60 protein-coding genes and 2 pseudogenes (2 of these 62 cut by a window edge) are annotated in these 57,671 nt (G+C 34.2%); 49 read left to right on the forward strand and 13 right to left on the reverse strand.

The annotated features are described in order from the left end of the window. The 14 genes from rpsH to rplQ form a co-directional block, all read left to right on the forward strand. Positions 1-158: the end of a 30S ribosomal protein S8 gene (gene rpsH, locus CEY12_RS16730; RefSeq protein ID WP_089028771.1), read on the forward strand. Its footprint begins 241 nt before the window's first position; the window shows 158 of its 399 coding nt (coding positions 242-399); its start codon lies off the left edge, out of view; it ends in the stop codon at positions 156-158. Between the two features lie 17 nt (positions 159-175). Next, positions 176-721, forward strand: a complete 546-nt coding sequence (gene rplF, locus CEY12_RS16735; protein ID WP_089028772.1) for a 50S ribosomal protein L6 — start codon at positions 176-178, stop codon at positions 719-721. Positions 722-735: 14 nt separating this feature from the next. Beyond that, complete coding sequence (rplR, locus tag CEY12_RS16740) at positions 736-1,089, forward strand: 50S ribosomal protein L18 (RefSeq protein WP_089028773.1); 354 nt, start codon at positions 736-738, stop codon at positions 1,087-1,089. 19 nt (positions 1,090-1,108) lie between these two features. Beyond that, complete coding sequence (gene rpsE, locus CEY12_RS16745; protein ID WP_062162717.1) at positions 1,109-1,630, forward strand: 30S ribosomal protein S5; 522 nt, start codon at positions 1,109-1,111, stop codon at positions 1,628-1,630. Positions 1,631-1,640: 10 nt separating this feature from the next. Beyond that, on the forward strand, positions 1,641-1,817 hold the full coding sequence (gene rpmD / locus CEY12_RS16750; protein WP_089028774.1) for a 50S ribosomal protein L30: 177 nt from the start codon (positions 1,641-1,643) through the stop codon (positions 1,815-1,817). An 18-nt stretch (positions 1,818-1,835) separates the two neighbouring features. Further along, entirely contained in the window at positions 1,836-2,285 is a 450-nt protein-coding gene (gene rplO, locus CEY12_RS16755) for a 50S ribosomal protein L15 (protein ID WP_089028775.1), read from the forward strand. A gap of 9 nt (positions 2,286-2,294) precedes the next feature. Then, positions 2,295-3,674: a preprotein translocase subunit SecY gene (gene secY / locus CEY12_RS16760; protein ID WP_089028776.1), complete on the forward strand. Its 1,380-nt coding sequence runs from the start codon at positions 2,295-2,297 to the stop codon at positions 3,672-3,674. Positions 3,675-3,677: 3 nt separating this feature from the next. Then, a complete protein-coding gene (gene infA, locus CEY12_RS16765; RefSeq protein WP_047401287.1) occupies positions 3,678-3,893 on the forward strand; it encodes a translation initiation factor IF-1 in 216 nt (71 codons plus the stop codon). 63 nt (positions 3,894-3,956) lie between these two features. Continuing rightward, positions 3,957-4,073: a 50S ribosomal protein L36 gene (gene rpmJ / locus CEY12_RS16770; protein WP_007839480.1), complete on the forward strand. Its 117-nt coding sequence runs from the start codon at positions 3,957-3,959 to the stop codon at positions 4,071-4,073. 9 nt (positions 4,074-4,082) lie between these two features. Next, positions 4,083-4,460, forward strand: a complete 378-nt coding sequence (gene rpsM, locus CEY12_RS16775; protein WP_002983260.1) for a 30S ribosomal protein S13 — start codon at positions 4,083-4,085, stop codon at positions 4,458-4,460. A 12-nt stretch (positions 4,461-4,472) separates the two neighbouring features. Next, positions 4,473-4,862 carry a 30S ribosomal protein S11 gene (gene rpsK / locus CEY12_RS16780; protein WP_089028777.1) on the forward strand — a complete coding sequence of 130 codons (390 nt, stop codon included), beginning with the start codon at positions 4,473-4,475 and terminating at the stop codon, positions 4,860-4,862. Positions 4,863-4,881: 19 nt separating this feature from the next. Next, positions 4,882-5,490, forward strand: coding sequence for a 30S ribosomal protein S4 (gene rpsD, locus CEY12_RS16785; RefSeq protein ID WP_089028778.1), 609 nt, complete (start codon positions 4,882-4,884; stop codon positions 5,488-5,490). 33 nt (positions 5,491-5,523) lie between these two features. Then, on the forward strand, positions 5,524-6,519 hold the full coding sequence (locus CEY12_RS16790; protein ID WP_089028779.1) for a DNA-directed RNA polymerase subunit alpha: 996 nt from the start codon (positions 5,524-5,526) through the stop codon (positions 6,517-6,519). A 6-nt stretch (positions 6,520-6,525) separates the two neighbouring features. Then, positions 6,526-7,053, forward strand: coding sequence for a 50S ribosomal protein L17 (gene rplQ / locus CEY12_RS16795; protein WP_089028780.1), 528 nt, complete (start codon positions 6,526-6,528; stop codon positions 7,051-7,053). 126 nt (positions 7,054-7,179) lie between these two features. Here the strand turns inward: rplQ and CEY12_RS16800 are convergent, their stop codons facing one another. Further along, positions 7,180-7,614 carry a hypothetical protein gene (locus tag CEY12_RS16800; RefSeq protein ID WP_089028781.1) on the reverse strand — a complete coding sequence of 145 codons (435 nt, stop codon included), beginning with the start codon at positions 7,612-7,614 and terminating at the stop codon, positions 7,180-7,182. Positions 7,615-7,797: 183 nt separating this feature from the next. Between CEY12_RS16800 and CEY12_RS16805 the strand changes: the two genes are divergently transcribed. The 12 genes from CEY12_RS16805 to CEY12_RS16860 all read left to right on the forward strand — a co-directional run bounded on the left by CEY12_RS16805 (position 7,798) and on the right by CEY12_RS16860 (position 20,340). Continuing rightward, on the forward strand, positions 7,798-9,660 hold the full coding sequence (locus CEY12_RS16805; protein ID WP_089029906.1) for a glycoside hydrolase family 35 protein: 1,863 nt from the start codon (positions 7,798-7,800) through the stop codon (positions 9,658-9,660). A gap of 132 nt (positions 9,661-9,792) precedes the next feature. Further along, positions 9,793-10,425, forward strand: coding sequence for a response regulator transcription factor (locus CEY12_RS16810; RefSeq protein WP_089028782.1), 633 nt, complete (start codon positions 9,793-9,795; stop codon positions 10,423-10,425). Between the two features lie 6 nt (positions 10,426-10,431). Further along, the gene (locus CEY12_RS16815; RefSeq protein WP_089028783.1) at positions 10,432-11,187 is read left to right on the forward strand and encodes a hypothetical protein; all 756 of its coding nucleotides are present in this window, start codon (positions 10,432-10,434) and stop codon (positions 11,185-11,187) included. Between the two features lie 3 nt (positions 11,188-11,190). Continuing rightward, the gene (locus CEY12_RS16820) at positions 11,191-11,781 is read left to right on the forward strand and encodes a hypothetical protein (protein ID WP_089028784.1); all 591 of its coding nucleotides are present in this window, start codon (positions 11,191-11,193) and stop codon (positions 11,779-11,781) included. Positions 11,782-11,783: 2 nt separating this feature from the next. After that, positions 11,784-12,566, forward strand: coding sequence for a sensor histidine kinase (locus tag CEY12_RS16825; protein ID WP_228409718.1), 783 nt, complete (start codon positions 11,784-11,786; stop codon positions 12,564-12,566). A gap of 87 nt (positions 12,567-12,653) precedes the next feature. Then, complete coding sequence (locus CEY12_RS16830) at positions 12,654-12,980, forward strand: hypothetical protein (RefSeq protein WP_089028786.1); 327 nt, start codon at positions 12,654-12,656, stop codon at positions 12,978-12,980. Between the two features lie 17 nt (positions 12,981-12,997). Next, a complete protein-coding gene (locus CEY12_RS16835; protein ID WP_089028787.1) occupies positions 12,998-13,204 on the forward strand; it encodes a hypothetical protein in 207 nt (68 codons plus the stop codon). Continuing rightward, the gene (locus tag CEY12_RS16840) at positions 13,201-13,782 is read left to right on the forward strand and encodes a hypothetical protein (protein ID WP_089028788.1); all 582 of its coding nucleotides are present in this window, start codon (positions 13,201-13,203) and stop codon (positions 13,780-13,782) included. The genes CEY12_RS16835 and CEY12_RS16840 overlap by 4 nt, the downstream gene beginning before the upstream one ends. A gap of 209 nt (positions 13,783-13,991) precedes the next feature. Continuing rightward, positions 13,992-15,284, forward strand: coding sequence for a phosphopyruvate hydratase (gene eno, locus CEY12_RS16845; RefSeq protein WP_089028789.1), 1,293 nt, complete (start codon positions 13,992-13,994; stop codon positions 15,282-15,284). Between the two features lie 84 nt (positions 15,285-15,368). Then, on the forward strand, positions 15,369-16,655 hold the full coding sequence (locus CEY12_RS16850) for a citrate synthase (protein ID WP_089028790.1): 1,287 nt from the start codon (positions 15,369-15,371) through the stop codon (positions 16,653-16,655). A gap of 180 nt (positions 16,656-16,835) precedes the next feature. Continuing rightward, complete coding sequence (locus CEY12_RS16855) at positions 16,836-17,897, forward strand: helix-turn-helix domain-containing protein (protein WP_089028791.1); 1,062 nt, start codon at positions 16,836-16,838, stop codon at positions 17,895-17,897. 79 nt (positions 17,898-17,976) lie between these two features. Beyond that, the gene (locus CEY12_RS16860; protein WP_228409719.1) at positions 17,977-20,340 is read left to right on the forward strand and encodes a TonB-dependent receptor domain-containing protein; all 2,364 of its coding nucleotides are present in this window, start codon (positions 17,977-17,979) and stop codon (positions 20,338-20,340) included. 37 nt (positions 20,341-20,377) lie between these two features. Here CEY12_RS16860 and CEY12_RS22480 read toward each other — a convergent pair whose 3' ends face one another. Then, positions 20,378-20,542: a hypothetical protein gene (locus CEY12_RS22480; RefSeq protein ID WP_172821043.1), complete on the reverse strand. Its 165-nt coding sequence runs from the start codon at positions 20,540-20,542 to the stop codon at positions 20,378-20,380. Positions 20,543-20,811: 269 nt separating this feature from the next. Here CEY12_RS22480 and CEY12_RS16865 point away from each other — a divergent pair, with 269 nt between their 5' ends. The 5 genes and pseudogenes from CEY12_RS16865 (at position 20,812) to CEY12_RS16885 (ending at position 26,321) form a co-directional block, all read left to right on the forward strand. After that, complete coding sequence (locus CEY12_RS16865) at positions 20,812-21,726, forward strand: dimethylarginine dimethylaminohydrolase family protein (protein ID WP_089028792.1); 915 nt, start codon at positions 20,812-20,814, stop codon at positions 21,724-21,726. 133 nt (positions 21,727-21,859) lie between these two features. Continuing rightward, positions 21,860-22,207 (forward strand): annotated as a pseudogene (locus CEY12_RS16870) (four helix bundle protein). 58 nt (positions 22,208-22,265) lie between these two features. Beyond that, positions 22,266-23,189: a citrulline utilization hydrolase CtlX gene (ctlX, locus tag CEY12_RS16875; RefSeq protein WP_089028793.1), complete on the forward strand. Its 924-nt coding sequence runs from the start codon at positions 22,266-22,268 to the stop codon at positions 23,187-23,189. Positions 23,190-23,330: 141 nt separating this feature from the next. Further along, positions 23,331-25,085, forward strand: coding sequence for a discoidin domain-containing protein (locus tag CEY12_RS16880; RefSeq protein ID WP_089029908.1), 1,755 nt, complete (start codon positions 23,331-23,333; stop codon positions 25,083-25,085). A gap of 24 nt (positions 25,086-25,109) precedes the next feature. After that, positions 25,110-26,321 (forward strand): serine hydrolase domain-containing protein, encoded by a 1,212-nt coding sequence (locus CEY12_RS16885; protein ID WP_089028794.1) that lies wholly within the window; start codon positions 25,110-25,112, stop codon positions 26,319-26,321. 44 nt (positions 26,322-26,365) lie between these two features. On the opposite strand, the gene CEY12_RS16890 is transcribed toward CEY12_RS16885, so the two are convergent. From CEY12_RS16890 to recJ, 8 genes are all read right to left on the reverse strand, one after another. After that, complete coding sequence (locus CEY12_RS16890) at positions 26,366-27,229, reverse strand: alpha/beta hydrolase (protein WP_089028795.1); 864 nt, start codon at positions 27,227-27,229, stop codon at positions 26,366-26,368. A gap of 77 nt (positions 27,230-27,306) precedes the next feature. Further along, entirely contained in the window at positions 27,307-29,607 is a 2,301-nt protein-coding gene (locus CEY12_RS16895; protein ID WP_089028796.1) for a TonB-dependent receptor domain-containing protein, read from the reverse strand. A gap of 68 nt (positions 29,608-29,675) precedes the next feature. Further along, entirely contained in the window at positions 29,676-31,937 is a 2,262-nt protein-coding gene (locus tag CEY12_RS16900) for an outer membrane beta-barrel family protein (protein WP_089028797.1), read from the reverse strand. A 456-nt stretch (positions 31,938-32,393) separates the two neighbouring features. After that, positions 32,394-32,735 (reverse strand): DUF3817 domain-containing protein, encoded by a 342-nt coding sequence (locus CEY12_RS16905; RefSeq protein ID WP_089028798.1) that lies wholly within the window; start codon positions 32,733-32,735, stop codon positions 32,394-32,396. A gap of 5 nt (positions 32,736-32,740) precedes the next feature. Next, positions 32,741-33,547 carry a hypothetical protein gene (locus CEY12_RS16910; RefSeq protein WP_089028799.1) on the reverse strand — a complete coding sequence of 269 codons (807 nt, stop codon included), beginning with the start codon at positions 33,545-33,547 and terminating at the stop codon, positions 32,741-32,743. A 5-nt stretch (positions 33,548-33,552) separates the two neighbouring features. After that, entirely contained in the window at positions 33,553-34,137 is a 585-nt protein-coding gene (nadD, locus tag CEY12_RS16915) for a nicotinate (nicotinamide) nucleotide adenylyltransferase (protein ID WP_089028800.1), read from the reverse strand. 24 nt (positions 34,138-34,161) lie between these two features. Then, on the reverse strand, positions 34,162-34,527 hold the full coding sequence (locus tag CEY12_RS16920; RefSeq protein ID WP_089028801.1) for a four helix bundle protein: 366 nt from the start codon (positions 34,525-34,527) through the stop codon (positions 34,162-34,164). Positions 34,528-34,567: 40 nt separating this feature from the next. Beyond that, positions 34,568-36,280 carry a single-stranded-DNA-specific exonuclease RecJ gene (gene recJ, locus CEY12_RS16925; protein WP_089028802.1) on the reverse strand — a complete coding sequence of 571 codons (1,713 nt, stop codon included), beginning with the start codon at positions 36,278-36,280 and terminating at the stop codon, positions 34,568-34,570. Between the two features lie 261 nt (positions 36,281-36,541). Here recJ and CEY12_RS16930 point away from each other — a divergent pair, with 261 nt between their 5' ends. The 6 genes from CEY12_RS16930 (at position 36,542) to CEY12_RS16955 (ending at position 44,606) form a co-directional block, all read left to right on the forward strand. Then, entirely contained in the window at positions 36,542-37,252 is a 711-nt protein-coding gene (locus tag CEY12_RS16930; RefSeq protein ID WP_089028803.1) for a ferritin-like domain-containing protein, read from the forward strand. 27 nt (positions 37,253-37,279) lie between these two features. Further along, positions 37,280-38,095 (forward strand): ferritin-like domain-containing protein, encoded by an 816-nt coding sequence (locus CEY12_RS16935; protein ID WP_089028804.1) that lies wholly within the window; start codon positions 37,280-37,282, stop codon positions 38,093-38,095. Between the two features lie 107 nt (positions 38,096-38,202). After that, entirely contained in the window at positions 38,203-39,015 is an 813-nt protein-coding gene (locus CEY12_RS16940) for a M48 family metallopeptidase (RefSeq protein WP_089028805.1), read from the forward strand. 166 nt (positions 39,016-39,181) lie between these two features. Then, the gene (locus tag CEY12_RS16945; protein ID WP_089028806.1) at positions 39,182-41,101 is read left to right on the forward strand and encodes a tetratricopeptide repeat protein; all 1,920 of its coding nucleotides are present in this window, start codon (positions 39,182-39,184) and stop codon (positions 41,099-41,101) included. Positions 41,102-41,106: 5 nt separating this feature from the next. Further along, positions 41,107-41,865: a LytR/AlgR family response regulator transcription factor gene (locus CEY12_RS16950; RefSeq protein WP_089028807.1), complete on the forward strand. Its 759-nt coding sequence runs from the start codon at positions 41,107-41,109 to the stop codon at positions 41,863-41,865. Positions 41,866-41,960: 95 nt separating this feature from the next. After that, positions 41,961-44,606, forward strand: coding sequence for a T9SS type A sorting domain-containing protein (locus CEY12_RS16955; protein ID WP_089028808.1), 2,646 nt, complete (start codon positions 41,961-41,963; stop codon positions 44,604-44,606). A 75-nt stretch (positions 44,607-44,681) separates the two neighbouring features. On the opposite strand, the gene CEY12_RS16960 is transcribed toward CEY12_RS16955, so the two are convergent. Then, the gene (locus tag CEY12_RS16960) at positions 44,682-46,301 is read right to left on the reverse strand and encodes an ABC-F family ATP-binding cassette domain-containing protein (protein WP_089028809.1); all 1,620 of its coding nucleotides are present in this window, start codon (positions 46,299-46,301) and stop codon (positions 44,682-44,684) included. Positions 46,302-46,421: 120 nt separating this feature from the next. Here CEY12_RS16960 and smpB point away from each other — a divergent pair, with 120 nt between their 5' ends. From smpB to CEY12_RS16985, 5 genes are all read left to right on the forward strand, one after another. Next, positions 46,422-46,880 (forward strand): SsrA-binding protein SmpB, encoded by a 459-nt coding sequence (gene smpB, locus CEY12_RS16965; RefSeq protein ID WP_089028810.1) that lies wholly within the window; start codon positions 46,422-46,424, stop codon positions 46,878-46,880. Positions 46,881-46,957: 77 nt separating this feature from the next. After that, positions 46,958-48,466: an OmpA family protein gene (locus CEY12_RS16970; protein ID WP_089028811.1), complete on the forward strand. Its 1,509-nt coding sequence runs from the start codon at positions 46,958-46,960 to the stop codon at positions 48,464-48,466. Positions 48,467-48,561: 95 nt separating this feature from the next. Further along, positions 48,562-49,302, forward strand: coding sequence for a YebC/PmpR family DNA-binding transcriptional regulator (locus CEY12_RS16975; RefSeq protein ID WP_089028812.1), 741 nt, complete (start codon positions 48,562-48,564; stop codon positions 49,300-49,302). A gap of 58 nt (positions 49,303-49,360) precedes the next feature. After that, a complete protein-coding gene (locus tag CEY12_RS16980) occupies positions 49,361-50,188 on the forward strand; it encodes a UDP-2,3-diacylglucosamine diphosphatase (protein WP_089028813.1) in 828 nt (275 codons plus the stop codon). Continuing rightward, the gene (locus CEY12_RS16985; RefSeq protein WP_089028814.1) at positions 50,185-51,156 is read left to right on the forward strand and encodes a glycosyltransferase family protein; all 972 of its coding nucleotides are present in this window, start codon (positions 50,185-50,187) and stop codon (positions 51,154-51,156) included. The genes CEY12_RS16980 and CEY12_RS16985 overlap by 4 nt, the downstream gene beginning before the upstream one ends. On the opposite strand, the gene CEY12_RS16990 is transcribed toward CEY12_RS16985, so the two are convergent. Beyond that, positions 51,145-51,435, reverse strand: a complete 291-nt coding sequence (locus CEY12_RS16990) for a GNAT family N-acetyltransferase (protein ID WP_089028815.1) — start codon at positions 51,433-51,435, stop codon at positions 51,145-51,147. The genes CEY12_RS16985 and CEY12_RS16990 overlap by 12 nt on opposite strands. A gap of 92 nt (positions 51,436-51,527) precedes the next feature. Continuing rightward, the gene (locus tag CEY12_RS16995; RefSeq protein WP_089028816.1) at positions 51,528-52,277 is read right to left on the reverse strand and encodes an RDD family protein; all 750 of its coding nucleotides are present in this window, start codon (positions 52,275-52,277) and stop codon (positions 51,528-51,530) included. A gap of 26 nt (positions 52,278-52,303) precedes the next feature. Here CEY12_RS16995 and CEY12_RS17000 point away from each other — a divergent pair, with 26 nt between their 5' ends. The 7 genes and pseudogenes from CEY12_RS17000 to CEY12_RS17030 form a co-directional block, all read left to right on the forward strand. After that, entirely contained in the window at positions 52,304-53,287 is a 984-nt protein-coding gene (locus CEY12_RS17000; RefSeq protein WP_089028817.1) for a stage II sporulation protein M, read from the forward strand. Continuing rightward, positions 53,274-54,233 carry a DUF4013 domain-containing protein gene (locus tag CEY12_RS17005; RefSeq protein WP_228409720.1) on the forward strand — a complete coding sequence of 320 codons (960 nt, stop codon included), beginning with the start codon at positions 53,274-53,276 and terminating at the stop codon, positions 54,231-54,233. The genes CEY12_RS17000 and CEY12_RS17005 overlap by 14 nt, the downstream gene beginning before the upstream one ends. After that, positions 54,226-55,023 (forward strand): DUF4129 domain-containing protein, encoded by a 798-nt coding sequence (locus CEY12_RS17010; RefSeq protein WP_089028819.1) that lies wholly within the window; start codon positions 54,226-54,228, stop codon positions 55,021-55,023. Before CEY12_RS17005 ends, CEY12_RS17010 begins: the two co-directional genes overlap by 8 nt. A 14-nt stretch (positions 55,024-55,037) precedes the next feature. Continuing rightward, complete coding sequence (locus CEY12_RS17015; RefSeq protein WP_089028820.1) at positions 55,038-56,201, forward strand: hypothetical protein; 1,164 nt, start codon at positions 55,038-55,040, stop codon at positions 56,199-56,201. Between the two features lie 70 nt (positions 56,202-56,271). Further along, positions 56,272-57,303 carry an AAA family ATPase gene (locus CEY12_RS17020; protein WP_089028821.1) on the forward strand — a complete coding sequence of 344 codons (1,032 nt, stop codon included), beginning with the start codon at positions 56,272-56,274 and terminating at the stop codon, positions 57,301-57,303. 15 nt (positions 57,304-57,318) lie between these two features. Next, positions 57,319-57,450 (forward strand): annotated as a pseudogene (locus tag CEY12_RS22885) (four helix bundle protein); the annotation flags it as partial. A 45-nt stretch (positions 57,451-57,495) separates the two neighbouring features. After that, positions 57,496-57,671, forward strand: partial view of a DUF58 domain-containing protein gene (locus CEY12_RS17030; RefSeq protein WP_089028822.1) — the 5' portion only. 1,147 nt of this gene lie beyond the right edge of the window; the window shows 176 of its 1,323 coding nt (coding positions 1-176); it begins with the start codon at positions 57,496-57,498; its stop codon lies off the right edge, out of view.

The raw sequence follows: 57,671 nt of genomic DNA on the forward strand, positions 1-57,671 counted from the left end.
CAAGACCAGGTTTGAGACAGTACAAAGGTTCTGCTGAACTTCCAAGAGTATTGAACGGTTTGGGTGTAGCTATTATCTCTACTTCAAGAGGAGTAATGACAGATAAAAAAGCTAGAGAAGAAAAAGTAGGCGGTGAAGTAATCTGCTATGTTTATTAATTTTTAATCAAAGGAAAATGTCAAGAATTGGTAAAGCAATTATAACAATTCCTTCAGGTGTTACAGTTACTGAAAATAACGGTGTTGTAACAGTTAAAGGTCCAAAAGGAGAACTTTCTCAGGATCTTACAGAAGGTATTACTTTAGAACAAAAAGATGGAGAACTGAACGTAAACAGACCATCTGATTCTAAACAACACAGAGCGCTTCACGGTTTATACAGAGCGTTAATCAACAACATGATTGTTGGTGTATCTGCAGGTTTCGAAAAGAAACTAGAACTAGTAGGGGTAGGATATAGAGCTTCTCACTCAGGTCAAAAACTTGAGTTAGCTTTAGGATTCTCTCACGGTATTACATTAGAGCTTCCTAGCGAAGTTAAAATTGATACATTGACTGAAAAAGGTAAAAACCCAATTATTACTTTAACGTCTTTCGACAAGCAACTTCTTGGAATGGTAGCTGCAAAGATCCGTTCATTCAGAAAGCCTGAGCCGTACAAAGGAAAAGGTGTGAGATTCGTTGGTGAAAATGTTAGACGTAAAGCTGGTAAATCTGCTTAATAAATTATAAGAAAATGGCATTAAGTAAATTAGAAAAAAGAATAAGAATAAAAAGAAGAGTAAGAGGAAAAATCTCTGGATCTTCTGAATTGCCAAGATTATCGGTATATAAGAGTAATAAGGAAATTTACGCTCAGTTAATCGACGATAAAAATGGTAAAACATTAGTAGCTGCTTCTTCTAGAGAGAAAGGAGTTGACGCTAATGGAACTAAGATTGAAGTTTCTGCTGCTGTAGGTAAAGCTATCGCTGCTAAGGCTCTTGCTGCAGGAATTGAAAGCATTGTGTTTGATAGAAACGGTTTCGTATACCATGGAAGAGTGAAAGCTCTAGCTGATGGTGCGAGAGAAGGAGGACTTAAATTCTAATCATTAAATTTCGGAAAATATGTTAGGACTAGATAATATAGAAAGAGTAAAACCGGGAGGATTAGAATTAAAAGATCGTCTCGTAGCTGTAAACAGAGTAACAAAAGTAACTAAGGGTGGTAGAGCTTTCGGGTTCTCTGCAATTGTAGTTGTTGGAAATGAAGATGGAGTTATTGGTTACGGTTTAGGAAAATCTAAAGAAGTTGCTTCAGCAATTGCTAAAGCAGTTGAAGATGCTAAGAAAAATCTTGTGAAAGTTCCAGTAATGAACCATACAATTCCTCACCAAACTACTGCTAGATACGGTGGTGCAGATATCTTTTTAAGACCTGCTTCTCACGGTACAGGATTGATCGCAGGAGGTGCGGTAAGAGCGGTATTGGAGTCTGCTGGTATTCACGATATCCTTTCAAAATCTAAAGGATCTTCTAACCCTCACAACGTGGTGAAAGCTACTTTCAAAGCATTGTTGGATATCAGAAGACCTGAAGAAATTGCAAGAATGAGAGGAGTTTCTTTAACTAAAGTGTTTAACGGTTAATAATAAAACAATGGCAACAATTAAAGTAAAGCAAGTAAGAAGCGCTATTGGAAGAACAAAAACCCAAAAGAGAACGCTTGAAGCATTAGGATTTAAGAGACTTCACCAAGTTGTAGAACACGAAGCTACCCCTTCTATCTTAGGGATGATAGCTGCAGTTAGTCATTTACTTGAAGTTCAAAAATAATTTTAAAAAGAAATTAAAATGAATTTAAACAACATAAAACCTGCTGCAGGTTCTACATTTAGTTCAAAAAGAATTGGTAGAGGACAAGGTAGTGGAAAAGGAGGTACTTCGACAAAAGGACATAAAGGTCAGAAAGCTAGAGCTGGTTATTCTCAGAAGATCGGTTTTGAAGGTGGACAGATGCCTTTACAAAGAAGATTACCTAAATTCGGTTTCAAAAATGTAAACAGAAAAGAATTTAGAGCTATTAACTTAGATTCTATCCAGACTTTAATAGAAAATAAATCTATCACAGGAGATATTACTAAAGAAGTTTTGGTAGCAAATGGGTTAGCAACTAAAAACGAAATAGTGAAAATTATGGGTAGAGGTGAATTGAAATCTGCGGTTTCAATCTCTGCTGACAAATTCACTAAATCTGCTGAAGAGCTTATCGCTAAAGCAGGTGGAAAAGCAATTACATTATAATAGTAACTAATGAAAGAATTTATACAAACCCTCAAAAATATTTGGAGCCTAAAGGAATTAAGAGATAAAATTATCTTCACTTTAGGTATTATCCTTGTGTATAGATTCGCATCTTATATCTCTCTACCTGCAATTAACCTTGCACAAGTAGGAGATCTCTTAGAGCATTATAAAAGTCAAGGCGGTAACAAGCAAGGAGCAGGTCTCCTTGGCTTGCTTTCGTCGTTTACAGGGGGGGCTTTCAGCCACGCTTCTGTTATGGCACTAGGTATAATGCCTTATATTTCAGCTTCTATTATTGTTCAGTTGATGGGGATGGCTATTCCTTATCTTCAGAAACTTCAGAAAGATGGAGAGTCAGGTAGAAATACATTGAACCAAATTACTAGATGGTTAACGATCGGAGTTTGTTTAGTACAGGCGCCTTCTTATTTAACTTCTATTACTCAATTGTTTTTACCGTATGCTCAGTTCCAGTCTGCATACTATGTAGAGCCAAATTCTATCATGTTCTGGTTACCAAGTATTGTTATTTTGGTTGCCGGTTCGGTATTTGCAATGTGGCTAGGTGAGAAAATTACTGATAAAGGAATTGGAAATGGTATTTCTATCCTTATTATGGTTGGTATCTTATCTAGATTACCTGAAGCATTTGTACAGGAAATGGCCGTGCAGAACGGAAAAGGAGGGATGGGATCTATTATGATCCTTATTGAGGTGATATTCTGGATGTTGGTGGTTCTTTTAGCAGTGGTATTATCTGTTGCTGTAAGAAAGATTCCAATTCAATATGTAAGCAGAGCACAAGCAAGAGGAGGTGTAAATAAAAATCTTATGCAAGGAGCAAGACAGTGGATCCCATTGAAAGTTAATGCTGCTGGAGTTATGCCAATTATCTTTGCTCAGGCATTGATGTTCGTACCAGGTTTATTAACGAAATTTGACGAATCCAATACTTTTCTTGCAGGTTTCAAGAATGTTTTTAGCTGGCAGTACAATGTATTGTTCGCATTGCTGATTATAATCTTTTCATTTTTCTATACTGCGATTACAATTCCGGTTAACCAAATGGCTGATGATTTAAAGAGAAACGGAGGTTTGGTACCAAAAGTAAGACCAGGAAAAGAGACGGCTGATTATTTAGATGATATTTTATCAAAAATTACCTTGCCAGGTGCAATATTTTTGTCTATCTTTGCAATCCTTCCGGCAATTGTACACGGAAGCTTAGTTCAGACAGATGCGTTCGCCCTATTTTTCGGGGGAACGTCACTATTGATTATGGTTGGAGTTATTTTAGATACTGTTCAACAGATTAATACATATCTGCTGAACCATCACTATGATGGCTTAATGCAGTCTAAATTATCAAGAACGACTGGATATTAATTTATGGCGAAACAAAAACATATTGAACAAGACGGCGTAATAACGGAAGCACTTTCGAACGCTCAGTTCCGTGTAGAACTAGAAAATGGGCATATGCTTATAGCTCATATTTCTGGAAAAATGAGAATGCATTATATTAAACTTTTACCTGGTGATAAGGTAAAACTAGAAATGTCTCCCTATGATTTGACAAAAGGGAGAATTACTTTTAGATATTAAACAAACGCCAAATGGAGTCTCCGGGTTTCCATTTGGCTATTGTTAAAAAATAAATACTATCAAATGAAAGTTAGAGCATCAATTAAGAAAAGAAGCGCTGATTGCAAAATTGTACGCAGAAAAGGTGTACTTTTTGTGATCAACAAGAAGAACCCAAAATTTAAACAAAGACAAGGCTAATATTAAATTATGGCGAGAATTGCAGGTATTGATTTACCAAAAAACAAAAGAGGCGTTATCGGTTTAACTTATATTTATGGGGTGGGAAGAAGTACTTCTTCTGAAATCCTTAAAGCTGCCGGTATCAGCGAAGACAAGAAAGTCAACGAATGGAATGACGATGAATTGGCTGCAATTAGAACTTATATTTCTGAAAACGTAAAAGTAGAAGGAGAATTAAGATCTGAAGTGCAATTGAACATCAAGAGATTGATGGACATAGGATGCCAACGAGGAATACGTCACAGACTAGGACTACCTTTAAGAGGCCAGAGAACGAAAAACAACTCTAGAACCCGTAAAGGAAAGAGAAAAACTGTTGCTAACAAGAAAAAGGCAAGTAAATAATCGTTAGGAATTATGGCAAAACAAACTAAAGTAGTTAAAAAAAGAAAAGTAAAAGTTGAAGCTATTGGAGAAGCGCATATTCAAGCTTCTTTCAATAACATCATCATTTCTTTAACAAATAAAAGCGGAGAAGTTATCTCTTGGGCATCTGCCGGTAAAATGGGATTCAGAGGTTCTAAAAAGAATACTCCATTTGCTGCTCAAATGGCAGCAGAAAATTGCTCTAACGTTGCTCATGAAGCTGGGTTAAGAAGAGTAAAGGTGTTTGTGAAAGGTCCAGGTGCAGGTAGAGAATCTGCTATCAGAACTATTCACAATTCAGGAATTGAAGTTAGCGAAATCATTGACGTGACTCCTATGCCACACAATGGATGTAGACCACCAAAAAGAAGAAGAGTTTAATTTTTAGAATTTACCCATTATGGCAAGATATATTGGACCTAAAACTAAGATTGCTAGAAAGTTTGGTGCTGCAATCTACGGAGATGATAAGAACTTCGAAAAGAGAAAAAACCAACCGCCAGGACAACATGGTCCTAACAAAAGAAGAGGTGCTAAAAAATCAGAATATGCAGTTCAGTTAGCTGAAAAACAAAAAGCTAAATATACTTACGGTATTTTAGAAAGACAGTTTGCAAACTTATTCGATAAAGCACACAGAAGTAAAGGTGTAACAGGGGAAGTTCTATTACAACTTTGCGAATCTAGATTGGATAACGTAGTATACAGAATCGGTTTTGCTAAAACTAGATCTGGAGCTAGACAATTAGTTTCTCACAGACACATCACTGTGAACGGAGAGCTAGTAAATATTCCATCTTACTTGCTTAAAGCTGGTGATGTAATCGCTGTAAGAGAGAAATCTAAATCTCTTGAAGTTGTTACTACTGCATTAGCTTATAAAGCAAACTATGAGTGGTTACAATTCAACGATGAGAAAAAAGAAGGTACTTTCGTATCTGCACCTGAAAGAATCCAAATTCCGGAGGACATCAAGGAACAGCTTATCGTCGAACTTTACTCTAAATAATTTTTTAATCAAATTTTTGCTCAACCCAATAATATGGCAATTTTACAATTCATAAAACCCGATAAAGTAATTTTACTTAACTCTGATGAATTTAAAGGTCAATTTGAATTCAGACCTTTAGAACCAGGTTTCGGGCTTACAATAGGTAATGCTTTAAGAAGAGTATTGCTTTCTTCTCTGGAAGGATATGCTATTTCATCTATCAAAATAGAAGGTGTAGAGCACGAATTTTCAACTATTCCAGGAGTAATCGAAGACGTAACTGAAATTATTCTTAACCTTAAGCAGGTGAGATTAAAATCTACAGCAGAAAACCAGTCTAATGAGCAGGTTGTTGCTAAGGTTTCAGGTCAAACGATTATTACTGCTGGAGATTTAGGAAAATCAATCAACGGATTTGAGATCTTGAATCCTGAGTTGGTGATTTGTAACCTAAACAGTGATGTAACTTTCGAAATTACTTTCAATGTAGAAAAGGGTAGAGGGTATGTTCCTTCTGAACAAAATAAGTCAAACAATGCACCTGTAGGTACAATTGCTATTGACTCTATTTTTACTCCAATTAAGAAAGTACAGTATAGTATTGAAAATTATCGTGTAGAGCAAAAAACAGACTACGAAAAACTTGTATTAGATATAGAAACTGATGGTTCCATCAGTCCTCAAAATGCTTTAACTGAAGCTTCTAAGATATTAATTTATCACTTCATGTTGTTCTCTGATGAGAGAATCACTCTTGAAACTGAAGCCGTAAAAGCATCTATCCAATATGATGAAGAAACTCTTCATACAAGACAACTTCTTAAATCTAAACTAGCAGATATGGATCTTTCAGTGAGAGCTCTAAACTGTTTGAAGGCTGCAGAAGTTGAAACGTTAGGAGAACTTGTTTCTTACAGTAAGTCTGATTTGATGAAATTCAGAAATTTTGGTAAAAAATCTTTGACAGAACTAGAAGAATTAGTGCATTCAAAAGGTCTTAACTTCGGTTTCGACGTTGCAAAATATAAGTTAGACGCTGATAAATAATTAATAATGAGACACGGTAAAAAATTCAATCACTTAGGAAGAACGGCTTCTCATAGAAGTGCTTTACTTTCTAATATGGCTTGTTCTCTAATTGAGCATAAAAGAATCAACACTACTGTAGCTAAAGCGAAAGCTTTAAGAGTATATGTTGAGCCCCTATTAACAAAAGCAAAAGAAGATACTACACATAACAGAAGAATTGTTTTTTCATATCTTCAAAATAAAGAAGCTGTAACTGAATTATTCAGAACAGTAGCTCCTAAGATCGCTGAAAGAAATGGCGGTTATACTAGAATCATCAAGACTGGTTTCAGACAAGGTGATGCTGCTGACATGGCTCTTATCGAGCTAGTAGACTTCAATGAGCTTTACAATCCTAATGCTGAAGAGAAAAAAGCTACAAGAAGAAGTAGAAGAGCTACTCCTGCTAAAAAAGTAGAAGCTGTAGTTGCTGATGCTCCTGTAGTAGAAGAAAAAGTTGAAGCTCCAACGGCTGAAGCTGCAGACTCTACTGAAGAGAAAACTGAGGAATAATATTCATTCAGATATATAAAAAAAACCGTTCAGATCTCTGAACGGTTTTTTTTATATTCTTTTTTATTCACAAATAGTAGGTTTTTAAATGATTTTAATCTCGTAACTCGGATGCCGAAATCCGGATTAAATTTTTGTTTTCTTCAATTCAATTACATTATTTCCTTGTTCAAGATGTAAACTATCTCCTTTTACTCTTGCGGTCATGTCATCTTTTTTATAGATCGTTTCCCCATCTTTGTCTTCAGTTTTTGGAAGTGTAAAAGTCTTCTTATTGCTGGTGATCGCTACAGTATTTTCTTTTGGATCATTTTTAAAAACTACTTTTACTAAGGTTCCGTCAGTTGCTTTATAAACAAAATCAGTCTTTTCAAATCTTTTTCCATTCACATCCACTATGGTTGAGTTGGCTGAAGCCGAATCAATTTTTCCATTATGATCTGTAACTGCCGTAACTGAACTATCAGATTTAATAATACTTTTATTCCCACTTTCAGCTTTTTTGCAACCTATCAATGATAATGCAGTCAACGCAACTGCTGTTAGAATTCCTTTTTTCATGTTGATTATTTTTTAATACGTTCAATTTAATTATTTCTTTACGGTAAGAGAAATTTAATTAAATTTAGTAAAAACAAAAAACAAACCAATAGTTTGGAATTCAAATATTCATAAAAGAGGGAAAATACAAGTTTTTAAGAATACATGAGTCAAACCAAACTGGGGATCTCCAAAAAATACCTGATGAAAAGTCTGATTAAACTCCTTTGTTTCATTTTTATACTGTGTGTTACTTCGACATTTGCCCAACAACCAAATAAGTCTTTTGAGATTAGAGATGGTCATTTTTGGCTTAATGGAAATCAGTTTTCTATCTATTCCGGGGAAATGCATTATCCCAGAGTGCCTATGCAATATTGGAGGCATAGACTTGAAATGATGAAAGCCATGGGGCTTAATACCGTTACGACTTATGTTTTCTGGAACTACCATGAAGAATCACCTGGGAAATGGAACTTTTCAGGTGAGAAAGATTTAAAAAAGTTTATAAGAACAGCACAGGAAGTGGGTTTATATGTGATTATCCGTCCCGGGCCCTATGTGTGTGCAGAATGGGAATTTGGAGGATATCCGTGGTGGCTTCAAAAAGACAAAGATTTAGAAATAAGATCTGATAATAAGGCCTTCCTTGAGCAATGTGAAAGGTATATCAATCAACTCGCCAAACAGATTATTCCATTACAAATTAATCATGGAGGACCTGTCATAATGGTTCAAGCTGAAAATGAATTTGGATCCTATGTTTCCCAGCGAAAGGATATTGCATTGGAGAAGCACAGGATATACAGTCATAAAATAAAAGACTTAATTATAAAGTCTGGAATTACTGTTCCTCTTTTTACTTCTGATGGGAGTTCTCTTTTCAGGGGCGGGAGTATTGAAAGAGCTTTACCTACCGCAAATGGCGAAGACAATATAGAGGTCTTAAAAAAAACAGTGAATGAATACAATGGAGGTAAAGGTCCTTATATGGTTGCTGAATATTATCCGGGCTGGCTTGATCATTGGGCAGAACCTTTTGTTAAAGTTTCTACTGAGGATGTCGTTAAACAGACAAAAGTTTATCTTGAAAATGGAGTTTCATTTAATTACTATATGATTCATGGGGGAACTAACTTTGGATTTACCAGTGGGGCCAATTATGATAAGAACCATGACATTCAACCTGATATTACGAGTTACGATTATGATGCCCCAATTAGTGAAGCCGGATGGGCTACTGAAAAATACAATGCTTTAAGAGATGTTTTTCAAAAAATAAATGGCGAGAAACTTCCGGATATCCCAAAACCAAATAAAGTAATTCGTTTTTCGAATGTGAGATTTTCTAAAACAACTTCTTTGTTTGATTTAATTAATGAGAAGAAGCCGGTAAACTCGCAGAAACCTTTAACTTTTGAAGATCTGAATATTGGAAACGGGTATATTTTGTACAGACGGAAATTTGATAAGGGCCAAAAAGGAAAACTGGAGATAAAGGGACTGAGAGATTATGCAAATGTGTATATTAATGAACATTGGAAAGGAGAGCTTAACAGGGTGAATAATAAATATGATCTCGATATTGAAATCAAGGCAGGAGACCGTATTGAAATATTGGTTGAAAATATGGGAAGGATCAATTACGGATCTGAGATTGTTCATAATTTAAAAGGAATTATTACTCCTGTAAAAATTAATGGAATAGAAATTTCCGGAAACTGGGAGATGTTTCCTCTTCCTTTTAATCAGTTCCCAAAATACCATCATAAACAAAAAGATATCACCCAACGTTCGCCGATACTCTATGAATCTGAATTTAATCTGGATGAGACCGGAGATACGTTTCTTGATATGCGGAAATTCGGAAAAGGAATTGTTTTTGTAAACGGGAGAAATATCGGAAGATATTGGAGTAAGGTTGGTCCTCAGCTTACCCTATATGTCCCGGGAGTTTGGTTAAAGAAAGGGAAAAATGTTATTCAGGTTTTCGAACAGATTAATGACAGTACTGTAACCGAAATAAGCAGTATGGATACTCCTATTCTTGATCAGTTGGTTAAATAGCAAAAATTGATTAATTTTAGTAAAAACAAAAAACAAAACAATAACCCTGATCTCAAATTGTAAAATTACACAAAGGTGTAATTGTTTCTGCTTTGTTTTCTGTTGAAATTTGTCATTAACAAAATAACGGACATGAGCATTTCCATAGCCATAGTAGAAGATGAGAAAAACTACAACAATGCGTTGAAGAAAGTCATCAATTATCAAGCTGACATGAAAGTGATTGCTCAGTTTTTTGATGGCAACGAAGCATTAAACAACCTTCCAAAGATTTCTCCGGACGTAGTAATGATGGATATCCAGCTTCAGGACATGCTTGGAATTGAAATCATAGAAAAAGTACGGAAAGATATGCCAGATACCCAGTTTATCATGTGTACGAGTTTTGAAGATGATGAAAAAATTTTCAGCTCGCTGAAAGCTGGTGCAATGGGTTATCTTATTAAGGGAGAAAGTATGGACAAGATTCTCGCCTCTATTCGTGATGTGTATAATGGAGGAGCACCCATGAGTTTTTCTATTGCAAGAAGAGTTTTGAACCATTTTGAAAAAAAAACTACCGAAGTACTGGGATTTGATGAACTGACCAATCGTGAAAAAGAGATCTTGGAACTTCTTTCTCAGGGTTTGCTATACAAAGAAATTGCGGATCAAAAATGCATTAGCATGGATACGGTAAAAAAGCATGTCGGAAATATCTATCGAAAACTACACGTGAGCAATAAAGTTGAAGCAATCAATAAATTTAACCATTTTAAAAACTAATAAACCATGGAGACATTAAGAACAAGAAGACAGGTTATTGATTTGATATCTGATAACCTAAGAAAGCTAAGTAAAGAAGACTTACTGGCGATTTCATATCTATGTTCATCCCTTTCCACCATCAATTTTGAAGATAAAGAAAGGGATTTAGATATTGCACGATTACTAAATTTTTATAGAGATCCCGATCCTGTACCAGCGCCTACCGGCGAAGGCTCAGTTAGAATGTTTAACAGTCAGAGTTTTTCCTATTTACAAAAAGTATTTGTAATCAAGCCTAATGTTGTAGACTTTTTGTTGAAAGAAGGAAGTAATAAAATTGATATTTTTTTATTGGAAAGAGAAGTAGGTGGGCGCCCATGCCTTGATATTGCCTATAAGAATTCGGGCGACACGAAATATTATTATACGGATGAAGTAAACGGAGGTAAAGTAATGAATGATTTCAGTACGCAAAGAAAACAGTTTGAAGGAAATTTGAAAAATATATTGGATATCAATAAAAATCCTAACGGACATAAATGTCCAACTAAAATTATAGTAGACAAGGCTGATCTTGAAAAGTTTAATCAATTTAAAACAGGAAAAAACAATCCTCAAGTACATTTAATGACGGGAATTAACCAGGTCAGAACCAGCGGTGACTACTATCAAAGAGTAACATTAGTAATGAATTTTGCCAGTGAAGAAGATGGAGTATTTACTCCGGATATGAGTTATTATTTCGATACCTACCACCTTTGTCCTCCGGGAAGCTGCTAACCAATGATACAAGACTTTATATACTATGCTTTACTGGTAATTTGTCTTGCCGTTTCGTTCTACAATGAAAAGGCAAGACATAATTACTTTTGGTTATACTTTCTGGTCGTATTACTCTATGAAGTATTAATTTATTTTAAATGGATCGGCGTTGAAATTTACGCGACCTCCCCGATCGTATATTCTTTATTCTTCATTAATGTTTATCTGAAAGAATTGTATCCGAAAAAACATTTTATAAGATATCTGTCAAGTGCGATCCTATTAATTGTGGGGATCCTATTATATCCTACTAATAAGGGATACTCTATTCATTTGGGTATTATGATGTCTTTTGTTTATATACTTTGTGGTCTGATTTGGTTATTTTATCAGTTTAAAAATAATAGTCAGATCCCAATAATATCTAAACAATTCTTTTGGGTGAGTGTATCTCTATTACTCTGGGCTGTTTTTTTTCTATTTAGGGTCACTCCAATGTATTTGTTTGAAAAGACAGATGATGAATTCCTGGGTGTTCTGAATAAAATATTTCAACTGATTACGATTGCTTCTTATGTGATTTTCTTTAAAGGACTATTGTGTAAATCATGAAAATGTTACCAGAAGAAATAAAGCAGACCTACATTATAGCAATTATTGTTATGATGTTGTTCGTTGGATTTATCATTTTTGTTGTCCTGTTATACAACAGAAAACAACTCTTATACCTCAGGGAAAAACAACTCAGAGAAGCTGAATACCAAAATAAGTTGCTTCAAAAAGAACTTGAAAAACAAAAATCAATAGAACAGGAAAGGGAAAGAATCTCACATGATATGCATGATGACTTAGGGGCGGGAATTTCAGCACTGAAACTACAGGCAGAATTTCTAAAACAAAAAGCAGAGGATGGGGATTTAAAAAATGATATCGACGAGCTCCTGAAAACCTCAGAAGAAATGAATGTTTCAATGCGCGAAATGCTTTGGAATCTGAATTCTGGAAATGATACTGTAGGAAATTTTGTAAGTTATTCAAAGATATATGCTGAAAATTTTCTAAAAAAGGCATCCGTAAAACTTAGTATAAGAGATCAGGATGTCATTAGCCATACGCCGGTATCTGCTGAACTAAGGAGAAATATGTTTTTGTGTTTAAAAGAATCTCTGAACAATACTTACAAACACAGTCAGGCCAATCTGATTGAGATTTCATTCTTACAAAATAATGGTGAATTCACCATGGAAATTTCAGACAATGGAATTGGAATTAGTAAAGAAATGCCCGAAGGCAACGGACTCCGGAATATGAGAAGAAGGATGAAAGAACTTAATGGTGAATTTCAAATTATTTCCCTGGAAAAAGGAACTCTTTTAGTTTTTAAAGTATGGATCTAGGTCTTCTGTCAATAAGATAATCACCCTTTTGTGTAATTGACTGCTGCGTTTTTTAGTGAGACCTTTGATACAATAAAACTCACGATCATGAAAACTACAATTAATAACAGTTTTGAAGATTTCAAACAAACATTAAGCAATAACAATAAATTACAGCAGGAATTTAAAGATAATCCCATACAGGCTGTAAACAGTATTGAAGTCAAGAACCCCAAAGAAACGGATACCTGGATATACAGGATCATAGTCTTAATGTTTGGGCTTGCTATTATTGGAATTATAACCGGTTTGATTATACTTTCCTTACATGAGAATGTGAAACTTAACGAACAGTTAATTACCATTTTCACAGCAATTTCATCGGGAGCTATTGGTGCCTTAGCAGGACTTCTTGCTCCCTCACCCAACAAATAACCTTAAAAACAATAATCATGACTAGAATTATCACAGACTATTTACTAGAGTGGAACATCAGCTCTAAAAGTGGAAAGATCATCTTGAAATTTACAAGTGCAGGATCTGAAGAAATCATGGAGGATCTCGATTATGAGACATTCACAGCCTTAGCTAATGTACTTGGAAAAGGTAAAGCCAAATATGACTCAAATGATAACTCAATTTATAATGTAGCGCCATGAAAAATATATTTTTATTTGTAGGAATTACCTTATTGTTTACTTCTTGTAGTAATCTGCATAAGGCAACATTGGAAGAACTGAAGAATACGACTTCAAATTATCAGATGTCGTATGATGCTATGCGAAGAGGAGCAATCGTAAGTATCAAACCGGATGGGAAGATCAACAAAATATTATCTGAAGTACAACCCGATGCTGCTATTGCCAGAACTACGGACATAACAAGTAAGCTGATGGGTAAATTGAGTTCAGGAGATAGTGTTTCCGCAGAACAAATGACCAAAATAACAGAAAGCCTATCTAAACTTGGGGAAAGGACTGCTCCGGTAAATATGCTTAGAGATGCATTGTACAGATTGGAAGAGCATTGCATTAATTTTGAAGAGCAATGCCATGGAGACTTATATTGGAATAGCTTTAATAATATTGTTAATAATATCACGACACTTCAAGGCAAAATTTCGGAAACTGCAAAAGAAGAAGCAAATAAGGCTAGTGCGGAAGCCAAATCAGAAAGGGAAAAGACACTTAGAACGCTGACCCCTGAAGAACGTAAAAAATATGATTTAACTCCCTGAACTCAATGATGAAAATCAGTTGTTATGCAACACATTTTTAAATTCTCCAAAATGGCTTCAAAATTTTGGAGAATTTTATGTTTTATTACCAAATATTAAACTTTAGTTTTTTCATAACACTGTTTTTTTCATTAAATTTGTGACTCAAGTATATTAATTAATAATAAACAACTAGACGCACTTTTGCAGACAGTTTAAACAGAAAAATTATGAGTTACATTTCTTACATTGAAGCGAGGCAAATTTTAGATTCGAGAGGGAATCCTACAGTTGAAGTAGATGTATTCACGGAGAGTGGTGCAATGGGGCGTGCCGCGGTACCTTCCGGAGCTTCTACAGGTGAACATGAAGCAGTAGAATTGCGTGATGGTGGTTCTGAATATTTGGGGAAGGGTGTCCTTAAAGCTGTTGAAAATGTAAGAGAAGTAATTGCTCCTGAATTAGTAGGTCTTCCGGTTTATGATCAGAATCTTTTGGATCAGATCATGATTGACCTTGATGGGACTAAAAACAAAGGAAATCTTGGGGCAAATGCTATCCTTGGAGTTTCTTTAGCCGCTGCAAAAGCAGCCGCAACAGAATTGAGAATGCCTTTATATAAATATGTTGGTGGAGTAAATGCTAATACTCTTCCTGTTCCTATGATGAACGTAATTAATGGTGGGTCTCACTCAGATGCGCCAATTGCATTTCAGGAATTTATGATTATGCCGGTAAAAGCAGATTCTTTTTCTCATGCATTGAGAAAAGGAACTGAGATTTTCCATAGCTTAAAATCTATTCTGCATTCAAGAGGTTTATCTACCGCTGTGGGTGATGAAGGAGGTTTTGCGCCTACTTTCAAAGGAACTGAAGATGCTTTGGATACATTGCTTCAGGCTATTGAAAAAGCAGGTTACAAACCAGGTGATGATATTATGTTAGCATTAGACTGTGCCGCTTCAGAATTCTACAAAGATGGAATTTATGATTACAGAAAATTCCAGACTCCGGATGCAGCTCAGTTTACAAGCAGCGAGCAGGTTTCTTATCTTGCTGAATTAGCAGCTAAATATCCGATCATTTCTATTGAAGATGGAATGCAGGAAAATGACTGGGACGGTTGGAAAATGTTAACCGATAAGATCGGAGACAGAGTTCAGTTAGTTGGAGATGATTTATTTGTAACCAATGTTGAAAGATTATCAAGAGGTGTTAAAGAAGGAATTGCAAACTCTATCCTTGTTAAAGTAAACCAGATTGGTTCTCTTTCTGAAACAATGGATGCTGTACAAATGGCTCAGCATAACAAATTTACTTCTGTAATGTCTCACAGATCAGGAGAAACAGAAGATTCTACAATCGCTGATTTAGCAGTAGCAATGAACTGCGGACAGATCAAAACAGGTTCAGCTTCAAGATCAGACAGAATGGCTAAATACAACCAGCTGTTAAGAATTGAAGAAGCACTAGGTGAAACTGCTATTTTCCCAGGATTAGAAGCATTTAAAATCAAAAGATAATTGAAAATATAAATGACAGCAAACGATAATTTGTTTGCTGTCTTTTTATGGAATTTTAGTAAATTTAAAAAAAATAAATAAATAATGTCAGACAACAAAGTTATATTGAATTACGACGGTAATTCGTATGAATATCCTATCGTGGATAGTACTATCGGAGACAGAGGGATAGATATTTCAAAATTAAGAGACCAAACCGGTCTGATTACCCTGGATTTAGGTTATAAAAACACAGGAGCTACAATAAGCGACATCACTTACTTAGACGGAGACCAAGGAGAATTACTTTACAGAGGATATCCAATCGAGCAGATTGCTGAAAAATCTAATTTTACTGAAGTAATGTATCTTTTGTTACATGGAGAATTACCTAATAAAGATCAATACGGTTCTTTCGAAAATAATATTAAAAAATATAACTTCATCGCGGATGAAATGAAAAAGATCATTGATGTTTTTCCTCGTTCTGCTCACCCTATGGGAGTTTTATCTTCTTTAACTTCTGCATTAACTGCCTTTAACCCTAAAGCTGTTAACGTAAACTCTAAAGAAGAAATGGATCATGCTGCTGAATTGATGATTGCTAAATTCTCTCACCTTTGTGCTTGGACTTACAGAAAAACTCAGGGATTACCTATTAATCATGGTGACAATAGCCTGAACTACGTAGAGAACTTCTATAAAATGGCTTTCAGACTACCAAACGAACAGTTTGAAGTAGATCCAGTAGTTGTAGGTGCTTTAGATAAATTATTGATCTTACATGCTGATCACGAGCAAAACTGTTCTACTTCTACAGTAAGAATGGTAGGTTCTGCACATACAGGACTTTTTGCTTCTATTTCTGCAGGTGTTTCTGCACTTTGGGGACCTCTTCACGGTGGAGCTAACCAGGCAGTAATCGAAATGCTTGAATTAATTGAAAAAGACGGTGGTGACGTATCTAAATATGTTGCTAAAGCTAAAGATAAAAATGATAGCTTCCGTTTAATGGGATTCGGACACAGAGTTTACAAAAACTTCGACCCAAGAGCAAAAATTATCAAAAAAGCTGCTGATGATATCCTTAACGCATTAGGAATTCAGGATAAAGCTCTTGATATTGCTATGCAGTTAGAAAGAGTAGCTCTTGAAGATGAATACTTCATCGAAAGAAAATTATATCCAAACGTAGATTTCTACTCAGGAATCATCTACAGAGCGTTAGGAATTCCTACAGAAATGTTTACAGTAATGTTTGCATTAGGAAGACTTCCAGGATGGATTTCTCAGTGGAAAGAAATGAGATTGAAAGGAGATCCAATCGGAAGACCAAGACAAGTATATCAAGGAGCTCAACAAAGAGACTATATCGATATGGTAAACAGATAATATCTGTTTCAACAATAAATCTAAATCCCAAAGTTTACTTTGGGATTTTTTCTTTTCCAATGGGTGTATTCTCTTGCTTCTATTGATGTCTTTTTCTAAGAAAAAGTAAAAATTAAATGATTATATAAAATTGAATATCAGAAATTTATTATTTTTACTAGGTCAAAAAACTAATATACAATGACTTTCGGACAACAGCTGTTATTCTTTTTTAGTGCAGTCGGAGCCTTTAATGGGCTTTTGCTTGGGATTTATCTGCTGTTTGTTAAAAAGCTTAAGTATGTTGCTGATTTCTTTTTGGGACTAATTTTGTTAACATTAAGCATTAGGGTTGGAATATCGGTATGCATGTATTTTTATCCGGACTTACCTAGAATAATTCCTCATCTTGGGCTTTCGTTACTGTTTTTTACAGGTCCTGCATTGTACTATTATATAAAAGCATCTTTTCTGGAAGAACAGTTTGTTCTAAAAAACTGCAGGAAATCCTTTGGTATTTTAACATTGATTTTAGGCGTCGTTGGACTTTTATATTTGTTTTTTCCTATCACTTGGGACAGCTATTTTGGATCTTTTATTTATTCTGTTTGGACAGTTTTTGTCCTTCTTTCTGTATATGAGTATTATATCTTGTCACAAAAGTACTCAAAGAAACCTAATCAATTTATCCTCCCAGTCTTAGTCAGTAACGTTATTATATTTTTAACGTATCAATTAATTGCTACGGGATGGATTCAAATTTATTGTGCAGGCGGAAGCCTTGTATTTTCATTTGTTTTGTATGCTAATTTTCTGATTTTATTTAATAAAAAAGATCAGTCAACAGAGGCAAAGGAATTAAACAGATATTCCAATAAAAAGATATCAACTGAACAGGCTGAGAGTTTTGTTTCAAAACTGGAAAGATTAATGGATTCTGAAGAACTTTATAAAAATCCAAATCTCAAATTAAACGATCTGGCAATGAAAATGCACATTTCATCTCACCAGCTTTCACAGTTATTGAATGATAATCTTGAAAAAAGTTTTTCTACCTATATCAATGAATACAGAATTAATGAAGCTTGTGATATCATTGAGAATGGTTCTTTTTTGAAAATTGAAGAGATCGGATATGAAGTAGGGTTTAATTCTAAATCAACATTTTTTTCTACATTCAAGAAAATAAAAAATACAACTCCACTTTTGTACAGACAGTCCCAAATGCCTTCTGTAAGAGAGCTTCAAGGTTCAAATTTATAATTTCGCACTTCGGAATTTAAACTTCAAAACTCTGTTTTTATTCGCTGATCCTACTTTTGGTTCATAAAATATAAAATTTATGACCCTTAGACTGTGGACTTTAATCATGTTATTGTTTTTGTCATTTTTTGTCAATGCCCAAAAAGTTATTACGGGTAAAATTTTGGATTCCGAGACAAAAACACATCTTGCCAATGTTGAAATTGCACTTTTCAATAAACTGAGTAATCAGCCTGTTCAAAAAAAGATAACGGATTCACTCGGGCAATTTCGGTTTGAAATAGTAGGAGATGAATCCTTTATTCTTGTACAGAAAGAAGGTTATGAAACCAGAAAACTGGATCAATTGGATGGAATTTCCTTAATCGAAATGACCCCTTTAGGTAAGGTCATTGAAGAGGTAGTCTTAGAATCCTCCTCCCGGAATGTAAAACTGAGTGATGGAAATATGGTAATGAATGTTGCCAACAATAAAAATTTTAAGACTTCAACTCATATTCTTGAAGTGCTCAGGAAAACACCGGGTGTAACTGTTGACCAGGAAGATGGTATTTTCATTGGAGGTAGAATAAGTCCTACTATTTTTGTAGACGGAAAACCTCTTGTGATGAGTACTCAGGAAATTCAGGCTTACTTAAGGTCTTTATCTCCGGAAATGGTTGAATCTATTGAAGTTAATACAAACCCTTCTTCTAAATATGACGCAGAATTTAAAGGAATAATTGATATCAGGCTGAAAAAAAATGGGAATCTTGGCTGGAAAGGAAATTATAATGGAACTGTTTCTATTAATAAATTCAATTACAGGGAAAATTCAATTAATATCTCATACAATACCGAAAAGGTTGCGTATCAAATGCAGCTGGGATACAACGAAGGGGTTTCGACGTATCGCTACAATGCTTTGCAGCGGCTTGCCAATACGAATGTGATGAGAACGAATACCTATCAAAAAGATGCTGGAAAAGTTCTTACTGTTCAGACAGGAATTGACTACCGGTTAAATGATAAAAACAGGCTGGGATTTTCTTTGAGGGGAAATTTTAGAAATAATGACCGTATGAGAACCGGATCTTTATATACGACCAATAAAGATGGAACACAATTAGTTTTCAATACAGGGAGTGAAAATCCGATAGATTATAACCAGAATAATTACGGAATTGGAACAGATTATTCTTTTATCAATAAAAACTTTAAGCTTAATTTCCTGGGAAATTATCTTTTAGTAAACAATAAACAGAAGGATGATTTTATTAATAGAGACATTCCTACTTCTGAGTTATTATCCTATTGGAAATCCGATTTACTCAATAAAATAAATGTCTATACTGCCCAAATTGATATCACTCAAAAAGTACATAATGCCAATTTTGAAATAGGGGTAAAATACAGTAATACAAATACCAATAACAATATCAGATACGATACACTATCTGTTAATAATCAATTTATTTTTGATCCTACCCGAAGTAATGTGTTTTCATATAAAGAGCAGGTACTGGCAGGATATTTGGCTTACAATCAGAAATTCAACAAACTCCAGATTAATGCCGGGATCAGGGTTGAAAATACAAAAAGTATTTCAGATGCAGTCAGTTCGAATTCCGTTGTAACAAGAAATTATCTGGAATGGCTCCCCTCCTTAAATGCAAGCTACGAAATAGATAAATCTAATGAATTTTCTGTTTCTTATAGCAGAAGAATTACCAGACCTGCTTTCTCTCAACTTAATCCTTTCAGGTTTTATTTTAGTCCATTGAATTACTGGATCGGAAATCCATACCTGCAGCCTTCATTTACCAGTCAGGTTAAAGCAACCTATCGGTATAAAAACTGGGTGGCGAGTCTGGCAGTTGGAAAAGAAACGGATGTTATGGTAAGATATCCAAAATACGATCCCAAGACTAATGTTTTAGAATATCTTGGAACAAATTTGCCTTATCGGAAATTCGCGAGTATAGAGTTGAACTTTCCCGTTAAAATTACAAAATGGTGGAATGTAAGCACTCAGATAGCGGGGTATTATAATGATGAATTTCGGCCTTATTTTGATGAAGTATTTGCTTTAAAGGTTTATAATTATGAGCTAAGATTCAATCAGGTATTTTCTTTACCGAAAGGATACACTGTAAATTTTTTTGCTAATTATGAATCTAAAACCGGAAACAGTCTTTATATTATCAAATCCAGATACAACATAGATATTTCATTACAAAAATCATGGTTTGAAAATAAGCTGAACACCAAGATCAGCTATAACAATATTTTTGACTCTTATGATCAGAAGGTAGAGTTCCGGCATAAACAGATTATGGATAATCGATTTACCCATTGGTGGGATAGTCAGAGATTGGTTTTGGCAGTAACCTATAATTTCGGAGGCTCAAAATATCAAGTGAAGGAAATTCAGAGGTCGGAGGAAGAGGGTAGAACAAGATAAAATAAAACCTGCTAGGAGTAGCAGGTTTAGATTTTTATTAAGGACATACACAATTTCCACAAGTCCAGATTCTACAGCTTCCGTCGTCATTCCATTCGCAGCAGTATCTTGGTCTTGTAGGTCCTATACCTCCTTTAATTGATTTTTGTTCTTCTCTTCCTAATTTTTGTGCATTTTTTAGCACTGAAGCATTCTTGTTCATGATTTTGATTTTTTGATGTTAATGATTTAGTTCTAATTTCCAATGAAATTATATCACTAAGATATGAATTCGTTTTTATTTTCTGCAATAATTTTTAAACAATTGTAGATGATAAACAGTTGTTTATAGATTTTTTATTCCCTATGTATTTTTTTGAAAAGCCAAAAATTGGATGTTATTTTAATAGAGAATTAATTCTTAGGATAAACTAATTCAAAAGTTTTCCAGATAGAGCCCTTTCCCTATATTTGTATATTGCATAAATCTTTATGAAACTAAATATTAAAAACGAAACGGGAAGGTTAAAATCAGTTGTTCTGGGCCAACCTAATTCTCTGGGACCTGTTCCCACCCTTGAGGAAAGTTATGATGCGAAGTCATACTACTCAATCGAACACAATATATATCCGAAAGAATCGGATATCATTGATGAAATGAATGCTTTTGAAGCTGTACTCAAAAAATATGACGTAGAAGTTTTGCGTCCGAGTATTATCAAGGACTATAATCAGGTTTTCGCCAGAGATGTAGCATTTGTTATTGATGATAAAATGATCATTTCAAATGTAATTGCTGACAGAGCTGATGAACAGGAAGCTTATAAAAAGGTTTTTGAAAAAGTAGCCTGGAGAAAAATTATCAATCTTCCGGAATCTGCGCATATCGAAGGGGGAGATGTTATTGTATGGGATGACTTTTTATTTATTGGAACTTGTTTCAGTGAAGACTACAGAAACTATAAAACAGCGAGAACGAACGAATATGCTATAGAAATTCTAAAAGAGTATTTTCCTAAAAAAAGAATTATTGATTTAGAGTTAAAGAAAAATGATAAAATTCCTTTTGAGGGGATTCTTCATTTGGACTGTACATTCAATCCTATTGGGAAAGATAAATGTCTTATTTATAAAAATGGTTTTGTGGATGAAAGCGATTACCGTCTGATCATTGATATTTTCGGAGAAGAAAACTGTTTTCATATTACAGATGAAGAGATGTTTGAAATGTTTCCTAATATCTTCTCAATCTCTCCGGAAATTGTAGTCTCGGATAAAACATTTACAAGAATGAATAACCACTTAAGAAATGAATGGGGAATGACAGTGGAAGAAATTCCATACCGCGAAATTTCTAAAATGGGTGGATTGTTAAGATGCTCTACAATGCCATTGGTAAGAGAGTAGTAATTAGTATGAGGGTGAGAGTGTTTGAGAGTAAGAGAGTTTGAGTTTTTTTTTATAAGTAAAATTTAAAATTATGTCAACAGTTAAATTTCATCAGGATTTAAGAGTTTTTCAAAAGTCTTTTGAAATGGCTATGGCAGTTTATGAACTTTCAAAATCTTTTCCAAAAGAAGAACTTTACTCTCTTACAGATCAAATCAGAAGGTCATCCAGATAGGTTTCTGCTAATATTAGTGAAGCCTGGGGAAAAAGGAAGTATGAAAAGTCTTTTATTGCAAAACTTACAGATTCAGAAGGTGAAGCAAGAGAGACCCAAACTTGGTTACAATTTTCTTTAGCATGCGAATACATTAATGAAGAACAATTCAGTAACATAAATAATCAGTATAATCAAATAATCGGGATGTTAGTTAGTATGATAGGTCAATCAGAAAGATGGTGTTCATTTTTATCTTTTAATCAAGAAGAAAATAATTTCTAATTTCAATCAGATAAAGACTCTCAGACTCTCAAACCCTAATATTCTCAAACTTAAAAAGATGCAAACAACAGATACAGTATTAATGATAGAACCGATCGCTTTCGGTTACAATGCGGAGACCGCAGAAAATAATTACTTTCAGGTTGAACAGAAAGATTTAGATGTTCAGGCTAAAGCTTTAGGAGAATTCAATATTTTTGTTGAGAAACTAAGGAACAAAGGAATCAATGTAATCACAATCAAAGATACATTGGATCCTCATACTCCGGATTCTATTTTCCCCAACAACTGGGTAAGCTTCCATAATGATGGTAAAGTGGTTCTATATCCAATGTTTGCCTCAAACAGAAGGGTAGAGAGAAGAGAAGATATTCTGGAGACGATAAAAAGTAAAGGTTTTGAAATAACTGAAATTGACGATTGGTCTCTTCCTGAAATTCAGGGACATTTCCTAGAAGGAACCGGAAGTATGATCTTCGATCACGATAATAAAATTGCGTATGGTTCTGTTTCTTTAAGACTGGATGAGAAATTATTCAGAGACTTTTGTGAGAAATATGGTTTTACACCAGTTGTTTTTCATTCATTTCAGACAGTTGGTTCAGAAAGGCTTCCTATCTATCACACTAACGTAATGATGTGTGTGGCGGATAAATTCGTGGTGATCTGCCTGGATTGTATTGACAGTGAGTTGGAAAGAAGCAAGGTCATCGAAACGATTAAAAATTCTGGAAAAGAAATTATTGAAATTTCGGAAGAGCAAATGCAGCAATTTGCGGGAAATATGCTTCAGGTTCAGAATGGAGAAGGACAAAAATTCTTAGTAATGAGCCAGACAGCTTATCAGTCATTAACGGCAGAACAGGTTGCCGCGATTGAAAAATATTGTGAAATCATTTATTCAGATTTGAATACCATCGAAGTAAGTGGTGGTGGAAGCGCCCGTTGTATGCTGGCGGAAGTTTTTCTTCCTAAAAAATAATGTAAAAGGAAAATAACTATCATATTCTTCTGGCTTTAGAAATAAAGCCAGAATTTTTATTTTTTAGAAGGTTATAATTCCATATAATAAGAAAACCAAAAAAAGTTAAGTAAATTAGCGAATTAAGTAAAAATTATGAAGATGCAGAAGTACTTTTTTATGATCCTTATTGTACTGGGATTTGGTTTGAATGCTCAACAGAAAACATTTTGTAACCCGATTAATATAGACTACGGATATACCCCGTTTGAGTCTTTCTCCAAGCAAGGGAAACACAGGGCTACGGCAGATCCTGTTATCGTTAATTTTAAAAATAAGCTGTTTCTCTTTTCTACCAATCAGGAGGGCTATTGGTATAGTGATGATATGCTTGATTGGAAATTTGTGAAAAGAAAGTTTCTTAGAGATAATAAATATATTCATGATCTTAATGCGCCCGCAGTTTGGGCAATGAAAGATACTTTGTACGTTTTTGGGTCGACCTGGGAGCAGGATTTCCCCATATGGAAAAGTACAAATCCTACCAAAGACGATTGGAAGATCGCAGTAGACACTTTAAAAGTCGGAGCCTGGGATCCTGCTTTTCATTATGATGAGGATAAAAACAAACTGTATTTATATTGGGGATCCAGTAATGAATGGCCTCTGTTAGGAACAGAAGTGAAAGTAAAGACCTTACAGTCTGAAGGTTTTGTAAAACCAATACTAAGATTGAAGCCTGAAGATCATGGCTGGGAGCGTTTTGGAGAATATAATGACAATGTTTTTCTGCAGCCTTTTGTTGAAGGAGCCTGGATGACAAAACACAACAACAAATATTATATGCAGTACGGAGCTCCGGCTACTGAATTTAGTGGTTATTCAGATGGAGTTTATGTCAGTAAAAACCCTCTTGAAGGGTTCGAATATCAACAGCATAATCCATTCTCCTATAAACCGGGTGGTTTCGCAAGAGGTGCCGGACATGGGGCCACCTTTGAAGACAATTACAAAAACTGGTGGCACATTTCCACGATTTTTATTTCGACAAAAAACAATTTTGAAAGGAGATTAGGGATCTGGCCTGCAGGGTTTGACAAAGATGATGTCATGTATTGCAACACATCCTATGGTGATTATCCCACTTATCTTCCACAATATGCTCAGGGAAAAGATTTCTCAAAAGGCCTTTTCACAGGCTGGATGCTATTGAATTATAATAAGCCCGTTCAGGTTTCCTCTACTTTAGGAGGTTATCATTCCAATTATGCGGTAGATGAGGATATTAAAACGTATTGGAGTGCTAAAACCGGAAATTCCGGTGAATGGTTCCAGACAGACCTCGGAGAGCTCTCCACTATTAATGCCATTCAGATTAATTATGCAGATCAGGATGTAGAATTTCTCGGGAAGACTTTAGGGAAAATGCATCAGTATAAAATCTATGGTTCAAATGATGGTAAAAAATGGAACGTTATTGTTGATAAGAGTAAAAATATCAAAGACGTTCCTCACGATTATGTAGAGCTGGAACAACCTGTAAAAGCGAGATTCCTAAAAATGGAAAACCTTAAAATGCCTACAGGGAAATTTGCACTGAGTGGATTTAGGGTGTTTGGGAAAGGAGGGGGAGATAAACCTTCACAGGTTCAGAATTTTGTTCCTCTGCGTGCGGATGCAAAGAAATATGGGGAAAGAAGAAGCATATGGATGAAGTGGCAACAGAATCAGGATGCAGATGGTTATGTCATATACTGGGGGAAATCTCCGGATAAATTATATGGAAGTATTATGGTATATGGCAAGAATGAATACTTTTTCACTGGCGCAGACAGAACCGATACTTATTATTTCCAAATTGAAGCTTTTAATGCCAACGGGATTTCTGAACGAACGGAAATTATGAAATCAGAATAAAAACTAAACTAAAATCATAAAACCATGAAAAAACTCAATTTTTTACCGATCTTATTATTCCTGCTCACTGTTTGGAGCTGCAAGAGTAGTGAGGTTGAAGAGTATCAGACTGACCTTGATACGGCAGTAAGAAAAATTCACGCTGATCTTGAGAAGGAATTGAATACTGACGTTCCTTCATTAAGTGTTTATATTGTTTCCCCAAAAGGAACCTATTTCAGTACAGTTACTGGAAATAATGGAGCTCTTGTCACTAAGAAAACCTATTTCCGTTTTGCAAGCAATACCAAGAACTTTACATCAACAGCAATTTTGAAAATGATGCAGGATGGATGGCTTCAGCTTGATGATAAAATTACAGCCAATATTCCCGGGACAAATGTTCCCTATGTCCCCAATTCTTCAGACTGGAATTTTCCCAATAAAAATCAGATTACAATTCGGGAACTTTTGCAACATAATGCCGGGGTTTATGATGTGACAAATGATGCTTCTCAATACAATGTGAATGGTGAGACCTATACGGACTATATGCTTGCGAACTTTCCGGATCATCAGTTTTCTACTGGTGAGTATGTGAAAATTCTTACAGAGCATAATCTTACTTATGGACTACCGAATACGGTATATCATTATTCAAATACAGGATTTTCCATTTTAGGAGAAATAATTGCACGGGTGTACTCACAGAAATCAAATGGATCTAAAACATATGGAAACTACATGTACGACAAAATTGTAGGACCTTCTTCAATGATGCCATTAGATATTAAGTTTCCAGAATTAGCGTCAGACAAAAACCTGCCGATCCCTTATGTTAAAGGTTTGATTAAATATGCAGATCATAATGAGATAACCGATCAAAAAAATGCAAGTGCCCATGTAGCGGAAGGAAATGGGGTAGGTACGATGGTTATGCTCTCTGACTATATAAGAAGTATAATGAAAGGGCAGAATGTTCTTAATGCTTCAAGTGTGGAGCAAATGAAGACAAGTAAGGGACCGGCTACAACTTCCGGTTATGGTCTGGGCTGTTCTTATGTACCTGGAGTCGGATATGGGCATAATGGTGCCACCGAGGGCTATCTTTCAACAATGCTTTACGATCCGGAAACGGATGTTTCAGTAGTCGTTCTCCTTCCTTTTTGGGATTTAAGAAATATGGACAACTTTACAAAATGTCTTTCTACTTTGAACACAACGGCTCTGGAAGCCAAAAAAGCATTGAAATATTAGTGAAATTTTTAATAAAAAACTTAAAATAAAACGCTTTGATCTGATCAAAGCGTTTTATTTTTATCAAGATCCTTTATAAACTGATCCACTTTATTAATAAGGAAGGAGCTATTGTTCTCTTTGTCCCAATCGAGGTGCCCACCATTAAATTCATAGGACTCATGGAGAATATGGTTTTTATTTAAGATAGAATCTAAAATTACTTTTTGGGATAGTGGGATCACTTGATCATTTTTGCCATAATAAGAAAGGGTGGGAGCTGAGGTTGTACGAATCCAGTTAACAGGGCTCGAAAATTCGGTCATTGAAACATTTGATAAAATAGTTTTTGGATCTATCAGATGTTTTTCAACGAAAGGGTAATCAAAATACTTTTTAAAGCCAGAATCTGATAAATCAGAAGGTCCTACAATATTGATGACTGCTTTTACTTTTTTATCCCTGTCAAAATGATAGGCATATAGCATTGATAAATGTCCCCCGGCACTATTTCCTAGCAGGAAAAACCGGGGTTTGTATTTTAATGTTTTTTCTAAATAGTGAATGACGTTATTGATATCTTCAGTCTGATTGGGAATCCCGAAGCGTGATGTTGATGCCAGTCTGTAATTGATGTTTGCAAAAACAGCTTTTGGGAATTTCTGCATCATGGATAAAGTAAAAAAAGTTAATTGAGATTTGTTTCCACTCCGCCATCCGCCACCGTGTATCATTATAAATACATCTGATTTTGAATTTAAAACTGCCGGAATATACAGATCCATTGTCTGTTCAGGATCATTGCCATATGAAATGTTTTCCTGGCTTTCAAAGTTGATTTCTTTACCAAGATGTATCGTTTTTTTCTTACAGCAGATATTGAATAACAATAAACACAAACAGCTGAAAACAATAATTATTTTTTTCATATGGTTTAAAGATAAAAAACTCGCTGAGTTCTCAGCGAGTTTAATACAAAATAATTGATATGAAGAATGAATGTTTTTTATCTTGTTCTGCTTTTAATAGCGTCGGAAGCACCTTCGATGTCCCTCATTTTTTTCACTTTTTGATTTCCAAAATTATAAGTGATACTTAGCGTCATGCTCCTTCTGTACTGGTCATTTCTGATGTAATTATAATTTCCGTTTGGCTGATAATCCTCTATTTCTACAATATTGGTTCTTAGTACATCATTTACATTGAGGGCAAATGTCCAGTCGTTCCAGTTTTTCTTTATACTTAAATCCAGACTCATTAGGTTTTTCAACATTCCTAGTTCGATTTGCTGTTTATCAACGAAGAAATAATTAACACCTAAAAACCAGGTTTTTTTCTTATCCAAGCGGATGGTATTGTTACTGGTGATTACAATACTTGTTGATTTTACAGTATTAGTATACACCAATGGTTTTCCGTCTTTGTCTACAAATGTATCTCCGCTTGTAGGATCTCCGGCTAAAGAACCATTATTAATGTTGTGTTGAACTCCTGCATTAAAATTCAATGTTAGATATTGTTTAAAAAAGCTTTTCTGAATTCCGACCATGGCAGACATTTCCTGTTTGTCTCCAAAGTTTGTTCTGATATATCGCAATACATTTTGAGTACCTATCTTACCATCAGCTGATTTTACAAAACCCTGTAATGGAACCTGAGTGATCTGATCTTTAAAATAAGAATGATTTAATATCAGGAAATAAGAATTTTTATACATATAGGTCAATTCCTGGTTATAGGTAGAAGAGGCTTTTACGAAGGGATTGTTTTGTGTGTAATTAAATTCTGTGATATAATTTCTTACCGGATTCAATTCCCAGAAACTTGGTCTTCTCATTCTGCTTGAAAATGAATAGGAGATATTATTCTTATCATTGATAGCATAATTAAAGCTTAAATAGGGAAGGAAATTATTATAATCTCTTTCAATTCTCTGATATTTTTGGCTTTCTATTGTATTTGTAGGGTTGTCTGCTGTCCCTAAACTATTGGTGATTTCATATCTTGCTCCTACTTTTCCCGAAAACTTATCTGAAAATTTCTTTTCAAGAGTAAGATATGCTCCGTATATATTTTCATCATAAATGAAATGATTGAAATCTGGTTTGGGCTGTGGATTCTTAATGTCGTTATTATTTTCATCTACGAATTGATAAGTAAAGTTTTTAGTATCATTATTCGTTTTAGTTTTATTAAAATTTCCCCCTACAGAAATCGTAAAATCATTTTTGAATTTCTGGATATAGTCAACAGTTCCTGAAAAGTTATTGATGATCTGTGGTGTTTCCTGTGTGATAGTTTGTCCAGGTCTGGAATAACCTCGTGTCTTATCGGGTAACATCGTATTGTTTTGAGCAAACTGAAACCTTTTGTAGATAAGATATGCTGCATTGGCATTTAACTTACTACCCAGTGAATCTAATTTTATTTCATAATTTAAGTTGACTGAATTATTGTAGTTTCTTCCATCAGCTCTGTTTTTTGTCCATGTATGTGTTGTTTCGGTAACCCCTTTCTTATTGGGTTGTGTTAAGGTATTGAACAGGTCAATGATAGAATTATTACTCTTATTTGCCCAGGAATTCCATGACAGGGCTAAATTACTTTTTTCGGTTAATTGATAGTCAATATTCAGGTAACCACCCAGATTTTTATTAGGATCATCGATGTCACCTACAGATTCATTCTTTAATTTATCCGTTCCGTTTCTTAAAATATAAGATTGTGGCTCTATGTTTTCACCGCCGTTCAGGTTAGCACTGATTCCTAATTTATCCTTTCTATAGTTGACTGAAAAACTGGCTGAGCTTGCATTATACTTATTTTGAGTGTTGGACATTCTCATGTTTCCATTCAATCCATCGCTCATTTTTTTCTTTAAAACAATATTGATAATTCCATCGGAAGATTCTACCTGATATTCACTTCCTGGAACCGTAATCACTTCAATTTTCTGAATATTTTCTGCAGGAGTGTTTTTTAGAAATTGTACAAGAGATTCAGCATCCATATTGGTTTTTCTACCATTGATATAGATAAGGGCATTATTCTTTCCTGCAATTTTCAATGTCTTATCATCCGTTGACGAAAGAAGAGGCGTTTGCTTCAAAATATCAAAAGTTGTATTTCCTTTGGCAACAGGAGAAGCAGCAACGTCGTAGACAAAACGGTCACTTTGTTTTTTAAATACCTGTTTTGTTAAAGTAACTCCTTCTATACTTTTTGTCTTTACTGAATCTGATTTTTTTTCCTGAGCGGAAGCAAGTCCGGTGAAAAAGAGAGCTGCAATGAGTAGTGGCGTTTTCATGAGTTTATTTTTAGGGGTGGGCGAGATTCTGACTTGTGGCAACGCAGAATCTTAGAGAGTTTATTATATTAAGTTCTTGATTTTACAGCATCATTAGCTGATTTCATTTCTCTGGCTTTTTTCAGTTTCTGATTACCAAAATTGTAAGTAACACCTACACTGAAAATTCTTGGATACTCAAAATTGGTGACATTATTAAAACTTCCATCAGGCTGAATTCCTTTAATTCTGTTGAAGTTTTGATTGAATACATCGTATACTTCTACAAGAACTGTCCAGTCACCAATGATCTTTTTCACATTAAGGTCTAAGCTTTGTCTTGTTCCCAGTTCTCCGATTTCTATTTGGCTTTTTCCTCCGTAGAAATAATTAACCCCAAGGAACCAGTCTTTTTTAGAAGAAAGGCGAATAACATTGTTGAACTGTGCGGAGATATTGAAGTTTTTTACATTGATAACATAAGGAGTAAGTACTTCTGTTTGACCTGGAACTGGTCTTGATGTCGGATCTTCAGACACCGTACCTGAATACATAGCATAGGCTAAATTGACAGAATAATTGGTTGTCCAGATATCTTTAAACCAGGATTTGTTCATCCCGACAGTCAAACCAAGTTGCTTATTATTTCCATAATTGGTTCTGATATATCTTAGGAATTTTGTAGTAACCATAACTGGATCTCCACTCGTATCAAGTATTACTTTCCCATTTTCATCTTTTTGTGGTTTTGTCACAGTTCCCTGCAATGGAACCTGATTTGAAGCATCTTCTACATAGTTAAAGCTGAGGTTCGCATAGAATGCATTTTTATACATATAGCTGATCTCCTGATTATAATATTTTGAAGCAAGAACAAACGGGTTATTTTGGGTATAATTATCAGGAGTGAAATATGTTCTCGAAGGATTCAATTCCCAGAATCTAGGTCTTCTGATTCTGCTTGAAAAAGTGTAGCTAATATTATTATCTGCGTTAATAGCGTAATTGAAATTAAGATATGGAAGGAGATTATTATAATTTCTATCAAACCCTGTTTTTCCTAGGATTTCACCAGTACTACGCGTCATCTCGTAACGTGTTCCTATTTTTCCTGATACTTTTTCGCTTAATTTTCTTTCATAAGTAAGATAAAGTCCCAGAATGTTTTCTTTATAAATGAAATGATTGGTCTGATCGAAATCGTTTACGAAGCTGTCACTTGCTTTTGTATAGACATCCTGTCTTGTATCGTTATCGGTTTTAGTATTATTATAACTAATTCCCATTAACCATGAATTTCCTTTTTTCGTTTTTTTGATGTAATCAATGTTAGCCGCGTAATTGTTAATGATCTGTGGAACCCATTGTTTAAATGCTCCGTATTTATTATTGTCAGCATCATAAAAAGGGAATGTTTCATTAATGCTGTATTTATCTCTGTTGAACCATAGGTAAGAAATGTTAGATGTTAATTTACTACCCAATGAGTCTGTCTTGATCTCATAATTTAAATTAAAAGAATGGTTTCTTGTTTGTGCATCCTCATCATTTACAGTTCTGTTTTTCAAAACTCCGTTTTGAATATTGGTGATATCTAAAATTGAATTAAAGCTTTTATTATACCTCATATTGTATGTGAAACCTAAACTTTGCTTTTTATTAATTTCATAATCGATATTAACGCTGCCTCCAAAATTTTTATTAGGATCGTCATTAAATCCAAATGATTCATTTTTGAAAGTGGAATTTCCGTTAGAAAGTCTGTATTTTTCTCTGTCTGTCCAGCTTCCGGTACTGATGTTTGTATTAACAGCAAGTTTGTCTTTTCTAAAGTTCAGGGATGCACTGGCAGAAGGATTATTGTAATAAGCTTGCTCGTTTTGCATTTTTAAAGTTCCGTTATACCCATTGTTTCTGCTTTTTTTCATTACAATGTTGATCACACCATCGTTTGATTCTACCTGGAATTCACTGCCTGGAACGGTAATCACCTCAATTTTCTGGATATCCTCCGAAGGAGTATTCTTAAGCATTTCAATTAATGCCTCAGCATCCATATTGGATTTTTTATTGTTGATATAGATGACAACTTCAGATTTTCCCATGATTTTCAATGTTTTTCCATCAATACTGGAAATCATCGGAGTCTGTTTCAATAAGTTGAAAGTATTCGTCCCTTTTGCAATAGGAGAAGAGGCAACATCATAAATAAAACGGTCGCTCTGTTTTTTGAATACCTGTTTCTTTAAAGTGATACCTTCTATATTTTTAGTTTTTAAACTGTCTGATTTCTGTTGGGCAAAAACAAATCCAGTGAAAAATAAGGCTGCTAAGAGAGTGGGCGTTTTCATGATTCTATTTTTTATTTGTTAATAGCTTGTATTTGTTATTATTTAACATTACAAAGATATATAATAAATTTAGTATTATGCAATACAAAGTACTTACAATGTTTTTATAATATTTTTAACTTATTGATTTTCAGTTACTAAAATTTCAGTTAAAAATTTTTATTCATTTTGATTGACTTACTTATTAGACAACTTTCGGATGAAAGTTGTTACATCGAAAATGAAAATTAACAAATAAGGATAGGTTTGAACAAGTATTTTTGGGTAAAATACTGTTGTAAATTATACCATCAGATATAAAATTAATAAGTGCACAAGAATCTTAATAGCCTATGCTGGTTTACATATAAAGGAAAATATATGGATTGTTAGAGGGTGCAAATACTGTAATGGAACAGAATGTATGAAAAGAAATTATTAACAACGAGAGTGGATTTTATAAAAAAACCTCTTTTTTTATTCTCTGTCGAAACGGGCCAGCTTTTTATCCACCCAAATGGTTGCAAAAGGAAAGAATGCAGCCAATAAAGCAAAAACAAAATCCTCATCATCCCATTTAAATATTTTTCTCACCGGAATACAGAATAAAAGATAAAGCGTAAAAAATAGACCGTGGATATTTCCAATAACAATAATGAAAATAGTGGGAAGAAGACCTTCATCATCATACCTTTTCCAGATCATGGCTACTCCATAAAGCAGGAAACAGGTAATTGCCTCTGCAATACAGATTTGTTTAAACCATTTGATGATTTTTTCCTGAGAATATTTAGAGAAAAATTTTTCGATGAAGTTCATTTCAATTATTTGTAATAAATTTTAAAAGATTTTTTCACACCATTACGCATGACGTTTTGCCTTGAAAGTGCAAATTTACTTGATTTAATAAAATTTCTAATTTTTTTTTCAAAATAAGGGATAAACTGTTCATTTTGTTGATTCTCGAAATGATGATTTAAACCTTCTAATTTTAAGGTATAGTTTTCTTCATCTAATTCTAATGTAACTTCAGTAAATGATTGATTTTCTTTTGAAGAATATTGATAGCCCTTTGGATACCTGAAATTTTTAAAGAAATATTGACTTAGCAAAACATCAGCTAATTGTGGATCTCCTTCATAGATCCAATTTAAATGTTCATTGTATTCAAAAATTACAGAGTGATTTTTATTTAGATGATTTAAAAGTGATTGTCTTACAATGTTCTCGATAAAATCTTTACCAAACTTTTTTTCTGTAAAATAACTCATGTAATGATGGTAACACAGGTCACTAATATAATGTCCCGGTATATCACTGCCCATCATAGTTCCTCCCCAAATAATATTGTAATTTTTTAAAGCCTCTTCAAGTTCTTTCTTTGCGGGAAAATCATCTCCGCTAGGAGCAGTAAGATATATAAAATATTTATTTTCAATTTTTGAATTGTTAACTGCTTTTATTGAATCGTTACTGCATTGTTCCTTGTAATATTTTAGTCTCTCTAGAAATATTTTTTTGTATTCTATTTCTCTTGCACTCTTTAAAGAATCTGTTATTTTAGCAGGTATATCTTGCCCAAAGAAAAAAGCTTGAGTAAAAAAAATAAAGAAAAAAGTATAAAATTTCATAAGCACTATTTATAAAAACTACTACCATCCAAATATTCAAAAACTTCGGGCGGAAGCATAGGTCTTACATTTTTACCTTGCTTAATCATGTTTCGGATCTCGGTTGCTGAGATTTCTATGACAGGTGCTTTGATTAGAGAAATATTTTCATGTTGTAGATAATCAGAATCTTTTTTCTCCCCTTCAAAAACACGTGGGTAAACAATGATATGATGGTTTTTAATCAATAGATCGGAATTTTTCCATTTATGGAGCCCATCAAGATTGTCCTCACCCATAATCAAACTGAAAGAATAATCAGGGTACTTTTCATTAAGGTAGGTAAGGGTGTCAATTGTGTAACTAGGTTGTGGAAGTGAAAATTCCACGTTTGAAGCACGCATATTAGGGTAATTTCTTACCGCTGCCTGTACCATGTCTAAACGGTTGTGATCTTTTAATAATGATTTTTTATCCTTAAATGGATTTTGAGGACTCACAACAAACCACAATTCATCCATATCCGAATTCTCTAAAATATAATTCGCTAAAATAAGATGTCCAATATGTATCGGATTGAATGATCCGAAAAAGAGACCGATTTTTTTCATTAATAAAGGCTTAGGTTTTAGGAATTAGGATTTAGGATTTGTTTGAATTTTTGTGATTAGACCATTAAGCATTTTAGAAATTTCCAATGATTTATCATTTAAGTATTGAAATCTTTCTAAATTTAAATATTCTAAATTTTTGGAAATAATTAATTGAGTTTCCACTTCAGCACAACTGCCTCTTGCAATTTTTAAAAATTGAATATAATCTGCTTGAGATCTTCGTGAATGACCTTCGGCAATATTAGATGGGATTGATATTGAAGAACGACGAATTTGGCTAATGAGACCATAGGTTTCTTCTTTAGGGAAATTTTTAGTGCAGGAATATACTTCTGTAACTAAATCAATGGACTTTTGCCAAACAATTAATTCCTTATAATTTCCCATAATTATTTAATTTTTATTCCTACACCCTAAACCCTGATACCTATTCCCTAAACTTCACATCCTTTATATTCAAATAATGGGTTACATTTCCTTTCCAGTGATTTTCCTCTAAAGTGAATGCCAGGTCAAAGTATTTGTTTCTGAAATCTTCTGAGAATTGACCTAATTTAAACCCGACACACTCTATATTTCTACCGGTTGATTCCTGTTTGATATAAAATTTAACGTGGTTATTGTCTTTTCCCATTGTCTTAATATATCCGGACAACTTTTGGTTTTTTAATGAAAGAATAGGTTTCATGTTATGAGGACCAAAAGGAGCCAATTTTCTGTGAAAATTGATAAACTCTCTGTTGATCTCATCAATTTCGATTTCAGAATCGATGATGATCGATGCTTCTTTCTGGTGTTCCTGAATTTTTTCAGTCACGACCTTTTCGAATTTTTCCTTAAAAGCTTCAAATTTAGATTTCTCCATTGAAAGTCCTGCAGCGGCATGATGTCCTCCGAATTTTAGAAAATATTCAGAACAGAGATCCAATGCTTCGTGAACATCGAAATCAGATACCGATCTTGCTGAAGCAACCATTTCTCCATTATTTCCATCTGTAAAAACCAGAGTGGGTTTATAATAGGTTTCAATAAGCCTGGAAGCCACAATTCCAATGACCCCTTTATTCCATTCAGGGTGGTAAACTATAGTTGTAAGTTTTGTTTCCTGTTGGGATTCTATGATTTGATTTAATGCTGAAAGAGTAGAGTTCATATCCAGCTCACGTCTTTCATCATTCAATCCCATAATGTCACTTACGATCTGGTGTGCATGCTTCAGGTTATCCGACACCATCAGTTCTACTGCAGCCTTTCCATGGGAAATTCTGCCTGCAGCGTTAATTTTTGGTGCAATTTCAAAAACAATATTGGAAATCTCGAAGTGGGAAAGTTTATCCTCGGGAATTAAAAGTCTTAATCCCAGGTTTCTTGTTTTTCTAAGGGTTTTAAGCCCCATTTTAGCCAGAACCCTGTTTTCGCCTGTCATAGAAACGATATCTGCAGCAATTGAAATGGCCAACAGATCTGTTAATTCAAACAATTCAGAATCCGGAATTTTATAAATTGTATTTAAACCCTGACATAATTTAAAACCAACTCCACATCCGGAAAGTTCCTTAAAAGGATATCTGCAGTCACTTCTTTTAGGGTCAAGAACAGCTACAGCATTTGGGATTTCTTCTCCAGGTAAATGGTGATCGCAAATGATAAAGTCTACGCCCAAATTCTGAGCATAGCTGATCATGTCAATAGCTTTAATACCGCAGTCCAAAGCAATGATTAAAGAAAAACCATTCTCTTTGGCAAAATCAATTCCTTCTGTTGAAATTCCATAACCTTCTGAATTTCTGTCCGGAATGTAATAATCAAGATATTTTTTCTGAACGATTTTGCTGAGGTACAGATACATCAATGCGACAGCAGTCGTTCCGTCTACGTCATAATCGCCATAGACCAGTATTTTTTCTCCATTTTCAATTGCGGTTGCAATACGCTCAACTGCTTTTTGCATGTCTGCCATTAAAAAAGGATTGTGGATATCGGTAAGGTTGGGTTTAAAGAATTCTCTGGCCTTTTGATAATTGTCAATTCCTCTAAGAACGAGAAGTTTAGATTCAAAAGTTCCAAAACCAAGTGATGAACTTAATCTATCTACAATTTCCTCATCGGGTTCAGGTCTGTAAATCCATTTTTGACTCATTTCACAAAAATAGGGAAAATATATTTTAAAAAGTAATGATAAGTTGTTAATATATCAAGATAAAACAAAGATTATACATACCGTAAAATCGGTATAAATTAGAATTTAATCTAAATATTTAACAGTTTTAATTTTATTTATTTACTATGAAAATTGAAAAAGCTTTAATAAGAATTAATAAAAATTTAGATTTTGTAAATCCAAGCCTAATGAATTGTCGTAAATGATATTAAATAACTAAACACTTTAAAAATTAATATTATGAAAAAGACAATTAGTGTTTCTAACCAGGGAGCTACTTTGGATACCGGTAGACGAAATTTCTTAAAACTTGGAGGTATTGGTCTAGCTATGGCAGGTCTTGCGCTAGTAGGGTGTGATGATAACGATGATTTCCAGATGGATCAAAATCAGGTATTCGATCTTGGAAAAGGAGATGTGGGGGTATTAAATTATGCTTATGCCCTTGAGCAGCTCGAAGCAGACTTTTACACAAAAGTGGTCAATAGTTTCTATACTGGAATTTCCAATGCTGAAAGAGAATTATTTACAGACCTCTATCACCATGAAGTCATCCATCGTGATTTTTTTAAAGCCGCCATATCCGGTGTTACTTCCAATGTTTTACCAAAGCTTGAATTTCAGTATCCCAATGTAAACTTTAGTAATAGAAGTTCAGTACTGGCCACAGCAAAAGCTTTAGAAGACACAGGAGTTGCAGCATATAATGCGGCTGGAAAGTATATTACAAATCCGGATTATTTAGTGATTGCCGGGAAAATTGTTTCCGTGGAAGCTAGACATGCATCAGCAATAAGAAATCTTATCAACCCCGGATCTGCTGATTTTTCAGGCGATGATGTGATAGATGCCAACGGATTAGATGTGGCAAAAGAACCAAAAGATGTCGTAATGGCTGCGGGTGGTTTTTTCAAGACGCCGTTTACATGGAAAGAAAGAGGTATAAACTAAATTATTCACTTTTAAAAACGTATTATTATGAACATTCTTAAATTACTAGATAAATTTTCTGATGATAAATTCTTTACAACAGAAACTTCGCGATTAGAAACGATTACAAATATTTCGGCATTTGGAAAAAAAGCAGCGGTTGCAGCTGTTCCTCTCGGCTTAGGTGTCGCCATGGCAACTCCGGTAAAAGCAGAAACACACACTACTGCTGTTCCCGGAAGTTTTTTTAAAACAGCCTTAACTGAAGCATTGCAATTGGCGTTAACTTTGGAATACCTTGAAAATGAATATTATAGCATTGGGCTTGGTACTGCAGGTTTGATTCCTAATGCAGACCGTACAGTTTTTATGCAGATCTCTAAACATGAATCTGCTCATGTGGGTTTCTTAAAAAGTACATTGACATCTTTAGGAGTTACACCAGGAGCAATGCCAAATTTCGACTTTACTGCAGGAGGTAATTTTGCTCCTTTTTCAGATTATAGTCAATTTTTGGTTCTTGCCCAGGCTTTTGAAGATACAGGCGTAAGAGCATATAAAGGACAAGCTGGAAACGTGATGTCCAATAAAGTGGTATTACAGGCAGCCTTGCAAATTCACTCCGTAGAAGCAAGACATGCTTCTCAGGTAAGGAGAATGAGAGCTAATAAAGGATGGATTGAATTAGCAAACGGAGGAAATATGCCTGCTGCCACTAATCCTGTTTATGCGGGCGAAGATGTTACCACTCAGGCTGGATATAATACCGCAACTGCATTTGGAGCAGCAGCAGGATCTGCAGCTTACGATGAAGTTTTAAGTGGTAGTGATGCAACATCAATTGCCTCTCTTTTTATTGTCTAATGTGATTTTTTAATATTAGGTGTGAGTCCTTTTCCAAATTTTCTGGAAAAGGATTTTTTTTGTTAAAAAAATGATATATTCGCTGCCTAAACCAAAATATAATTAATATGAAAAAAATTATTTTATGTGTATGCTTTATTGGAGCAATACATACATTTCAGGGACAGAAGATTAGCCTCGGAAAAATTACAGATGTAGCTTCTAAGGGAGCTAAGGCACTAACGTTTACTAACGAAGATGCTGTGAAATTATCCAAAGAGTCCGTTGACTGGATGGACAAAAATAATCCGGTAGCTGGCGCGAAAGATCCATATACAATCAGACTGAATAAACTTTTTGGTAAACATAAAGCACAGGATGGTCTAAACCTTAATTACAAAGTATATAAAGTGAAGGATATTAATGCTTTTGCTTGTGCTGATGGAAGTGTTAGGGTATTCTCATCATTAATGGATGTGATGACCGATGATGAATTGCTGGCTGTGATCGGACACGAGATCGGTCACGTGAAAAATCAGGATACAAAAGATGCTATTAAATCTGCCTACTTAAAAGCTGCAGCACTGGATGCTGCTTCTTCGGCTTCATCTACAGTAGCAACCCTTAATGACAGCCAAGTAGGGAAGATGGCCAATGCATTTCTGGATGCTTCGCACAGTAAAAAACAGGAATCTGAAGCAGATGCTTATTCCTATGATTTTATGAAAGCTAATAAATACAATGTTGTTGCCGAGTATACTGCATTCAAAAAGCTGGCATTGCTTTCTGAGGGAAGTACCCAATCTGGTTTTCAAAAAATGTTCAACTCTCATCCCGATAGTGAAAAGAGAGCTCAGAACATCAAGAAAAAAGCTGAAAAAGATGGTTTATGGAAAGACCCGGGAACGGTTACTTTACCAACAGCAAAACTTACAAAATAAGTACTGTTACAAACTATTTTTTAATAAATACAAAATCCTTTCAACTAACTTGGAAGGATTTTTCTTTTTCCAAAAGAGTAAATTCTAATTCATAATCATCATTCTCTCATTTCTCACTTTATCTTTTGTTAGATTAATTAAATTTACGGCGAATTGATTTTTATAAATGGAAAAAAAATACTTTCTTCTTTTTTTTATCCTGCCCATGTTCATTACTGCCCAAAATTTCCGTGCAGATTCATTGATCCATATTTTTAAACAAGAAACAGATACTTCCAAAAAGACTGAACTTCTTAACATGATTTCAGATGCCTATAAGACTTCAGATCCTGTTATTATGCAAAAGTATGCGCTAGAAGCATTGGTTTCCGCAAGGAAAAATAATGACAAAGAGGAGGAGGCAAAGGCTTTCCAAAACTTAGGGACCTCTCATATTATTCTTGGAAATTATGATAAGGCATTGGGAAATTTTAATCTTTCTGAAAATATTCTTCTAAGCTTAAAGCAGGAGGATAAAGCAGTAAAAGGGATTTTGGCAAAAGTGCTTGGAAGTAAGGGGATCGTATACTCAGAGCAAAATAATTATGCAAAAGCGCTAGAAAATGATTTCAGAGCGATGAGACTCTATGAAAGCATTAATAACAGAGTACAACTCGCCAAAATTTATAATAATATCGGAGTGATCTACAATTCCATTGATGATGGAGAGAAAGCATTAAATTATTTTCTTAAAGCCTATAATATCCAGAAAGTCATTAAGGATCCTGCCTTAGCCGTTTCATGCTCAAATATAGGATTGATTTATCTTAATAATAAGGATTTAAAAAAAGCAAAAGCATTTTTTGATGAAAGTATAATAGAATTTCAAAAAAATCCTAACAAGAGAGATATGGGAGAGCTTTATAACAATATTTCTCAATATTATATTACTAAAAAAGATCTGAAGACAGCAGAAAAATACCTGTTTGATGCTGTGAAAATCAGTAAAGATGTAGAAAATCAATTTGCTTTGTCAAATACTTATTTATTTTTAGCAAAGATCTATTTTGAAGAAGGGGAGCTGGATAGATCATTAGATTTTGTTACTAAAAGTCTGGAAATTTCTAAAGAATTAGATCTGCCGGAAGCAAATATGAATGGAGAAAAGTTACTTTCCGATATTTTTGATAAAAAGGGAAATAAAGAACAGGCTTTTATTCATCTCAAAAGCTACAATACAGCCAAAGAGAAACTTTCCAAAATAGAAAACGCCAAAGAAAGATTAAAAACAGAGCTTAATTTTGAATTTGAAAAAAAGCAGATTGAACAAAATGAAAAGGCTGATTGGGAGAAGGTAAAATTGATTTTTGCTGTTTTAATAAGTGCTACGGTACTGGCGGGATTATTCTTTTTTTACCGGAATAAGGAACGCGAAAAAACAAATTTACTTCAAAAACAGCTGACAGAATTCCAGCATAAAGCTTTACATCTTCAGATGAATCCTCATTTTGTATTTAATTGTTTAGCTGCTATTTCTTCATTTATCATGCAAAATGATAAAGAAGATGCCATCAAATATTTAGCAAAGTTTTCGAAACTCATGAGATTGACATTAGACTTTTCACAGGAATCTGCTGTAGCAATTGACAAAGAAATTGAGGCATTAAGAAATTATTTAGAACTGGAACAGCTGAGGTTCAATCAGAAATTTGATTTTGTCATTGATAAAGATCCCTTAATAGAAGACGATACAGCCTTGCCTTCGCTTTTGCTTCAGCCTTATGTGGAAAATTCTGTTATACATGGAGTCGTTCCACAAAAAGAAAAAGGGATGATCAAAATAAATTTCACTCAGAATCAAGAGTTTTTAATCTGCGAGATTGAAGATAACGGAGTGGGAATTGAAACCTCTAAAAAACTAAAGGAAAATTCTGTAAGTGTACACAAATCCATGGCGTTGGAGATCTCCAGGAAAAGGCTCGAAACCCTTGAAGAACTTGAAAAGAAAAAAGTATCTCTGGAAATATTTGAATTAAAAAATGAAAAAGGAGAGTCTGAAGGGACAAAAGTATTGCTGATGCTTCCTTTACAATATATAAAAAACTAAAAATTATGATTAGTGCTGTAATTATAGATGACGATGCCAATCTACGCGAAGGAATGAAAGCGATGCTCGGTTTATATGCCCCTGAAATAATGGTTTTAGGCGAAGCTGAAAGCGTGGAATCCGGAATTAAATTGATCGAAAATATAAAACCTGAAATTATATTTCTGGATATCTTAATGAATGATGGAACCGGATTTGACATCTTAGAACAACTGAATCAAAAACATGAGCCCACCTCGAATATTATTTTTATAACTGCCCATGAAAAATTCGCCATTAAAGCTTTTCGCTTTAGTGCGCTTGATTTTTTACTGAAACCTGTGGATCCTGATGAGCTGAAGAATGTTATTGTTAAGATCAAGAACTTACAGAATAAAAATAACAACTATAAGCACATTGAACTTTTTCTGGACAACATAAGTAAGAAAACCGAAAGTTTTAAGAAAATAGCACTTTCTACGTCGGAAGGGATTCATCTATTTGATATCAAAGATATTATCCGCTGTGAAAGTGAAGATAATTATACCAAATTCTATGTCAAAAACCATAAAACAGTTATTATTTCAAAGACTTTGAAGGAATATGAAGACCTTTTAAGGGATCATGGTTTTGAGCGTATCCATCAGTCACATCTTATCAATCTTAATGAATTAAAGTCATACATAAAAAAAGACGGCGGGTTTGTAGTGATGTCTGATAGTTCACAACTTCCTGTATCTCAAAGAAAAAAAGAACGATTGCAGGAATTGATAAATAAACTTTAAATTCTAAATGACACCCCGCAAATTCTCACTTGTCCAATGATCGGGTTCTTTGTTCAAGTATATTTACTATTGAAGATATAAGAAAAAATACAACCATGAATACAAAACTACTCTCATTATTATTCTTTCTGCTGCTTTCATTTGCTGGTAAGGGGCAGATCGTTACAATTCCTGACTGGAATTTTAAAACAAAATTGCTGAGTGCAGATTCAAGTAACTTTACCGCTAAAGATTTATCGGGTAATTATTTTAAAATCGATGCAAATAATGATGGAGAAATACAAATATCAGAAGCTGAACAAGTAAGTTATATTTTGGTGGATTATTCAGGAATTTCTTCTTTAGTGGGGATTTCCAGCTTTACCAATCTTAAAAATTTGTACTGTAGAAACAACTCTTTAGTTTCATTAGATCTTCAGGGATTAAATAATCTTCAGTATTTAGATTGTAAAAATAATCTACTGACTTCAATAGCTATTCAGGGACTAATAAATCTTCAAGATCTTGACTGTACAAATAATCAGCTTACTGCATTGGATGTTCAAGGCTGTACTAATCTTAAAAAGATATATTGTCAGTTTAATCCGATACCTACATTAGATTTTTCTGGAATGTCAAGCCTTGAATATTTGGATTTTGAATACAATCAAATTACGTCCTTAAATCTGCAGGGATGTACTAATCTTAATGATTTAAGAGTTAAACATAATCAGCTTAGTACCATGAATCTGCAGGGATTGGCTAATCTTGTTTATCTTAGTTGTGAGTATAATCAATTAACATCATTAAATCTTGCAGGCTGCACCAGTTTGATGATTTTTGATTGTAGTTATAATAATCTTACCTCTCTTAGTGTTCAAGGATTGATTGGCCTTCAAAATCTTACCTGTTCTTTTAATCAGTTAACGTCAGTAAACCTTCAGGGAGCAGTCAAATTAGAATATTTCTATTGCGATAATAATAGTATAAGTGCATTGGATGTTCAGGGAAATACTAACCTGTATTTTCTTATTTGCCATAATAATTTGTTGACTTCCCTGGATCTTCATGGGCTTGCCAATCTCAATAATGCCGTACTTTTTAATAATCAGCTTGCAACTCTGAACCTTCTGGGGTGTACTAATCTTTTAACTCTGAATTGTCAATCAAACCAGCTGACATGGCTCAATGCAGAAAGCAGTATTCTTCTTCAAAACATTAACTGTAGTAATAACCCCCTTAGTATGCTATTTATAAAAAATGGCAGTAACGAAAATTTAACAATTGATAATTTACCAGGCCTCCAATATGTATGTTGTGACCCAAGCCAGATAGGGTATGTTCAAAATAAAGTTACAATGGCTGGTATTGTTGGATGCAACGTAAATGCATACTGTTCTTTTACTCCGGGAGGAAATTACAATACGATTACAGGAACTGTACGATTTGACGAGGATAATAATGGCTGTGATAGCAATGATGAATTTTTTGAACACATGAAATTGAAAATAAATGATGGAACCAATGTAGGATATACTTTTATTAATAATCTGGGTAATTATAATTTTTATACACAGGCAGGAAACTTTACAATCACTGGAGAGCCAGAAAACTCACCACTTTTTCAGGTTATCCCGGCCTCTTTTAGTACGAGTTTTGCGGATAATAACAATCATGTTTTTACGAAGGATATGTGTGTCAAAGCGATTGGTAACTCAAATGATCTGGAAGTTGTCGTAGCACCTGTAACGGCTGCAGTTCCGGGATTTAATTCGAAATATAGATTAATGTGGAGGAACAAGGGTAATACTACTATTTCTGGAAGTGTTGTTCTTACTTTTGATCATCATAAAATGAATTATGTTTCTTCTTCATTACCGGTTTCTTCAGTTTCAGGAGATCAGATAACAATCAATTTTTCAAATATAAAACCATTTGGAAATACAGCGTCTGAAATCATATTTACCATTAATCCACCTACACATTCTACATATCCGGTACATTCGGGGGATATTCTTAATTTTTCAGCTATGGTAAATCCTGTTGCCGCTGACATTAACCCCTTAGATAATGTATTTAATTATAAACAAACCGTGGTGAATTCTTTTGATCCGAATGATATTATCTGTCTTGAAGGGAATTCTATTCCTGTGTCAATGGTTGGGAATTATCTTCATTATATCGTCAATTTCGAAAATACAGGTACAGCACCTGCTGCCAATGTCGTTGTAGAAATGGATATAGATCCTAATGATTTTGATATTTCAACTTTGCAGCTCCAGAATTCATCCCATCAGGTTTATACAAAAGTGAGCGGAAACAAAGTGGAATTTATGATGAAGAATGCTAATTTAGGAAATGGAGGTCATGGAAACGTTCTCATGAAAGTGATGTCTAAAAATAATCTGATACCTGGCGATCATGTCGAGAATAAAGCGAATATCTATTTTGATTATAATTTCCCAATTGTTACAAATGAAGAAATGACCCAAATTGAAAATGTTCTGCAAGTTGTAGATGTAAAAAAAGATGATTCGGTGAAAGTTTATCCGATTCCTACTAAAGGAGATGTGACGATTGAAGCTGGTTCTAAAATCATTTCTGTTGAAGTATATGATGGCCAGGGCAGGATACTTCAAAAACATACGGGGGTTGATTCCCACAGTACAAAAATAACGATCCGTAGCGCCGGTTCTGGAGTTTATTTTATGAAAATATATACAGATAAAGGATTGATGTTAAAGAAAGTAATTAAAAATTAAATTCCATATTCCCTTTATAAAAAAGTCCCATTCATAATCTTGAATGGGACTTTTATTTTATTTCTTATAAAGAGATTAATACATTTTCTCTCTTAATTCTTTTACTTTTTTATCAGCAAGATATTCGTCGTAGCTCATTTCTCTATCGATAATTCCTTTAGGAGTTAATTCGATAATTCTGTTACAGACAGTTTGAAGCATTTCGTGGTCATGAGATGCTAATAAAAGATTTCCTTTGAAATTAGATAAAGAGTTGTTCAATGTAGTGATACTCTCCAAATCCAAGTGGTTTGTAGGTTCGTCAAGTAATAAAATGTTAGCCTTCTGAAGCATCATTCTGCTGAACATACATCTCATTTTTTCACCTCCGGAAAGTACTTTACAAGATTTCAATGCTTCGTCTCCTGAGAATAACATTCTTCCTAAGAAACCTCTCATAAATTCTTCGTGACGTTCCTCATCATTCTTAGTAAACTGTCTTAACCAGTCAACCAAATTAATATCCTCTTGGAAAAAGTTAGTATTATCTAAAGGCATGTGAGATTGGTTGGTCGTTACTCCCCAAGCGACAACTCCTTTATCTGCTTCAATATTTCCAGCTAAAATTTCGAAAAATTCTGTAATTGCTAAAGAGTTTTTAGAAAGTACAGCGACTTTATCCCCTTTTTTCAGGTTTAGATCGATGTTTGAGAAAAGTAATTCTCCATCTTTTGTTTTTTCAAGACCTTTAACATCTAAGATCTGATCTCCCGCTTCTCTTTCCATTTCAAAAATAATCGCAGGATATCTTCTTGATGATGGTTTAATATCATCAATATTCAATTTGTCGATCATTTTCTTTCTAGCAGTTGCCTGTTTAGCTTTTGCAACGTTTGAACTAAATCTTGCGATGAAATCCTGAAGTTCTTTCTTCTTTTCTTCAGCCTTTTTGTTAGCCTGAGCTCTCTGTCTAGTTGCTAATTGAGATGCCTGGTACCAGAAAGAGTAGTTCCCTGTGTAAAGATTCAGTTTTGCATAATCTAAATCCCCAATGTGAGTACATACTGTGTCTAAGAAGTGACGGTCGTGAGAAACAACAATTACTGTATTTTCGTAGTCCGCAAGGAAATTTTCTAACCATGCAATGGTGTCAATGTCAAGGTCATTGGTAGGCTCATCCAGAATAAGTACATCAGGATTACCAAAAAGTGCCTGAGCTAAAAGAACTTTTACTTTGTCCTTGTTCTCAAGTTCACCCATCATTTGCCAATGCATATCATCCTTAATTCCAACGTTAGAAAGCATGGTCTGTGCATCAGATTCTGAATTCCATCCCCCCATTTCATCATAAACCACACCTAATTCTCCTGCTTTGATACCATCTTCATCAGAGAAATCTTCCTTAGCGTACAGTGCATCCATTTCCGCTTTTATCTCGAATAACTTTTTGTTACCTCTTAGTACCGTTTCCAGAACATTATATTGATCGTATGCAAAGTGATCCTGTTCTAAAACTGACATTCTTTTTCCAGGCTCTAATGATACACTTCCTGTAGTTGGGTCCTGTTTTCCTGTTAATATTTTAAGGAATGTAGATTTTCCTGCTCCATTTGCTCCGATAATCCCATAACAATTCCCTTTAGCAAACATGATGTTTACTTCGTCAAAAAGAACTCTCTTCCCGAATTGTAAAGATAAGTTAGATACTGTTAACATATAGTTTTGTAAATTTGGCGCAAAAATACGAAAAGAATTTGGGTAATTTATAATAATGTAATAGTCAAGTTTTTAAATGAAAGGTATTTTTGTATATTTCATTAATGAAATTTTAATATAATGAAGATCGAGAAAACAGTTAATATATTAAATAGAAGAGCCCGTTTCGAATACGAAATCGTCGAAGAAGTTGAAGCAGGAATGGTTTTAACGGGTACAGAAATAAAATCTTTACGCTCATCTAAAGCATCCATCGCAGAATCCTTCTGTCAGTTTATTGATGGGGAATTATACATCATCAACATGATGATTGATGAGTATAAATTAGGAACTTTTTACAATCACAAAACAAAAAGGGAACGGAAATTGCTCTTGCACAAAAAAGAATTACAAAAATTCGAGAAAAAATTAAAAGATGCAGGGAACACAATTATTCCTTTAAAGTTATATATAACAGATAAAGGAAAAGCGAAGGTCTTAATAGCCCTTGCAAGAGGGAAAAAGCTTTTCGATAAAAGGGAAGCGATAAAAGATAGAGAAAATAAACGAACCCTCGACAGAATATTAAAGAAAAGTTAAAAATCATTCAAAAAACTTTGTATATAAAGAAAAATTATATTTATTTTGCAATATCAATTATTTAATCATTTAATTCTATGAAAAATCTAAAATTAGGAATTTCAGCATTGGCGCTTACTGTTGCCTCTACTGTTTTCGCACAGACTACCAATAATCCGTGGTTAATCGGAGTTGGTGCTCATGCGGAAAACCATAAAGCAGTACGTGGTAATTTTAGTAACACGTTTTCTGCTAATAATTTAACGAAGACAATGTTCAATGTGAGCAACTTCTCTATTACTCCACCACTATCTAAACTTACTGTTGCGAGAAACATCGGTAAAGGTTTAGTTATTGACTGGCAAACCTCTGTAGGTAATGTTGAAAACAAAAGATTCAACATGGGGAAAGAGTTCATGTTAATGACTGGTCTTGGTTTCCAAGCTAAAGCAGCGGGTCTTTTATGGAACGAAGAATCTTGGTTTGACCCTTACTTAAGAGTAGGTGCTAACTATTTAAGACACGATTATACTGCATTAACTTTCCCAAGACAATCTGTTAACGGAGAGTGGGTAAGCAATGGAGATGCTGGTAACGAAAATGGTAAAGCTAACTTCTTTACAGTTTCAACTGGTGCAGGTGCTAACTTCTGGGTAACTAAAAACTTCGGTTTAGGTATTCAAGGAGATTACGTATCAACTCCTGGTGATAAATCTAACGTAGCAAACTTCTGGCAAGCTTCTGCTTCATTATTATTCAGATTTGGTAACAGAGATAGAGATAAGGATGGTATCTTAGATAAAGATGATCTTTGTCCTGATACTCCAGGTTTACCAGAATTCCAAGGATGTCCTGATACTGACGGTGATGGAGTTCCAGATAAAGACGATCAATGTCCAGATGTAGCAGGACCAGTTGAAAACAACGGTTGTCCTTGGCCAGATACTGACGGTGATGGTGTTATCGACAAAGATGATGCTTGTCCTACAGTAGCAGGTCCAGCTGAAAACAACGGTTGTCCTTGGCCAGATACTGACGGAGACGGAATCTTAGATAAAGATGATGCTTGTCCTACAGTTCCTGGATTACCAGAATACAACGGATGTCCTAAGCCTAAAAAAGCTACAGCTGATGAGGTTGAAACTAAATTGAAAAGCGTTTATTTCGATTTCAACAAAACAACTATCAAAGCAGAATCTAAACCAGCGTTAGATGCAGCAGCTGAAATCATCAAGAAAGATGGAGGTCACTATCTATTAGAAGGTAGAACAGATGCTAAAGGTTCTGAAGTTTACAACTTGAAGTTATCTAGAGAAAGAGCTGCTTCTGTAGTTGCTGCTTTAGATGCAAGAGGTGTAGATTCTAACTCACTTAAATCAGTAGGTGTTGGTAAAGCTAAAGCTACAGTTCCAGTAACTGCAACAGATGCTGAAAGACAAGCTGATAGAAAAGTAGTTGTAACTGCTATCGAAGATGATGCTCAATGGAATACAATCGCTAAGAAAGATTACGCGGATGCTCCAGTTAAGAAAGCAACAGCTAAGAAAAAAGCAACAGCTAAGAAAAAAGCTCCAGCTAAAAAAGCGACAGCTAAAAAGAAAAAATAATTAATTTTTCTAAATAATTAATACCTCCAAATTTTTTGGAGGTATTTTTTTTTCGTTGACTTTTAAGTAATTTTGTTGAAAATTTAAAAATTAAAATGGGAAGAGCGTTTGAATATAGAAAAGCTTCTAAAATGGCCCGTTGGGATAAAATGGCCAAGACTTTCTCTAAAATTGGTAAAGACATAGCATTGGCTGTAAAAGCGGGAGGCACAGATCCTGAAGCTAATCCGGCTTTGAGAAGATGCATCCAAAATGCGAAAGGGGCAAACATGCCAAAGGATAATGTGGAGAGAGCGATTAAAAAAGCAAGTGGTGCAGATGCAGAGAACTATGAAGAAGTTACCTATGAAGGTTATGGGCAGGGAGGTGTTGCATTTTTTGTAGAGTGTACTACAAACAACACAACAAGAACTGTGGCTAACGTAAGAGCCGTTTTCAATAAGTTTGATGGTAACCTTGGAAAAAATGGAGAATTAGCATTTATCTTTGATAGAAAAGGTATCTTTTACATTGATCTGGCCCAGGTAAAAATGGATTGGGATGAATTTGAAATGGAAATGATTGATGGAGGAGCAGAAGATATTGATAAAGATGATGAGGAAATAATGATTACCACTGCATTTGAAGATTTTGGTTCTTTATCTCATAAATTAGATGAGCTTAAGATTGAAGTTAAAAGTGCAGAACTTCAAAGAATTCCAAACAATACGAAAGAAGTTACAGAAGAGCAGTTCAAAGCTAATATGAAGATGCTGGATCGTTTTGAAGAAGATGATGACGTGCAAAACGTTTATCATAATATGGAAATTACTGAAGAATTAATGAACTCTTTGTAAAAAAATAATATAACATTCATATATAGTTAACTTTCAATTAGTTTCTTTGCATAAAACTATGAGAAGAAACGTTGAATTAGTTGTTATTTCGGATGTGCATTTGGGAACTTATGGATGTAAGGCTAAAGAATTATTAAGATATCTGAATTCTATTCAACCCAAAACTCTCGTTTTGAACGGTGATATTATCGATATCTGGCAATTTAAAAAGTCTTACTTCCCTAAACCTCATTTGAAGGTCATTAAAAAGATTCTCTCTTTCGCTACTAAAAATACTAAGGTATATTACATTACCGGAAATCATGACGAAATGTTCAGAAAGTTTACTGATTTTGAATTAGGTAAACTTAAGGTCTGTAACAAAATCTGTCTTGATATCGATCAAAAGAAAACATGGATTTTTCACGGTGATGTATTTGATGCTTCTGTCCAACATTCTAAATGGATCGCAAAACTTGGCGGAAAAGGATATGATATGCTCATTGTGATCAATAATGTTGTGAATTGGATCCTGGAGAAAATGGGTAAAGAAAAGTACTCATTTTCAAAAAAGATCAAAAACAATGTAAAAAAAGCAGTAAAGTATATTGGAGACTTTGAACTAACAGCTTCTGAATTAGCAATAGACAATCATTATGATTATGTGATTTGTGGCCACATTCATCAGCCGCAGATCCGTACAGTTGTCAATAAAAAAGGTTCTTGTACCTATTTGAACTCAGGGGATTGGATAGAAAATCTATCAGCTTTGGAATATGATAATAAAGAATGGAAAATCTTTTATTATGATGAACATAAGCACTTACTTCAGGATGATGAAACAGAAGAAATTCAGGACCTCGATACTACTGAACTTTTGAAAATAGTAACTAATTTTTCTGAATGAAAATCTTATATGCATTTCAGGGCACAGGAAACGGACATCTCGCCAGGGCCCAGGAAATTATTCCTATTCTTAAAAAATATGCCGCGGTTGATACTTTGATCAGTGGTCACCAGTCGCAATTAAAGGCTGATTTTGACATTAACTTTCAATACAAAGGGATTTCCCTGCTTTACAATAAAACAGGCGGTTTATCCTATCGAAAAACGTTTACTCAAAATAAATTCGTTCACGCTATAAAAACACTTAATGAATTAGAACTAAAGGAATATGATCTTATCATTAATGACTATGAGCCTTTAACAGGCTGGGCATGCAAATTGAAAAAGCTTCCGATGATTGAGCTTAGTCATCAGGCTTCAATGAGTTTTGCAGAAACTCCAAAACCTGAGAAAGGAGACTTTCTGGGAGAGCTTATTCTAAAATACTACGTTCCGAGTGAAAGGAAGATTGGTTTTCATTTTGAAAATTATCACCCTCAAATAAAAAAACCGGTTATCAGACACAAGATTAGAAATCTTAATCCAGATAAGAAAGGATTTTATTTGGTTTATTTACCTAGTTTTTCTGATGAAAATATCATCAAAATTTTAAAACAGATTCCAGTACAATGGAAAGTGTTTTCGAAGTACAGCAAAGTGAGGATCAAAATAAAGAATGTAGAAGTCTTTCCAATTGATGAAACTGAGTATCTGAAGAGTTTTGAAAGTTGTGATGGAGTTCTGTGTAACGCAGGTTTTGAGGCTCCGGCTGAAGCCCTTTTTTTAGATAAAAAATTATTTGTCATCCCAATCCATAATCAATACGAGCAGGAATGCAATGCCTGTGCTTTGGATAAAATGGGGATTCCAAATTCTAAGGTATTAAAACTTGGTGAAATAATGGAATGGGTCGCTTCTGATCATCATCTAAAAGTGGACTATCCTGATGATATTGAAAATATACTCTTGAATGAAGTTTTAATTCTTTAAAAAGATATCTTCTACATCATTCATTCTCGTCATTACAGATCTCGCATAAGAACAATGCGGGTAAACCTTCCAATTGTTTTCTCGGGCAAATTTTATGGCTTCCTCCACCAGATATTTTCCCATTCCCCTTCCTTCGAATTCAGGATGAACCAATACGAAAGAAATGATAAATTTACTTTCCTCTGGGAAAATAGTATAAGTCAGTCTTCCGATTTCTTTAAGTTCGTTATTTAGTGTAAGAACTCCACCATTTCCGGATTTATTGTTTTCAAATTTCATAATTATGGCTTAATTTTAATTATATGTACAAAAACTGCACCGACTTACAGGGTAGCTGTCTTTTTTAGGTAAAAAGGACTTTGATATGATTACTAGCTATCTTTTCCCGTGTAGTAATTGTAATCTTTGATGACGATATTAATGAATTGTCTTTCGGTCATTTTTACAGGATCAATTTCAAGCTTTAAAATATTCTTGATTTTGTCAGAAAGTTTGCTGATGATCTGCCTGTCGTCTACTCTCAGAGCTTTTGTATAATTGTCTTTGATGATCCTCATATCATTATCACTTAAAGCAATAACCTGAGGGAAAGAAGGAATATAGTCTTCTTGTATATTTTCAAGGATCGTATGAGAAATATTAATATTGTTTTTTAATGAAATTACAGCTGTGCCGGATGCAATATCTCCCAGACGCTGATTGTTTTTAGAAACGATCATTGAAATTAAGCCAATAACTCCGGCAAAAGAAGTGTCTATTATCCTGAATACCCAGCGGATCAGATAGTCTCCAAAACTAGCCTGATATCCATCGATCTTTACAACCCGTATTTTCATTACTTTTTTCCCGGGTGTTTGCCCTTCCATTAAGCTCTCCAGAACCACAGGATAAATATAAATAGGAAAAGTAATTGCAATGTAAATAGCCATTTGAGACCATTGATCCAAGCCATTTAATAAATACCCCAAGTCGAAAAAATTGAAAAATATATAGAAAGTAATGACTGCATAAGCGACTTTAATCAAAAGATCTATAATAAATGCAAGCATTCTTTCTCCAACACTGGCAATGTTGAAGTTAATATTTACATTTTGTGAGGTATTAATCGCAATTTGAGACATAATTTTTATTATTTTAGCCTTAGATTATGAGAGAAGTTTATTTCATAAAACAAAATAAAGAAAAATGGTTGGGAATTGAACAGGTTATTCAAGGGAAAATAAAAAAAAATCCGGATGACCTGTCTTCGCTATATATCAACCTGATCAATGATCTTTCTTTTGCCCAGACTTATTACCCTAAAAGCAATACGACGGTTTATTTAAACCATTTGTCTTCGCAGATATTTCAAAAAATTTACAAAACGAAAAGAATAGAGGAAAACAGGATTCTGTATTTCTTCAAGACTGAGGTGCCTCTGCTGGTATATCAATACAGAAGATATTTAACGTATGCGTTTTTATTTTTTGCTCTGTTTACTGCTATTGGAGTACTTTCTGCCATATACGATAAAGACTTTGTGAAGATCATCCTCGGGGAAAGTTATGTGAATGAAACTATAGAAAATATCAAAAAAGGAAATGCTGTAGGGGTTTATCAAAGCGGATCCACGTGGGGAAGTACAATAGGGATTATTTTTAATAATATAGGTGTTGGGGCAAAGCTATTCATATATGGTGTTTTTGGTGGAGTTGGTACATTGTATGCGCTTCTTTCAAATAGTGTAATGCTTGGCTCATTTCAATATTTTTTTTATGATTATGGAGCGCTAAAAGATAGTGCAAGAGGGATCTGGCTGCATGGTGTTTTTGAAATTTTTGCCATGGTTGTGGAAGCAATGTGCGGATTGATTCTGGGGGCATCCATTTTATTTCCAAGGACATTATCGAGATTCAATTCATTTAAAAATGGATTTAAGGATTCATTCAAAATATTTTTAAGTACAATTCCCTTCACAATTTGTGCCGGGATTATTGAGGGGTACATCACAAGGCATGCTTTAAAGATGCCGGTCATTCTTAATTTAATCATTATATTAGGATCACTTACGGTCATTGGATATTATTATTTTATCTATCCAATTGTGGTTAATAAAAAAATTAATAAAAACATACATGATGCAGTTTTATAAAAAAAGGGACTTTGGAACTTTTATAAGTGATAGTTTCAATTTTTTTAAATTATATGGAAAGAATTATTTTAAAAACTATATTCTGCTAAATGGATTGCTGTTGATCCTGATGGTGACGGTTTTTATCTTTGGATATAAAGAATTGTTTTCACAGTTGTTTGGTTCCAATATGAATGGCAATAGCTATTATTTCCAGCAATATTTTGAAGATAATGTCGGAATGCTGATCGTTGTAGGACTATTGACTTTTTTACTTTTCTTAATCCTTATGATTGTTAATTATCTTTATCCCGTTTTTTATCTGAAAAGAATCTCCCGTGGAGAAGAAAAGATTAGGACAGATGATATTCTGAGCGACTTTAAAAATAATGCCGGTAGAATTGGTATTCTTTGCCTGGGTATGATATTTATTGTGACCCCTCTGGCATTTATTGTGATGGGGATTTCCTATGCTTTGATACTGATCATTATTGGAATATTTATCATATTGTTGGTGTATCCAACACTTTTCAATGTTGTGACATTTTTGATGTATGATTATTTTAATAGTGAACGGGGCTTTTTTGAAAGCTTAAGTTATTCTATTCGATCTCAGTTTTCTTATGCAAACGGAAGGGAGAAATCTCCCTACTGGAAGTATTGGGGAGCAACAATAATTATATTTCTTATTATTTACATAGTGACATCGATTTTTACATTTATCCCAATGATATTTTTTTACAGTTCGATTCTGACTTCGGCACCTGACGGGAATTTCGAACAAAATCCTTTTCAGGGAACAATGGGAATCTTATTTTTTGTGGTCTATGGAATTTCAATGTTGCTTTCATTCTTTCTTTCTAATTTAATGTATGTCAATTCAGGATTGATGTATTATGACAGCAGAGCTGACCTTCATCAAAAAATAGAATTTGCAGAAATAGAAACTATCGGTAATAATGAATAAAACTGTTTTCTTTTTACTGATCTTTTTCTCACTAGGATTTACTTATGCTCAAAATGGAGGTGATTCTTCACCGGTAGAAGAGTATATTGAAGATTCATTGAGTACGGGGCATTATAAAAATATGTACCGGGCGGATTCTGTATTAATAAAACATCCAATCTCGGATAACACGGTTTATCCAAAAAAGTTTAAGAAAGACCTAAAAGAGCGCTATAAAGGAAGTGAGTTCGACTATACGACTATAAAACCCAAAGAATCATTTTGGCAAAAACTACAGCGGAAACTGGCCCGGATTATTGAAGGTATTTTTGGTGAAAATAGTTTTGGGACATCTGCAAAGATCACTACCATTGTTATGCGATTATTTGCCATTGTTCTCATTGGATTTCTCTTATATTTTATCATAAGGTATCTCATCAGTAAAGATGGAAATTTCTTCTTTGGAAAAAAGAATAAAAAAGTGAACATTCATACAGAAGAATTGCATGAAAATATTCACGAGATCAATTTCCCTGAAAGCATTTCTCAGTTCGAAATAGCTGGGGATTATCGTTCAGCCGTTCGTTACCAGTTTTTATTTATCCTTAAGAAATTGAGTGATAAAAAGTTGATTGCCTGGAATCCTCAGAAAACCAATAAAGATTATGTTGCAGAGCTCAAGGCTGAACATCTGAAAAAAGAATTCTCCAATCTTTCCCATATATTTGATTATGTATGGTACGGAGAATTTAGTATTAATGAGCAGGATTATTTAAAATTTAAAAGCCAATACCAAACATTTAAACCTTAATTAAACCTTTAATAATGAATAAGACTTTCAAAATATATGCTGTAATTTTCATCATTATCATGGTGATCCTGGCATTGCTTGAAGTTAACAAAAAAGAGGTTACAGATTGGAGGAAGAATTTTGACGTTAATGAAAAATCCCCCTTCGGACTATTCGTCTTTAATAAAGAATCAAAAGATCTTTTTAGTGACAAACTCCGAAAGATTGATCAGACGCCTTATGACTATTATAACCAGAATAAAAAGTCTTCTTCTAATATTTTAATTGTAGAAAAAGAGATTGACAAAGAATCATGGCGAAGTATACTAAGTGAAGTTTCTAAAGGCTCTGATGCAATGCTGATTGTCAGTAAAATTCCTAAAGAAATTTCTGATAGTATTGGTTATTATGACTCGCAGATCTCATTTAATGATCAAAATGTTTTAAAGCTTACTGATAAGAAATATCAAAATGATTTTATTAATTTAGATAAATTTCCTTCAGGGCGTGGTTTTTCATATGTTAAACCTGGTGTTGAAATTTTAGGTAAAACAGTTGAAAAAGATAATTCTGATCAGGCTAATTTTATCAAAGTGAAATTTGGCAAAGGGAATATTTACGTTCATTGTGAGCCGCTATTTCTTACCAACTATTACATTCTTAAATCCGGAAATATAAAATATGCACAAAATGTTTTTTCGTATCTTAATGACAAAGAAACTCTTTGGTTTGTAGAGGCAGCAGGTGCTAAAGCTTCTTCACGGTTTTTTATGAGATTTATCTTGTCAAAACCAGCTTTGAAATATGCGTGGTGGGTATTTTTAGGAGGGCTTATCTTGTTTATCTTTTTCAATGCTAAAAGAAAACAAAGGATAGTCCCGGTAACTGAACCTTTGAAAAATACTTCGGTTGAGTTTGTGAAAAGTATAGGGAATCTTTATTTGCAGGAGGGAGATTTTCATGATATGATGGCTAAAAAAGCCCAGTATTTCCTCAATAAAGTAAGAATGGATCTTCTTATTGATACTCAAAATCTAGATGATGAATTTGCTAAGAAATTGCAATTGAAAACAGGGAAGAGCACGGAAGTAATTAATGAGGCCATCGATCTCATCCGGAAAGCTCAGGATCCTTATGCAAGTGTAATGAAAGAAGATCTCACCAGGTTGAACAGAATTCTGGATGAAATAATACGTTGATAATATAACAGTGTAACAGTCCAGGAAGATTGCTGGATCGGTACATTGACAAATGATAAATTAAAATTTTATGGAAAACCTTGAAAATGAAAATGTAGAAAATCAAAGTTCTATCAATTTAGATAAGAAAGAAAATGATTTTCAATCTAGGATCGATATGATTGAACTTCGGGTAAGTCTGGAAAAAGTAAAAAGTGAAATTGCAAAGGTGATTGTCGGACAGGAGAGTATGGTTGAACATCTTTTAGCGGCACTGTTATCGAATGGTCATGTTCTTATTGAAGGGGTTCCGGGAGTAGCTAAAACGATTACCGCTAAATTGTTAGCTAAAACAATTGATGTAGACTTTAGCAGAATTCAGTTTACACCTGATCTAATGCCTTCGGATATTCTGGGGACATCAGTATTCAGTATGAAAAATTCAGAATTTGAATTTAAAAAAGGCCCTATTTTTTCCAATTTTATTTTAATTGATGAGATCAACAGGTCTCCAGCAAAAACCCAGGCAGCCTTGTTTGAGGTAATGGAAGAGAGACAGGTGACGATGGATGGAACCCGGTACACAATGGAAGAGCCTTTTTTAGTTGTGGCCACACAGAATCCTATCGAACATGAAGGGACATACCGTCTTCCGGAAGCTCAATTAGACAGGTTCTTATTTAAAATAAATGTAGGCTATCCTAATTTGCAGCAGGAAATTTTAATTATAAAAAATCAGCACGAAAGCAGAACAGAAGATAAAACTGAAGCCGTGGGACGTGTTATTACCGCTCAACAATTAAAAAACTATCAACAGCTGGTAAAAGAAATCATTGTTGAAGCTCAGCTAATGGAATATATTGCTAAAATCATTGTCAATACACGGGAGAACCAATTTTTATATTTGGGGGCTTCACCAAGGGCCAGTTTAGCTTTACTGACTGCTTCAAAAGCTTTCGCTGCTTTAAGAGGAAGAGATTTTGTAACTCCGGAGGATATCAAAGAAGCAAGTTACGCAGTATTAAGACACAGAGTAATAGTTTCGCCTGAAAGAGAAATGGAAGGATTAAGTGCCGATGAAATTATAAGACAAATTTTAGAGGGAATAGAAATACCGAGATAGGTAGCAGGAAGTTGTTCAGAAATTGAAACCCAATTACTCATCTCTAAAAACCTAAATTTCCTGGAAGAAAATGAGTGTACAAAATTAAATAAAGATATTATAGAAATTTCAAAAATGTTGAACGGATTAATTAATTCCTTGCAGTAAATTCATAAAGCTGCAACCTAAGACCTTCCATCTGCAACCTGAAAAATGAAAAACTTATACATCAATAACCGGTTTTTTTTCACACTGATAGGAGTGGGGATACTTTATGTCTTATCATTTTTCTTTCCATTCTTTATGTATATTGCTCATGCTGTGTTATTGCTGTGCTTTTTAGCAGCAATGGTGGATTATCTTTTGCTTTTTAATCAAAAAGATGGAAT

The sequence above is a fragment of the Chryseobacterium sp. T16E-39 genome, from assembly GCF_002216065.1.
GTDB lineage: Bacteria > Bacteroidota > Bacteroidia > Flavobacteriales > Weeksellaceae > Chryseobacterium.

Coding starts and splice junctions, on each gene's coding strand:
- rplF (WP_089028772.1), top strand. CDS start 176: ATGTCAAGAATTGGTAAAGCAATTATAACAATTCCTTCAGGTGTTACA.
- CEY12_RS16840 (WP_089028788.1), top strand. CDS start 13,201: ATGAAAAATATATTTTTATTTGTAGGAATTACCTTATTGTTTACTTCT.
- CEY12_RS17005 (WP_228409720.1), top strand. CDS start 53,274: ATGCAGTTTTATAAAAAAAGGGACTTTGGAACTTTTATAAGTGATAGT.
- smpB (WP_089028810.1), top strand. CDS start 46,422: ATGAAGATCGAGAAAACAGTTAATATATTAAATAGAAGAGCCCGTTTC.
- CEY12_RS16900 (WP_089028797.1), bottom strand. CDS start 31,937: ATGAAAACGCCCACTCTCTTAGCAGCCTTATTTTTCACTGGATTTGTT.
- rpsD (WP_089028778.1), top strand. CDS start 4,882: ATGGCAAGATATATTGGACCTAAAACTAAGATTGCTAGAAAGTTTGGT.
- CEY12_RS16920 (WP_089028801.1), bottom strand. CDS start 34,527: ATGGGAAATTATAAGGAATTAATTGTTTGGCAAAAGTCCATTGATTTA.
- CEY12_RS16885 (WP_089028794.1), top strand. CDS start 25,110: ATGAAAAAACTCAATTTTTTACCGATCTTATTATTCCTGCTCACTGTT.
- CEY12_RS16830 (WP_089028786.1), top strand. CDS start 12,654: ATGAAAACTACAATTAATAACAGTTTTGAAGATTTCAAACAAACATTA.
- CEY12_RS16850 (WP_089028790.1), top strand. CDS start 15,369: ATGTCAGACAACAAAGTTATATTGAATTACGACGGTAATTCGTATGAA.
- CEY12_RS16890 (WP_089028795.1), bottom strand. CDS start 27,229: ATGAAAAAAATAATTATTGTTTTCAGCTGTTTGTGTTTATTGTTATTC.
- infA (WP_047401287.1), top strand. CDS start 3,678: ATGGCGAAACAAAAACATATTGAACAAGACGGCGTAATAACGGAAGCA.
- CEY12_RS17010 (WP_089028819.1), top strand. CDS start 54,226: ATGAATAAAACTGTTTTCTTTTTACTGATCTTTTTCTCACTAGGATTT.
- CEY12_RS16980 (WP_089028813.1), top strand. CDS start 49,361: ATGAGAAGAAACGTTGAATTAGTTGTTATTTCGGATGTGCATTTGGGA.
- rpsE (WP_062162717.1), top strand. CDS start 1,109: ATGTTAGGACTAGATAATATAGAAAGAGTAAAACCGGGAGGATTAGAA.
- CEY12_RS17000 (WP_089028817.1), top strand. CDS start 52,304: ATGAGAGAAGTTTATTTCATAAAACAAAATAAAGAAAAATGGTTGGGA.
- CEY12_RS16935 (WP_089028804.1), top strand. CDS start 37,280: ATGAACATTCTTAAATTACTAGATAAATTTTCTGATGATAAATTCTTT.
- secY (WP_089028776.1), top strand. CDS start 2,295: ATGAAAGAATTTATACAAACCCTCAAAAATATTTGGAGCCTAAAGGAA.
- CEY12_RS16955 (WP_089028808.1), top strand. CDS start 41,961: ATGAATACAAAACTACTCTCATTATTATTCTTTCTGCTGCTTTCATTT.
- ctlX (WP_089028793.1), top strand. CDS start 22,266: ATGCAAACAACAGATACAGTATTAATGATAGAACCGATCGCTTTCGGT.
- CEY12_RS16960 (WP_089028809.1), bottom strand. CDS start 46,301: ATGTTAACAGTATCTAACTTATCTTTACAATTCGGGAAGAGAGTTCTT.
- CEY12_RS16855 (WP_089028791.1), top strand. CDS start 16,836: ATGACTTTCGGACAACAGCTGTTATTCTTTTTTAGTGCAGTCGGAGCC.
- CEY12_RS16975 (WP_089028812.1), top strand. CDS start 48,562: ATGGGAAGAGCGTTTGAATATAGAAAAGCTTCTAAAATGGCCCGTTGG.
- CEY12_RS16835 (WP_089028787.1), top strand. CDS start 12,998: ATGACTAGAATTATCACAGACTATTTACTAGAGTGGAACATCAGCTCT.
- CEY12_RS16905 (WP_089028798.1), bottom strand. CDS start 32,735: ATGAACTTCATCGAAAAATTTTTCTCTAAATATTCTCAGGAAAAAATC.
- CEY12_RS16800 (WP_089028781.1), bottom strand. CDS start 7,614: ATGAAAAAAGGAATTCTAACAGCAGTTGCGTTGACTGCATTATCATTG.
- rpsK (WP_089028777.1), top strand. CDS start 4,473: ATGGCAAAACAAACTAAAGTAGTTAAAAAAAGAAAAGTAAAAGTTGAA.
- CEY12_RS17020 (WP_089028821.1), top strand. CDS start 56,272: ATGGAAAACCTTGAAAATGAAAATGTAGAAAATCAAAGTTCTATCAAT.
- CEY12_RS16910 (WP_089028799.1), bottom strand. CDS start 33,547: ATGAAATTTTATACTTTTTTCTTTATTTTTTTTACTCAAGCTTTTTTC.
- rplQ (WP_089028780.1), top strand. CDS start 6,526: ATGAGACACGGTAAAAAATTCAATCACTTAGGAAGAACGGCTTCTCAT.
- CEY12_RS16790 (WP_089028779.1), top strand. CDS start 5,524: ATGGCAATTTTACAATTCATAAAACCCGATAAAGTAATTTTACTTAAC.
- rpmD (WP_089028774.1), top strand. CDS start 1,641: ATGGCAACAATTAAAGTAAAGCAAGTAAGAAGCGCTATTGGAAGAACA.
- rplR (WP_089028773.1), top strand. CDS start 736: ATGGCATTAAGTAAATTAGAAAAAAGAATAAGAATAAAAAGAAGAGTA.
- CEY12_RS16865 (WP_089028792.1), top strand. CDS start 20,812: ATGAAACTAAATATTAAAAACGAAACGGGAAGGTTAAAATCAGTTGTT.
- CEY12_RS22480 (WP_172821043.1), bottom strand. CDS start 20,542: ATGAACAAGAATGCTTCAGTGCTAAAAAATGCACAAAAATTAGGAAGA.
- CEY12_RS16970 (WP_089028811.1), top strand. CDS start 46,958: ATGAAAAATCTAAAATTAGGAATTTCAGCATTGGCGCTTACTGTTGCC.
- CEY12_RS16805 (WP_089029906.1), top strand. CDS start 7,798: ATGAAAAGTCTGATTAAACTCCTTTGTTTCATTTTTATACTGTGTGTT.
- CEY12_RS16940 (WP_089028805.1), top strand. CDS start 38,203: ATGAAAAAAATTATTTTATGTGTATGCTTTATTGGAGCAATACATACA.
- rpmJ (WP_007839480.1), top strand. CDS start 3,957: ATGAAAGTTAGAGCATCAATTAAGAAAAGAAGCGCTGATTGCAAAATT.
- CEY12_RS16950 (WP_089028807.1), top strand. CDS start 41,107: ATGATTAGTGCTGTAATTATAGATGACGATGCCAATCTACGCGAAGGA.
- CEY12_RS16985 (WP_089028814.1), top strand. CDS start 50,185: ATGAAAATCTTATATGCATTTCAGGGCACAGGAAACGGACATCTCGCC.
- CEY12_RS16995 (WP_089028816.1), bottom strand. CDS start 52,277: ATGTCTCAAATTGCGATTAATACCTCACAAAATGTAAATATTAACTTC.
- CEY12_RS17015 (WP_089028820.1), top strand. CDS start 55,038: ATGAATAAGACTTTCAAAATATATGCTGTAATTTTCATCATTATCATG.
- nadD (WP_089028800.1), bottom strand. CDS start 34,137: ATGAAAAAAATCGGTCTCTTTTTCGGATCATTCAATCCGATACATATT.
- CEY12_RS16825 (WP_228409718.1), top strand. CDS start 11,784: ATGTTACCAGAAGAAATAAAGCAGACCTACATTATAGCAATTATTGTT.
- recJ (WP_089028802.1), bottom strand. CDS start 36,280: ATGAGTCAAAAATGGATTTACAGACCTGAACCCGATGAGGAAATTGTA.
- CEY12_RS16860 (WP_228409719.1), top strand. CDS start 17,977: ATGACCCTTAGACTGTGGACTTTAATCATGTTATTGTTTTTGTCATTT.
- CEY12_RS16990 (WP_089028815.1), bottom strand. CDS start 51,435: ATGAAATTTGAAAACAATAAATCCGGAAATGGTGGAGTTCTTACACTA.
- CEY12_RS16820 (WP_089028784.1), top strand. CDS start 11,191: ATGATACAAGACTTTATATACTATGCTTTACTGGTAATTTGTCTTGCC.
- CEY12_RS16945 (WP_089028806.1), top strand. CDS start 39,182: ATGGAAAAAAAATACTTTCTTCTTTTTTTTATCCTGCCCATGTTCATT.
- CEY12_RS16930 (WP_089028803.1), top strand. CDS start 36,542: ATGAAAAAGACAATTAGTGTTTCTAACCAGGGAGCTACTTTGGATACC.
- rpsM (WP_002983260.1), top strand. CDS start 4,083: ATGGCGAGAATTGCAGGTATTGATTTACCAAAAAACAAAAGAGGCGTT.
- eno (WP_089028789.1), top strand. CDS start 13,992: ATGAGTTACATTTCTTACATTGAAGCGAGGCAAATTTTAGATTCGAGA.
- CEY12_RS16895 (WP_089028796.1), bottom strand. CDS start 29,607: ATGAAAACGCCACTACTCATTGCAGCTCTCTTTTTCACCGGACTTGCT.
- CEY12_RS16880 (WP_089029908.1), top strand. CDS start 23,331: ATGCAGAAGTACTTTTTTATGATCCTTATTGTACTGGGATTTGGTTTG.
- CEY12_RS16815 (WP_089028783.1), top strand. CDS start 10,432: ATGGAGACATTAAGAACAAGAAGACAGGTTATTGATTTGATATCTGAT.
- CEY12_RS16810 (WP_089028782.1), top strand. CDS start 9,793: ATGAGCATTTCCATAGCCATAGTAGAAGATGAGAAAAACTACAACAAT.
- rplO (WP_089028775.1), top strand. CDS start 1,836: ATGAATTTAAACAACATAAAACCTGCTGCAGGTTCTACATTTAGTTCA.